The organism is Pseudobacteroides sp., from assembly GCF_036567765.1.
GTDB lineage: Bacteria > Bacillota > Clostridia > Acetivibrionales > DSM-2933 > Pseudobacteroides.
Genome location: NZ_DATCTU010000112.1, coordinates 57672 through 115342, shown reverse-complemented (window position 1 = coordinate 115342; position 57671 = coordinate 57672). Strand labels below are relative to the sequence as shown.

49 protein-coding genes and 1 tRNA gene (2 of these 50 cut by a window edge) are annotated in these 57671 nt (G+C 36.8%); 8 read left to right on the top strand and 42 right to left on the bottom strand.

Going from position 1 to position 57671, the window contains the following annotated elements; genetic code table 11:
* A protein-coding gene (locus tag VIO64_RS18285; protein WP_331920916.1) for a fibronectin type III domain-containing protein crosses the window boundary here: on the bottom strand, positions 1–697 show its 5' portion. Its footprint begins 47 nt before the window's first position; 697 of the gene's 744 nt are visible here — the first part of the coding sequence; its start codon is at positions 695–697; its stop codon lies off the left edge, out of view.
* A gap of 233 nt (positions 698–930) precedes the next feature.
* Positions 931–3174, bottom strand: a complete 2244-nt coding sequence (locus tag VIO64_RS18280; protein ID WP_331920914.1) for a hypothetical protein — start codon at positions 3172–3174, stop codon at positions 931–933.
* Between the two features lie 484 nt (positions 3175–3658).
* Here VIO64_RS18280 and VIO64_RS18275 point away from each other — a divergent pair, with 484 nt between their 5' ends.
* Together VIO64_RS18275 and VIO64_RS18270 are read left to right on the top strand one after the other, a co-directional pair.
* On the top strand, positions 3659–5059 hold the full coding sequence (locus tag VIO64_RS18275; protein ID WP_331920912.1) for a Mur ligase family protein: 1401 nt from the start codon (positions 3659–3661) through the stop codon (positions 5057–5059).
* Between the two features lie 69 nt (positions 5060–5128).
* Positions 5129–5872, top strand: coding sequence for a glutamine amidotransferase (locus VIO64_RS18270; RefSeq protein WP_331920910.1), 744 nt, complete (start codon positions 5129–5131; stop codon positions 5870–5872).
* A gap of 200 nt (positions 5873–6072) precedes the next feature.
* Here the strand turns inward: VIO64_RS18270 and VIO64_RS18265 are convergent, their stop codons facing one another.
* Both VIO64_RS18265 and VIO64_RS18260 read right to left on the bottom strand, forming a co-directional pair.
* A complete protein-coding gene (locus VIO64_RS18265) occupies positions 6073–6243 on the bottom strand; it encodes a hypothetical protein (protein ID WP_331920908.1) in 171 nt (56 codons plus the stop codon).
* Between the two features lie 15 nt (positions 6244–6258).
* Positions 6259–6483, bottom strand: coding sequence for a hypothetical protein (locus VIO64_RS18260; RefSeq protein ID WP_331920906.1), 225 nt, complete (start codon positions 6481–6483; stop codon positions 6259–6261).
* A 40-nt stretch (positions 6484–6523) separates the two neighbouring features.
* Between VIO64_RS18260 and VIO64_RS18255 the strand changes: the two genes are divergently transcribed.
* On the top strand, positions 6524–7828 hold the full coding sequence (locus tag VIO64_RS18255) for an LTA synthase family protein (protein WP_331920904.1): 1305 nt from the start codon (positions 6524–6526) through the stop codon (positions 7826–7828).
* Here the strand turns inward: VIO64_RS18255 and VIO64_RS18250 are convergent.
* On the bottom strand, positions 7825–9285 hold the full coding sequence (locus VIO64_RS18250) for a hypothetical protein (protein ID WP_331920902.1): 1461 nt from the start codon (positions 9283–9285) through the stop codon (positions 7825–7827). The genes VIO64_RS18255 and VIO64_RS18250 overlap by 4 nt on opposite strands.
* A 190-nt stretch (positions 9286–9475) precedes the next feature.
* Here VIO64_RS18250 and VIO64_RS18245 point away from each other — a divergent pair.
* A tRNA-Lys gene (locus VIO64_RS18245) sits at positions 9476–9548 on the top strand.
* 456 nt (positions 9549–10004) lie between these two features.
* On the opposite strand, the gene VIO64_RS18240 is transcribed toward VIO64_RS18245, so the two are convergent.
* The 5 genes from VIO64_RS18240 to VIO64_RS18220 all read right to left on the bottom strand — a co-directional run bounded on the left by VIO64_RS18240 (position 10005) and on the right by VIO64_RS18220 (position 15162).
* On the bottom strand, positions 10005–10337 hold the full coding sequence (locus tag VIO64_RS18240) for a hypothetical protein (protein ID WP_331920900.1): 333 nt from the start codon (positions 10335–10337) through the stop codon (positions 10005–10007).
* 592 nt (positions 10338–10929) lie between these two features.
* Entirely contained in the window at positions 10930–11178 is a 249-nt protein-coding gene (locus VIO64_RS18235; RefSeq protein WP_331920898.1) for a hypothetical protein, read from the bottom strand.
* Between the two features lie 221 nt (positions 11179–11399).
* On the bottom strand, positions 11400–11564 hold the full coding sequence (locus tag VIO64_RS18230) for a hypothetical protein (protein WP_331920896.1): 165 nt from the start codon (positions 11562–11564) through the stop codon (positions 11400–11402).
* Positions 11565–11645: 81 nt separating this feature from the next.
* Positions 11646–12869 (bottom strand): ribonuclease H-like domain-containing protein, encoded by a 1224-nt coding sequence (locus VIO64_RS18225; protein ID WP_331920894.1) that lies wholly within the window; start codon positions 12867–12869, stop codon positions 11646–11648.
* A gap of 19 nt (positions 12870–12888) precedes the next feature.
* Positions 12889–15162 (bottom strand): DEAD/DEAH box helicase, encoded by a 2274-nt coding sequence (locus tag VIO64_RS18220; protein ID WP_331920892.1) that lies wholly within the window; start codon positions 15160–15162, stop codon positions 12889–12891.
* Between the two features lie 313 nt (positions 15163–15475).
* Here VIO64_RS18220 and VIO64_RS18215 point away from each other — a divergent pair, with 313 nt between their 5' ends.
* Positions 15476–16999 (top strand): hypothetical protein, encoded by a 1524-nt coding sequence (locus VIO64_RS18215; protein ID WP_331920890.1) that lies wholly within the window; start codon positions 15476–15478, stop codon positions 16997–16999.
* 162 nt (positions 17000–17161) lie between these two features.
* Positions 17162–18820, top strand: a complete 1659-nt coding sequence (locus VIO64_RS18210) for an anti-sigma factor domain-containing protein (RefSeq protein WP_331920888.1) — start codon at positions 17162–17164, stop codon at positions 18818–18820.
* Between the two features lie 160 nt (positions 18821–18980).
* On the opposite strand, the gene VIO64_RS18205 is transcribed toward VIO64_RS18210, so the two are convergent.
* On the bottom strand, positions 18981–20945 hold the full coding sequence (locus tag VIO64_RS18205) for a PA14 domain-containing protein (RefSeq protein WP_331920886.1): 1965 nt from the start codon (positions 20943–20945) through the stop codon (positions 18981–18983).
* A complete protein-coding gene (locus tag VIO64_RS18200) occupies positions 20938–21696 on the bottom strand; it encodes a sigma-70 family RNA polymerase sigma factor (protein WP_331920884.1) in 759 nt (252 codons plus the stop codon). Before VIO64_RS18200 ends, VIO64_RS18205 begins: the two co-directional genes overlap by 8 nt.
* Before the next feature lie 354 nt (positions 21697–22050).
* Here VIO64_RS18200 and VIO64_RS18195 point away from each other — a divergent pair, with 354 nt between their 5' ends.
* On the top strand, positions 22051–22617 hold the full coding sequence (locus VIO64_RS18195; protein WP_331920882.1) for a hypothetical protein: 567 nt from the start codon (positions 22051–22053) through the stop codon (positions 22615–22617).
* 18 nt (positions 22618–22635) lie between these two features.
* On the opposite strand, the gene VIO64_RS18190 is transcribed toward VIO64_RS18195, so the two are convergent.
* From VIO64_RS18190 to hypF, 18 genes are all read right to left on the bottom strand, one after another.
* The gene (locus tag VIO64_RS18190; RefSeq protein WP_331920880.1) at positions 22636–23013 is read right to left on the bottom strand and encodes a UDP-N-acetylglucosamine 1-carboxyvinyltransferase; all 378 of its coding nucleotides are present in this window, start codon (positions 23011–23013) and stop codon (positions 22636–22638) included.
* A gap of 345 nt (positions 23014–23358) precedes the next feature.
* Positions 23359–24456, bottom strand: coding sequence for an undecaprenyldiphospho-muramoylpentapeptide beta-N-acetylglucosaminyltransferase (gene murG / locus VIO64_RS18185; protein WP_331921024.1), 1098 nt, complete (start codon positions 24454–24456; stop codon positions 23359–23361).
* Between the two features lie 10 nt (positions 24457–24466).
* Positions 24467–25576, bottom strand: coding sequence for a putative lipid II flippase FtsW (gene ftsW, locus VIO64_RS18180; RefSeq protein ID WP_331920878.1), 1110 nt, complete (start codon positions 25574–25576; stop codon positions 24467–24469).
* A gap of 25 nt (positions 25577–25601) precedes the next feature.
* On the bottom strand, positions 25602–26564 hold the full coding sequence (gene mraY / locus VIO64_RS18175; protein WP_331920876.1) for a phospho-N-acetylmuramoyl-pentapeptide-transferase: 963 nt from the start codon (positions 26562–26564) through the stop codon (positions 25602–25604).
* A gap of 36 nt (positions 26565–26600) precedes the next feature.
* A complete protein-coding gene (locus tag VIO64_RS18170) occupies positions 26601–27986 on the bottom strand; it encodes a UDP-N-acetylmuramoyl-tripeptide--D-alanyl-D-alanine ligase (protein WP_331920874.1) in 1386 nt (461 codons plus the stop codon).
* Positions 27987–28002: 16 nt separating this feature from the next.
* Positions 28003–29460, bottom strand: coding sequence for a UDP-N-acetylmuramoyl-L-alanyl-D-glutamate--2,6-diaminopimelate ligase (locus VIO64_RS18165; protein WP_331920872.1), 1458 nt, complete (start codon positions 29458–29460; stop codon positions 28003–28005).
* 54 nt (positions 29461–29514) lie between these two features.
* Positions 29515–31692 (bottom strand): penicillin-binding transpeptidase domain-containing protein, encoded by a 2178-nt coding sequence (locus tag VIO64_RS18160; RefSeq protein ID WP_331920870.1) that lies wholly within the window; start codon positions 31690–31692, stop codon positions 29515–29517.
* A gap of 165 nt (positions 31693–31857) precedes the next feature.
* The gene (locus VIO64_RS18155; protein WP_331920868.1) at positions 31858–32346 is read right to left on the bottom strand and encodes a cell division protein FtsL; all 489 of its coding nucleotides are present in this window, start codon (positions 32344–32346) and stop codon (positions 31858–31860) included.
* A gap of 627 nt (positions 32347–32973) precedes the next feature.
* Positions 32974–33918: a 16S rRNA (cytosine(1402)-N(4))-methyltransferase RsmH gene (gene rsmH, locus VIO64_RS18150; protein WP_331920866.1), complete on the bottom strand. Its 945-nt coding sequence runs from the start codon at positions 33916–33918 to the stop codon at positions 32974–32976.
* Between the two features lie 35 nt (positions 33919–33953).
* Positions 33954–34391 carry a division/cell wall cluster transcriptional repressor MraZ gene (mraZ, locus tag VIO64_RS18145; RefSeq protein WP_331920864.1) on the bottom strand — a complete coding sequence of 146 codons (438 nt, stop codon included), beginning with the start codon at positions 34389–34391 and terminating at the stop codon, positions 33954–33956.
* A 216-nt stretch (positions 34392–34607) separates the two neighbouring features.
* Positions 34608–35741 (bottom strand): FtsW/RodA/SpoVE family cell cycle protein, encoded by a 1134-nt coding sequence (locus VIO64_RS18140; protein WP_331920862.1) that lies wholly within the window; start codon positions 35739–35741, stop codon positions 34608–34610.
* 43 nt (positions 35742–35784) lie between these two features.
* Positions 35785–36729, bottom strand: coding sequence for a prolipoprotein diacylglyceryl transferase (gene lgt / locus VIO64_RS18135; RefSeq protein WP_331920860.1), 945 nt, complete (start codon positions 36727–36729; stop codon positions 35785–35787).
* Between the two features lies 1 nt (position 36730).
* Entirely contained in the window at positions 36731–38023 is a 1293-nt protein-coding gene (gene yfmH, locus VIO64_RS18130; protein ID WP_331920858.1) for an EF-P 5-aminopentanol modification-associated protein YfmH, read from the bottom strand.
* Between the two features lie 48 nt (positions 38024–38071).
* Complete coding sequence (gene yfmF, locus VIO64_RS18125) at positions 38072–39364, bottom strand: EF-P 5-aminopentanol modification-associated protein YfmF (RefSeq protein ID WP_331920856.1); 1293 nt, start codon at positions 39362–39364, stop codon at positions 38072–38074.
* Between the two features lie 117 nt (positions 39365–39481).
* Positions 39482–40486, bottom strand: a complete 1005-nt coding sequence (gene hypE / locus VIO64_RS18120; protein ID WP_331920854.1) for a hydrogenase expression/formation protein HypE — start codon at positions 40484–40486, stop codon at positions 39482–39484.
* A gap of 1 nt (position 40487) precedes the next feature.
* Complete coding sequence (hypD, locus tag VIO64_RS18115; protein WP_331920852.1) at positions 40488–41576, bottom strand: hydrogenase formation protein HypD; 1089 nt, start codon at positions 41574–41576, stop codon at positions 40488–40490.
* Positions 41569–41793: a HypC/HybG/HupF family hydrogenase formation chaperone gene (locus VIO64_RS18110; protein ID WP_331920850.1), complete on the bottom strand. Its 225-nt coding sequence runs from the start codon at positions 41791–41793 to the stop codon at positions 41569–41571. Before VIO64_RS18110 ends, hypD begins: the two co-directional genes overlap by 8 nt.
* A gap of 62 nt (positions 41794–41855) precedes the next feature.
* A complete protein-coding gene (hypF, locus tag VIO64_RS18105; protein ID WP_331920848.1) occupies positions 41856–44183 on the bottom strand; it encodes a carbamoyltransferase HypF in 2328 nt (775 codons plus the stop codon).
* A 254-nt stretch (positions 44184–44437) separates the two neighbouring features.
* Here hypF and VIO64_RS18100 point away from each other — a divergent pair, with 254 nt between their 5' ends.
* Complete coding sequence (locus tag VIO64_RS18100) at positions 44438–45487, top strand: LacI family DNA-binding transcriptional regulator (protein WP_331920846.1); 1050 nt, start codon at positions 44438–44440, stop codon at positions 45485–45487.
* A 38-nt stretch (positions 45488–45525) separates the two neighbouring features.
* On the opposite strand, the gene VIO64_RS18095 is transcribed toward VIO64_RS18100, so the two are convergent.
* The 12 genes from VIO64_RS18095 to VIO64_RS18040 form a co-directional block, all read right to left on the bottom strand.
* Positions 45526–46470 carry a bifunctional riboflavin kinase/FAD synthetase gene (locus tag VIO64_RS18095; RefSeq protein WP_331920844.1) on the bottom strand — a complete coding sequence of 315 codons (945 nt, stop codon included), beginning with the start codon at positions 46468–46470 and terminating at the stop codon, positions 45526–45528.
* Between the two features lie 9 nt (positions 46471–46479).
* Entirely contained in the window at positions 46480–47367 is an 888-nt protein-coding gene (gene truB / locus VIO64_RS18090) for a tRNA pseudouridine(55) synthase TruB (RefSeq protein ID WP_331920842.1), read from the bottom strand.
* Entirely contained in the window at positions 47368–48324 is a 957-nt protein-coding gene (locus VIO64_RS18085; RefSeq protein ID WP_331920840.1) for a bifunctional oligoribonuclease/PAP phosphatase NrnA, read from the bottom strand.
* Between the two features lie 14 nt (positions 48325–48338).
* Positions 48339–48707 (bottom strand): 30S ribosome-binding factor RbfA, encoded by a 369-nt coding sequence (gene rbfA, locus VIO64_RS18080; protein ID WP_331920838.1) that lies wholly within the window; start codon positions 48705–48707, stop codon positions 48339–48341.
* A gap of 129 nt (positions 48708–48836) precedes the next feature.
* Complete coding sequence (gene infB, locus VIO64_RS18075) at positions 48837–52358, bottom strand: translation initiation factor IF-2 (protein ID WP_331920836.1); 3522 nt, start codon at positions 52356–52358, stop codon at positions 48837–48839.
* Positions 52351–52686, bottom strand: coding sequence for a L7Ae/L30e/S12e/Gadd45 family ribosomal protein (locus VIO64_RS18070; RefSeq protein ID WP_331920834.1), 336 nt, complete (start codon positions 52684–52686; stop codon positions 52351–52353). The genes infB and VIO64_RS18070 overlap by 8 nt, the downstream gene beginning before the upstream one ends.
* Positions 52676–52951: an RNase P modulator RnpM gene (gene rnpM / locus VIO64_RS18065; protein WP_331920832.1), complete on the bottom strand. Its 276-nt coding sequence runs from the start codon at positions 52949–52951 to the stop codon at positions 52676–52678. Before rnpM ends, VIO64_RS18070 begins: the two co-directional genes overlap by 11 nt.
* Before the next feature lie 39 nt (positions 52952–52990).
* Positions 52991–54214, bottom strand: coding sequence for a transcription termination factor NusA (gene nusA, locus VIO64_RS18060; RefSeq protein WP_331920830.1), 1224 nt, complete (start codon positions 54212–54214; stop codon positions 52991–52993).
* 26 nt (positions 54215–54240) lie between these two features.
* Positions 54241–54705 carry a ribosome maturation factor RimP gene (gene rimP / locus VIO64_RS18055; protein ID WP_331920828.1) on the bottom strand — a complete coding sequence of 155 codons (465 nt, stop codon included), beginning with the start codon at positions 54703–54705 and terminating at the stop codon, positions 54241–54243.
* Between the two features lie 428 nt (positions 54706–55133).
* Positions 55134–56201, bottom strand: a complete 1068-nt coding sequence (gene ispG / locus VIO64_RS18050) for a flavodoxin-dependent (E)-4-hydroxy-3-methylbut-2-enyl-diphosphate synthase (protein WP_331920826.1) — start codon at positions 56199–56201, stop codon at positions 55134–55136.
* A 4-nt stretch (positions 56202–56205) separates the two neighbouring features.
* Entirely contained in the window at positions 56206–57555 is a 1350-nt protein-coding gene (rseP, locus tag VIO64_RS18045) for an RIP metalloprotease RseP (RefSeq protein ID WP_331920824.1), read from the bottom strand.
* Between the two features lie 45 nt (positions 57556–57600).
* Positions 57601–57671 carry the end of a 1-deoxy-D-xylulose-5-phosphate reductoisomerase gene (locus VIO64_RS18040; RefSeq protein ID WP_331920822.1) on the bottom strand. Its footprint extends 1069 nt past the window's final position, so 71 of the gene's 1140 nt are visible here — the last part of the coding sequence; its start codon lies beyond the right edge, outside the window; it ends in the stop codon at positions 57601–57603.

Here is a 57671-nt window from a genome sequence, read left to right as displayed (position 1 = left end):
TTGACAGATAGCTTTTCTTGCTAATCTTAACAGTGTATGGTTGTCTTGACTCAGGTATGCTTCCTGTATAGAAGTTACCTTGACTATCTGAAAATCTAGTCATTATGCGAATCAAATCCCGGTCAAATATATCAACCTGAAAATTATTAAGAGTCTTAATATTTGAGGAATTTAAATCAAGCTTTATGCTTCCACTAATGAAACACTTTGGGGTAGGTGTCGGGGTAGGTATATTGTCAGAATTCAATGTTTCAAAACTTTCCCAGCCAGGTCCTCCATATGCAGCTACAGCAACATAATAACTATACTTTGTACTTGGTTTTAACCCTGTCAGCACAAATGTGGCCTCTGTTTTATCTACAGGTATTTCTCCTTTTATACTTTCAATACCGTCCGAAAAGCTTATTGTATATGGTACTGGCCAAACCGTTGATGTATATCTTCTTATTAATAAGCTTATAGTTACTGAAGTTGAAGTAATATCGCTAAAGGATGTTCTAATAAATACAACTGGTTCTTGAGGAGAAGTTGGCGATATTTGTGTTGGTGTTGGTGTATTTTGGGGCACAATATTCGAATCAGCCGCAAAAACCAAGTCTGTCTTTGGAGCGAAAAGGTTAAGAAAAACTAGTGCTGCCAAACAAATTGCAAGCAGGCAACTGATATTTTTAGGTTTTAAGCATAAATTTTTAAGCATAAAAAATCACCCCTATATAATCAATTTGTAAATAATGATTAACAAATTGATTATATAGGAGCAACCCACAAATGTCAACCCAAAAGCAAGAAATCTAAAGATCTAATGCCATCTGCCACGGCAAAATGTATTATTACTAGAGTTCTCAAAAGGTCAAACAGCATGTCGTTAAGTTGGTTTTACACATTTAATCATAATATACATTATTGATTATCTAGCCTTCGATTATCGCATCATTGCTTATTTTTTATAGAGTAAACTTTTACATCGGTTTCCCCATATTCCTTTACACCTGTATATTCTAATTTAAAGTTTTGCTCAAGCATTGCTTCATTAAGGTTTAAATCCTTATTATTTCTAACATTTTTATCTACTAAAATATAGTCTATTTTTTCTTTTTTGATAAGTTCGATTGTCTTATCAAGGCCTTCAGAAAACGAATAAATTTTTGTAATGTTTTTAAGTCTGGGATCAACATTGCAGCTGGAATCCACATCATTTTTAACAGCATATAACATTCTTCCTGAGAGTGTAACTGCAGTAATAGGATTGTCATCTGCTGGTATAAAGGTATCTGTCATAAATATTGAATCGCGGTTGGTATTTTTTAAAATCCATTGTTTCAGCTCAGAACTGTTATCCTTAATTTTATATCTAGTCATATTATTAACAGCAAAAACATCAAATAAGCCTGATAGTATAATTGTAAAAGTTAGGATAACTACTATAGGCTTAGTTAATGAAAGGTATCTCATTAACCTGTCTATGTTAATTATAGATGACTTATCTTCCCTAACATCCGATTTATATGAATCAGATGCTGCTACCTGTGATATTGTTTCAGGCTCATGTTCAGCAATTGGATGTGTTTCATTTGCTACATTTTCCAATGACTCTTCTGTAATCAGTGATGGCTCTTGTGTTATATTTTCCATTGCCCCCTCAGACTTTATAGTATTCTCCTGCGTGACAGCTTCCTCCGATTCTTCGACTCTAAGCGTTACATCTGTCTTCCTTTTTTTCCAGCTTTCAATTTTTCCCTTGATTATCTGAGGCAACCTGTATAGCGATACCAGCATATAAGCTGCAAAGCAATTAGCAAAAACAAGCCACATAAACATAAACTTGTTATTGTCATAAAGTATAACTCCCATTTGTAAAGTATTTGCAATTATAAAGGGAATTAAAAATATTAAAAAGTCAAACCTTTTCGCTTTATTAACAAAAAATACTGATGCAAAAATAAGAATAAGTTTTATACCAAAAACTTTAAAATAGTAGGCTACAAATGCGAAAATTGTGAATTTATCCAATGCATACCCAAAGTGAAGCTTTGGATATTGTGATAATACCGTATCCCCTGATTTAAACAACAGGAGCTGTGGTAAAATTATTAAAGCACAAATTAACGCTGTGTTAACCTTGCTTATAGTATAAGCTTTGTTTCTAAAAAATGTACTGATTCCAAAAAGTCCAATAAATGCAATACAAACAGCCGCAGAAATTATATTCCAAAAAGGAGTCATTCCTATAACTATCCCAATAAATATGTTTCTTTTAATATCTCTTCTCTTATACTGAGTAGTGCTTTTCACTTCTCTTCTAAGTACCAGATATAGGGCAAAAAAAACACAGATAGCTATAGAAAAGGCAAAGTGGCGCTGATTTATAAAAACATTAAAATTAAAAAGTCCCCAATCCTCAAAAGTTGCGTTACTAATCCAGCCGGTTCGCTTGATTATGCCCTGAATTAAGTTTGTATTCCTGTTTTTATAAATCCATTCAAATGCAGCAAGAGAGCTTGAAAAAATCAGTAATACAGCACTTAGTATGCCCACAGCCTTACTATTAAAATACTTTCTTCCAAACTCATAAACAAGAAGGAGCAGCACCGTCAAACTTAATAATGACAATACATTCAAAGCATTTAGAGTGCTGAAGCCAGACTGTGCCATTTTACCTGCATAGTAATCGAACAGGAAGTGATAATGAATTTGCGTATTGGCAAAATACGGATAAGTTGTGGGTACGTTATCCCCTATAGATACCGAACGCACAAAAGCATGATGGTACATTATATCGCTGTAAGCTCCGTAAGCAATCCTTATATCACCGGATTCTTCGTAAAAAGTGCCGTAATTAAGCCATGTGGAGTAAAGCATAAACAATATAAACAGTATAACTACTGCTTTGTTTTTGAAGAAATTAATTGTGTCCGTTTTGAGGGAACCTAAAACCTTTCTGGAATAAAACGAATACACTATGTATGCTGTAGATATCAAGAAATAAATAATATTTCCGTACAACCTGTCTTTTAAGGTATATATCGATAACAACTCCAATATATAAAGCATGGTTCCGGAAACTATAGAACCTATAATAAAAGAGCCTGAAAAAATCATAATTGGATTCTTCAGCTTAATAAATTGGTTCAAAAGACAATAACCTAACAATATAGAGAACAGTAGTAGTAACAATTAAAATCCCCCTAAATGAAATTTTATTTACATGAAAAATATAGTTGGACACACTCTTTAAGAAATGCTCTTTACAAATACGATATTTCGTAAATCATGATAAACATAATATGTCAAAAAAATAAGAACATATTAACCCCCAATATTTTTTGCAAATCAGAATATAATAATATTATACAACAAATTTTCCTATCAAATCAATAGATTTGGGACAAATAACCCAAAGTTTTAATTTAAGATAAACATCAAATGCATCTATTCTTACACCATGCATACCATTAATATAGTAATATATGCTTGCCACATTTCAAATAGGCAATAAATACCATTATTTTTTGTGTGTTATATTAATTTCATTGTGTTATAATTTAATGAACAAAATCACAAAGTGATTTTGCAACATTGGTCGTTGTCGTGAGAAATTATGGCGTAGTATACACCATAATTTCCCATACATAAACAAAATGATAAGAGGAATAATGACATGAATCTTAGACTTTCAATAACAATTGCTGTATCTAAAATTATTATAAAGGGATTAAGACTTATGAGGCGTGGCGGGACAACTCTTCCTGGAAAAATCGCCCTAAAGCTGTACCCTGGTTTTATTAAAGAAATAACTCACAATTTCAAAATCATTATGGTAACAGGGACGAACGGCAAAACAACAACATCGAGAATTATCAGCCAGATCCTTAATGAAAACGATATCGAATTCATTTCAAACAAGTCTGGTGCAAACCTCGTCAGTGGTATTGCTACCACTTTTCTGGACAGCATTGATATAAAGGGTAACTCCTCCTGTTCCCATGCACTGCTTGAGATTGATGAAGCTGCCTTCAAATCTCTCAGCAATTTTGTGGAGCCTGATATTCTTGTAGTTACAAACTTTTTTAGGGATCAGTTGGATAGATATGGAGAGCTGTATACAACATTAAATGGTGTCAAAGCTGGTATTGCAAAGCACAGCAAGACCAAGCTTGTTTTAAACGCTGATGACTCTCTTTGTGCATCAATAGGTAAAGAGACCGATAAAGAAGTTGTTTATTACGGTGTAAACAACAACGCCTGCGACAGCTTGGAGGAAAACATCAATAACGATGCTTCCTTTTGCCTTTATTGCCAAACAAGGTATGAATATCAAAGTCATATATACGGTCATTTAGGTGAGTTTTCCTGTCCCGCCTGTGGATACAGAAGACCTCAGTCAACCGTTAACTGCGTTAAGGTCTTAGAACTCAATCCGGAATACTCTAATATCCATTTTTCCATAAACAGTACGGGCGAGGATAAAAGCAAAATGTGGGATGCCAGGGTAAACCTACCGGGACTATATAATGTATACAACGCACTTGCAGCAGCAGCATGCGGAAGCCTATTAAACCTACCTGTTGAAAACACAATAAAAGCCATGGGCAAGTTTGAGTGCGGCTTTGGAAGAATGGAAACAATCAACGCTGGAAGCAAAAAAATAAGATTGATACTGGTTAAAAACCCTACAGGTTTTAATCAGGTTCTGAATTATCTTCTCACGGAAGACAAGCAAATGCAGCTTGCATTCCTTCTCAATGATAATCTTGCTGACGGTACCGATATATCATGGATTTGGGATGTGGACTTTGAGAAACTGGAAAAGATCCAGCATAATGTGGGCACGGTATATGCTTCAGGCATTCGTGCCGAGGATATGGCAGTACGGCTGAAATACGCAGGTGTATATACAAATAAAATATGTATAATTAAGGATTATAAAGAGCTTATTTCAACTGCATTGGAGAATACGCCGGAAGGCCAAAACTTGTATATATTGCCTACCTATACAGCTATGACAGAATTAAGAAAGTTCCTTAAAAACAAGTTCGGTTTGAAGGAATTTTGGAAATAATCTATTATATTTATTAAATTAAAAGTATTAGAAAAATAATCATATTGTATATGAAAGGAACATCTTTTTATGTATGAGTTAAATATATGTCATCTGTACCCTGACCTCTTAAACCTTTATGGGGACAGGGGAAATATAATTGCATTAAAAAGGCGTTCCGAGTGGAGAGGAATAAAAATCACCATCTCAAACGTTACACTCGGAGACAGTTTTATTCCCGAAAACTACGACATTATATTTTTAGGCGGGGGCCAGGATTACGAACAAACAATAATTCAAGATGACCTCTTGAAGCAAAAAGGCAGCGAAATAAAAAATGCCATCATGAATGATAAAATATTCCTATGTATTTGCGGGGGCTACCAGCTCTTAGGCAAATACTATAAGACCTGGGAGGGTAAGGAAATAGAATTTTTAGGCATCCTTGATCTTTGGACCATAGGAGGACAGAAGAGAATGATCGGCAATATGGCTTTTGAATGCGATTTTCTAAAGAGCGATACATTTGACGGCAAGGTAATAGGTTTCGAAAACCATTCAGGAAGAACCTATCTGGGTGTTGATGTCAAACCATTGGGAAGAGTGCTTAGAGGAAATGGAAATAATGGAGAGGATGATTGTGAAGGTGCATTATATAAAAATGTTCACTGCTCTTACTCCCATGGAAGCTTGCTTCCTAAAAACCCTGCATTTACCGATCACCTTTTGAGTCTTGCTCTTAAGCAAAAATACAAGGATTTTGTTTCATTGCAACCTTTAGATGATGTTATTGAATCTTGTGCACATGATTCAATGCTAAAGCGTATTCTATAAAATTAATTTTTTGTATTTACGTTTACACTATTAATTTATTTCATAGACAGTTATCATTTCGGAGGTAGTTAGGTGGGAGTACCCGTTATCAAATCAAACACCGTACAAAGTTTAATAAAAAAACCTTTTACAGAAGTAATTCTACTGCTTGCAGTTTTTGGAGCAGTTTTTTTTAAGTTAATTTATTTCCAGTTTATTACTTACATTAGCGGCAGACCGATTTTATCCCCGAGTAATTTTTCCATGCTTTCATCATCAGTCGCTGCTATACTATTGATATTCTCCCTTTTTTTCCTTCTATCTGGAAAAAAGTCTTTTATTGTTCTTATAATTATTAACCTTGTCCTGTCAATATTATTTCTCTCGGACATATTATACATACGCTATTATACAACAGCCATAACAGTGCCTGTCATTTTTGCATTCAAGTTTCTAAATTCAGTCGAAGGAAGTATTTTTAGTTTGTTTGATATAAAAGATATCTTCCTGTTTCTCGACTTTCCGTTCCTTTTAGCACTCTTGTTTATTTTTAAGCAAAGAATCCCTTTAAGGACAAGCTTTACAAAAAGGCTAATCATCTTTGCAGTAGTATTGGCAATTTCAATACCCACAATTTTTGTATCCTTTAATAATTCGGAGATCAAAACAGGAGTGTATGATAACAATCAGATAATTAAGAACATGGGCATCCTCTATTTTCATGGTAATGACGTGTTTAATTTTATAAAGGATGATCTTTTGAAAAGCAAAACCTTGACGGCTGATGAAAAGAAGCAAATGGATGATTTCTATAAAAATAAGCAGGTTTTTGGTGATAGGTTTAAGGGAGCTGCAAAAGGAAAGAATCTCCTTATTGTTCAGGTTGAATCACTTCAAGGCTTTGCAATGAATAAAACCCTTAACGGAAAGGAAATAACACCCAATCTCAACAAGCTGGCTAAAGAAAACTTCTATTTCGACAATTATTATTATCAGGTTAAAGGCGGCAACACATCTGATGCAGAGTTCCTTACCAACACATCTCTCTACCCCATAAATGAAGGGGCAGTATTTTTACGGTATCCTACCAATGTTTACAATTCCCTGCCCCACGCTCTAAAATCGAGGGGATATTCTACATCATCCTTTCATGCATATAACCCTAGCTTTTGGAATAGAGCTATTATGTACCGGAGTCTGGGCTATGATAGATTTATAAGCTACAAAGACTTCAATATTGACGAGTTTGTGGGATGGGGCGGCTATGCATTAAGTGACGAATCCTTTTTCAGGCAGTCTCTCGAGAAGATTGATACAACCAGTCCTTTCTACAGTATGCTAATAACACTTTCAAGCCATCACCCCTATGACTTTTTTGCAGACAAGTCAAATGTTGATGTGAACCCCTACGATAACACAGTGCTGGGTAACTACTTAGGTGCCATCAATTATGTAGACAGATGTATCGGAAAGCTGATTGACGACCTTAAAAAACGCAGCTTATATGATAATACAGTGGTAGTTATATATGGCGACCATAGTGCATTGCCAAGGCCTCAGGCAGGTGATCTCTACCGTCTTGAAAACGTTGAACCAAATAACTTCAATTGGATCAAGCTTCAGAAGGTCCCTCTTATAATACACATACCGGGTGTAGAGGGCGGGCAGACCATAAGCACTGCATCAGGCCAGGTTGATTTACTCCCTACATTAGCCAATTTGATGGATATTGACTTCCCTTATTCAATGGGCCAGGACATGTTCAATAAAAAGGAGGGATATGCCCTTCTCAGGGACTCATCGGTTGTAACCGATAAATATATCTATGTAGCTTCGGAAGACAAGGCTTATGATGTAAAAGGCAGCAGCCTCATAAATAAGAATGAATACCAGAATGAAATTACAGAAATACAACAGCTTGGTAATCTATCGGATTTAATGATAAGGAAGAATGCTTTTAAGGCTGACAGCTATTAATCCGCATTAACATACACAACAAATTTATCATCCTCGTAAGCCTTCATATAATCTGCATCTTCACTTAATAGGACATACAGCGGATCTTTTTTCGACATGAGGTAGTGAGTAAACTTGTACTTACCTATAAACTTTTTGTAATGCATACTCCCCTTCCTCATGTTGAAAAAATCAATAATAATATCTTCCTTTTTATTTAAGGATTTTAAGAATATTTCAGCTCTTGAATCGATAAAAGTCTTAAGACCCGCAAATTCAATATAACCGCCTGTATTAAAATCATTATACAGCCTTATGTCATCTGTCCTAACATTCTTTTTGATATACTCAACGGCACCTATTGGCCGGAATTCATTCATTTTGTCGGTATAATCATACTTTTTAAACACTCCGGCTATAATAAGTATTCCAATTATAACTGCTACTAGAACATGTCTTATCCTACTGCTTACACTTATGGAAGTGGGAAAACTTATACCTTTCAAGAAATAAGCTAAAAACGGTAGTCCGCAAACTAAAAACAATGCAAAGCTTCTTACCGAAGAAAGTCCCATGTATACCGTTCCTATTGTAATAAGCACATACCTGAGCCTGGTTTTGCCTTTAACCATTATATGCACCAATACAAACACTAGTAAAACCAGAAATATTATAATCCCCAATACACCTTTAAAATCCGGAGACTGCATCTCACTAATACTTGCCCCAACCATTTTGTTTCCATATGAATATACTACATAAATCATGTTCCTTAAGCCGTATGGATTAATAAATCCTGCTGCAATTGAGGATAGAAACATAGCAGCAAGGGTTGCAATACTATATCCCTGCCCGCCGATGATCAATATCTTAAACCTAAAGCCGTCGATTATATATGGAACCATTAGCAGGAAAAGGAATACCCACATTGCAGAATGTACGTTTACCAATATTACAGAAAGTAAAGGAATTAAAAATAAAGCATATAGTTTTTTATTTTTTAAATACACTTCAAGACAATAAATCGCCAGCACAAATATAAGTATTGAGAAAATCTGGGGCCTTGGAACCATGTAAAAGCTTAAAAATATAATTGAATAAAGGGATACACCCAGTGATATAAATTTGTTGTTGTCGCTCAGCAAAAGCGTCAACTTGTAAATAAACATTGATATTAGAATGTATATTGAAATACAAAGCACATGAATGCCAAAATCCCCAAACAAGTTGAATACCCAGTAGAATATTACCTGAGTCAACCACTGCTGTGCATTAAACACAAGCCCTTCATGGATTGTAAAAGTCTCAGTAATAGGAAATCCGGCGTTTATTATGTATTTTCCGGTGTTTATAAGCCAATATGTATCATTTTGCATAGCCGGAACATAAAGTATCAGGCAGGTAAGTAAAAATAACACACTTATAAATATAGAGTCAATTATCGATTTTCCGGGTTTATTTGTTGTTTGTATATCCATTATCATCACCTGTATAAGGACATTTTCCTTGGTTTATATGTTGCTTTTCCAATGACAAATAGCATATATAATATCGGAATATTTAAAACAAAATATTATGCAGCAAAAAAATTTGATTTTTTCAAAAAAAACTATTGCAATTATTAATAATATCTGCTATATTAATAAAGGTCGCTGACGCGAACGACATGCACCATTAGCTCAGTTGGTAGAGCACCTGACTCTTAATCAGGGTGTCCTGGGTTCGAATCCCCGATGGTGCATTAGAAAAATAAAGGCTTCGAAAATTTTACTCGGAGTCTTTATTTTGTATTTGCACCGATTTTGAAAATACACCTTTTAACTTATTCATAGCCTCCTTTTTATTCTCAGGGAGTACGTGAATATATATCACAACCTTCATCTGGTAATTTATTCCTGCAATTTAAGCGTTTAACGCCTTCTTTATAATCTTTGTGGTCCGTTTTTCATCTAATATCAACTAAATCTATTAAAAGACCTCCTGTTTCCAAGAGGTTCGCAATTTATTTTATGAATTTTTATTTCAAAGCTTATTTTTTAATAATAAAATATCTTCTGTAAATTTATTTTTTGTAAAATCATATAATATATATATATTAATACAAGACCAAAACATACCCTTCAATAATCGCCTAATAATTTCCTAGACATTAAAAAAGCCCCCCTTCTCAGAGAGGCCCTATTGTCACTATATCTCATTATATCTTTGCTATAAAGTTTTTGTATTTCGGAGAGTTAGGCTTATAATCTTTTTGAACCTCAAAATGTTTATCCATAAGTATCTCGATCTTATCAATGTAACTTAACTTAAATTGTCTCCACTCTGGAATAGTTTTCTTTTCATTTGAATCGCCAGCAGTTTGATATATATCTACAAGAATGTTTCCAGTATAATAGTTTATATACATGGCATGAGAATTTCCGATTCTTTCACCGTTTGCCGTATCGTCGGGACTATTATAACTGAATTTTACAGGCTTCCTTTGACTTATTGCTTTGATTAAAGTCTCTTTAATATCCTCTTTATACATTATATCACCCTCCCAATTTCCTAATTCTCCATTTGAAGGTAAATTCCTGCAAGTATAAAATATTTTTTACAAAAATGCTGCAGCAATATTATATATTAAATTAATATAAACCGTAGAACCATTAAAACAAAATCAAGGAGTGATTTTTCAACATTGATCGTGGTCATGGAAATTGTGGTGTAGCGTACACCATAATTTCCTAGATATGAGCAAGATACCTTACGATTTTGCAGCCTGAGACAGAAAAAAAGAGCCATTACCGGCTCTCTTAGGGAGAAATCGATGTACTATGAATCAGACTAATCTCTATATCTACTATAAAAGATTAAACCAGATCAGAATTGTTCTGCCCCTCAAGGCTTAACCTTTTAAATTATTCTAACTTTAAACTTTTAAAAGAGTGTGAATAATTTGTAAATATTAAATGTGTATGAAGTAACTATTGCGTAGCATACACCATAATTTCCCAGATACTAAAAAGAGGGCCCAAAAACATAAATCCGGCCCTCTTTTTTAGTACGTTTTGCAAAGTTTATCGTAATTATTATTACCCACCTATTTATATATCAAGCAAAAGAGATAATTTTACTTTTCACTCTCTAGGCAAAAATAAATCTCCGTTTCCTGTAAAGCCAAACAATAGCTTGCTGTAGTTGCTGTCCTTGATGTTATTCACTATAATACTTCCAAGGTTTGTCTCATATTCCCTTTCCTCAATGGACTGGGTTACTGTGCCATATCCATACCATTCTCCCAAGGTGTAATATGTGGGCATCCTGTAAAAGATCTCTACGTTGGCTTCAAATTCCCTGGCTTTTAACTTCCCCTTCCATCTTTCCATAACATTTTCCCCCTTGAAAAAATATTATAACCCAATTATACCATATTTTTCCCTGGAGTCAAATAATTTGTAAATTTTTCTTATTCCTTGTAACTTTATTCAACATTTTTTGTTATTTTTGCAAACTTAAAAATAACCCCGCATAATTCACCTTTTTAAGGTTATGCTGAGTTACTTTCCACATCACAATTCAAAATAATTGTAAAATTTTTAATTGTGTCTCACTCTTTAGATTCCTTACAATTTACACACTTCTCCTCAGATTCAGACTTCTGCCACTCATGATTTTCAATCCCACATATGGAACAAACACATCCATCCCATACATGTTGATTTTCGTCACAGACATCTGCTTTACAGCCATTCCATTCAGGTGAACAATGCATATTTATTACCTCCATTAAAAACATAAAATTGTGTAGTATGCTGTTATTTACCCTGATATTTTTTTACTAAACAAAAAAGTTTTATACCTTTGCTTTATTAGCAGCCTTTCTTATCAATCTATCCAGCCTGTGCTTAAGATCCTTGTAATAAACACCTCTTAAAAGGCTGTTACCTAAACAAATCTCAAAAGCCTTTTCAGTTATACTTTTAGCATTATTAATATCCTTTACCCTATGCTCATAATGCTTTGCCAGCTCTATCATCACAGGAATGTTCGGAGTTTTGGATGTGCTCATAATCAGCTCTAGGCATTTGGTTATCCCATCATAGTCCTTATTGTTTTTATATAGCCCTGTAAGCTCTTTTAAGGCCTCAACCCTTATAATATTGTTATTTGAAACCGAACAATGCTTAAAACAGCTTTCAGCCTTCCCATAATCCATAACTCTGTTATAGATCCTGGCTGTACCAAAAACTTCATTATAATCAGAAGCTTCTTCTAAAGGATTATTAAGAAGTTTACTGATTTTTACACTAAGCGACACCATTGAAATGATATCCAGTCTGTTATGCTCTAACACCCTCTTCATATCGGAAGCATCCCTGTCGTTGACATATTTAAAATACGCCGATGGTATAAGGTATCCCGGTATATCGTCCGCTCTTTTGAAATCAAGCAGATTTTCTTCAAGTGATATGAGTCTGCAGCTTTCCAGCTTCCTTTTCCATATAGCCCTGGAAATATGCAGCAAATCCAGATGTACAGGATCCGTCTGCCTGCATTTTATTCTATTAAATATAAATCTGGAATTCAAAAGGTTCCAATCAAAGGCCTTGCCGTTGAATGTAATCAGTCCCTTCCTGCCGGCAAGCTCATTATCCAAATAACAAAGCATTGCAGGCTCTTCATCATAATCCCTCATAAAAAGCTGCTTTACTACAAAATTATCCTCTTCAAAATATCCAATTCCGATAAGGAATGCAACCGTCCCAGACCCGCCAAGCCCAGTGGTCTCCGTATCAAGAAACACCATGTCCTTAAGTTCCAATTTGCTAACATTGCTGCTAAACACCTTTAAAAGGTAATCAAAATCAAGTGCAGCAAAGTCTCCCAGAGTGCAATTTCCATGAACACAATCCATTGAATAGGTATTCTTATGCATGAAAAACGAACCCATGCCATTTGACTCAATAGTTCCCTCCATAAGCCGGTCTATTTCAGCGTTAGTTTCTATTTTTACAGCCTCACTAGTGTTTTGCTTTTCAGCAAATTGTTTAAGCTTGCTTCTTAAATCGGAATACATATCCACGCCTCATTTATATTTACTCATTTCTTAGAGCATGTCCTATAAATTTAAGGGTTAATAGCTTGGGATTGCCGCTTCCAGAAAACTCATTCAAAGGGCCGACGCATGACGGACACCCAAATTCACAGCTGCACTGCTCTATCATTTTGCCTGTAGCAGTAAATAAGTCCTGATGTATGTTATACAGCTTTTCACTAAAACCTACTCCCCCAGGGTAGCTGTCATAAATATAAAGTGTAGGCTTAATGGTAAAAGGTGCCTTTACCTGATATACTACCCTTATATCTCCCGGGTCACACATAAGATAAATAGGTGCACAGTTTGCGATAATGTTTGACAGACCTAAAAGTCCGTTTTGTATTTCAAGTTGTGACATCCCTTTTGTGGATTCTTCCGAAAAACTTATCCAGTATGATGTTGTATGCATTTCCAGTTCAGGAAGATTAACCGGCCCCGATCCTATGTTTTCATGGGTATAGAGCTTGATTTTTTTAAACATGGTTACTATTGCCGAAACCATCACCTCTCCGCTGAACCTGTCGGTAAGCTTTCCTTCCTCACTCCTGAACACATCAATAACTTTCATATCCACGGCAAGGTTGGCATCGGTATAGTAATCCACATCAACCTTCCTAACATATGCCTTTTTATCGTCAAAATCCAGCTCTTCAACTTGGTACTGCTGACCCTCATGAATGTATATTGCCTCCTCATGGAGAAGCATAGGTGCACTGAACCTGTCTGTCTCTCCTATTACCCTATGCTTTGGGTCTGTTATGTCAACTATAATAAAATTCTCATTGGAAGCACTTCTTAGCGAAATATCACCTGCCGGGAAAACGTCATTCATCCAGTACCACCTTGAGCCCACATGCCTTAAAATTTTGGCGTCCTCCATAAATGCCAGTATTTCTGCGGTGGTTTCAACACCGAATTTTTCATCGTCTGTAAATGGAAGCTCAAAGGCTGCACATTTTATATGGTTATATAGTATTGCAAGGTTGTCCGGATTTATGAGCCCGTATTCAGGACTCTTTGTAAAAAAATAATCGCTGTTCCCTACTATATATTGATCTAGTGGACTGCTGCTGGCAATAAGAAAGGTTGCAGAAACACTGTTCCTTCTTCCGGCTCTTCCTGCCTGCTGCCAGGTGCTGGAGATACTTCCGGGATATCCGCATATAACACATGCCTCCAGGTTGCCTATATCAATGCCAAGTTCAAGGGCATTAGTGCTTACTACGCCTGTCACAGTGCCGTTTCTAAGTCCTCTTTCTATTTCACGCCTGAGGCTTGGAAGGTATCCGCCTCGATAACCTCTTACTCTTTGCTCACCCTCAAATTTGTTTGCATATACATCCTTTAGATAGGTAACTAATACCTCTACATTCAGCCTGCTTCTTGTAAAAACTATTGTCTGTATATTGTTTCTAACAAGGTTTTGAGCCAGTGTCTTAGCCTCTATTGTGCTGCTTTTTCTGATTCCAAGTTCTTTATTTACTACAGGGGGATTATAAAAAATAAAATGCTTTTTACCCATGGGAGCACCATTATTATCAACTAAAACAACATCCTCTCCGATAATTCCTGATGCCAATTCATCGGGGTTGGCTATTGTAGCAGAACAGCAAATAAACCTGGGTCTTGAGCCGTAAAAACTGCATATTCTTTTCAGCCTTCTTATTACATTGGCAAGATGGCTACCGAAAACGCCCCTGTAATGGTGTATTTCATCAATCACAATAAATTTCAGGTTTTCAAATAATTTATTCCATTTGGTATGATGGGGCAGTATCCCGCTGTGAAGCATGTCAGGATTTGTAACAACTATATGTCCTGCATGCCTTATGGCTTTTCTGGCTGTTTGAGGTGTATCCCCATCATAAGTATATGTTTTTATATCTACACCCACCTCAGTGATGAGCTCATGAAGCTCAGCAGACTGGTCCTGTGAGAGTGCTTTGGTGGGAAACAGAAAAATTGCCCTTGATTCTGGATCCTTCAATATATTATTTATGACTGGTATGTTGTAGCACATTGTCTTACCTGATGCAGTTGGTGTAACTACTACAACGTTTTTATCATTCTCCGCCTCGCTTACGGCTGATGCCTGATGAGAATAAAGCCTTGTAATTCCTCTTTTCTTTAGGGCATCCTTTAGCCTTTGGTCCACGCTATCCGGAAAATCTGAATAAACAGCATCCTTTGGCGGTATTTCAACCCACGATGTTATATTTCTCATCAACTCTTCAGAATTTTTAAAATTATCTAAAATCTGTTCTAGATTCATGCCTGTCTCCAATAACTTTTATTTAAATAATTAAAATAGTAATGTATTATGTTCGTTCTATTTTATTATAATAATTTTTCTATTTAATGAACAGCCTTTATTAATATATAGTAATATATTGTGCACTAAATTGCATTAACTCATTTTTACAGCAAAAATTACAATACGACAGCTTTTTACATATTTATATAGAATGTGTTTTTTTATTTTCATATCAATTATTGAAGAATGTAAATAATTAATATATAATTCATGTATAGGAAATTTTAGTACATTTCAATCGACATTGTTTGTACAATATGGAGGAAGTGAATTGAGCAGTTCAAATTTTTTTAGCAAGGATAAATTATCTAAAGATAACCTGAAATCATTTATTGAGGGATTACGCTTAGGTGATAATGCATCTAGAAGTAATTTTATTGATGAAAATAAAAGTTTTATTCTAAAGGTCGTATCAAAAGCACTAAATAGATCAACTATACCTCACAACAGTAAAGAATTTGAAATAGGTCTGTCATCATTCAATTATGCAATAGATACATTTGATTTAAATAGTGATGAGGATTTTCTAACTTATGCAGAGAAGGTTATAAAAAACTCCGTTTATGATTACATAAAGTTGTTAAACGCTAATTCTTCAACTATAAATACTCAAATTGAAAACGAGTACTTATACAGGGATTATGAAAACAAGGATGAAATATCCAAGTTCAAGCTTAGGTTGTGGGAACTTGACATTACTTTGGATTCATTGGTAAATGTTACTCCTTCTGATGAAGAGTCTGTCAAAATTTCTATCTCTACAGCCCGTAAGCTTCTATACAACCCTGAAGTTTACAAAAATATTTCGTCAAAGGCAGGTATTCCTTATGACTTGCTTGACAGAGATGTCAGAAACAACAAAAAATTTATAGAAAAGCATAAAGCCTATATAATAGCTTTAGCTCTTATTATGAGCAGCAATTTGTCTATATTTAAAAGCTATCTCAAGAATATCGAATCAGGTAATAAATCCCCTGATAACGTTGGAATTATTCTTGAGCTTTATAAGGAAAAGGCATTGATCTTTACTTTGCAAGGCAAGTTTGCAATAGCTAAAATAAAGAACACTCCAAACCTTTATTTAGGTAAACAAATGGTTGTAAACAGCGATTACATAAAACAGCCTTCCAATATTACAAGGTATTCTATCTTTGCCGCCAGTTTTTTTGTTATTACTTTGACGATTTTGGTTGGTTTTACTTACCTTTTAAAGAGCGATTCAACCCCTGCATATTCTCCAAGTAAGGTTGGATCAAAAGGTATCGTTGCAAAAAACGATACTCCGGAAAAAAAGCCTTCAATTCCCGCTGTTACTGCTACTTTTACAGCAGCGTTCAGCCCTACACCGGAGGCAAATATTATAAGCACCGATTTTATACCTGCAACGCCAACACCTGAACAAACATATAACGATACTGTAGTAAAGCCTTCGGCTACTAAAAAGCCCAAAGCCACTAAAAAAGCACCCTCACCGGCACCCACGCCGCCTACGGATAAAGCAGTAGGACCGCCTGATACACCGATAATCGGCTGTGATATAGATAATGTTAAAATCGGTGATACATATACGATAACAATGAACATGACCGGTGGAAATAACGGGACAATTATTGTTCTTTATGAAAATGGTAAAATAGTTCTTTTTAAAAGGCATAAAGATGATTCCCCAAACCCGCAAACTGCATCCATGTCTTTTAAGGCAAAATCTAAGGGAACATTTAAATATTGGTTTAAATTACTTAACAGTAAAGGATCAGCAATAAGTGAGACTATTTCAGTCATGATCCAAAAATAACATCCGCTATAAGTTTCGCTCATGTGTTGACTTAACTCGTCAACACCCGCTCAAAAGCGGAAGTAATTTTTCATTCATGCCTTAGTAAATGTACGACAAGCAGTAAATGAAGATAAAGAATCAAATGTATTCCTAAACTAATTTTACCTTGGAGATGATAAAATGAGCTCGGATTTTATTAACAACGAAGTTTTCAACAACGATAATCTAATGAATGCCTTGACAAAGATGAGGGAAGGAGATCTTTCATTAAGGGAGCGTTTCATTGAAGAAAACAAGACCATGATCATGAAAGTTGTGTCTCAGGTCTTGAGTAAATCAGCAATTCCTACGAACAGTAAGGAATATGAAGCTGCTATTACTGCTTTTAACTACTGTATTGACCATTATGACTTTAACGATAACGATAGCTTTGCTACATATTCAGAAAAGATTATTAAGGAGTGGTTATATCATTTTTTATGGGAGGAAAGCTCAAGTAGCTCATCTAGTATAGATCCCTCCAATGATGATTCAAAAGAATATTTGTATCGTAATTTTGAAAATAAGGATGAGATCATTATTTTCAAGCAAAAGCTATGGGAATTCGGTATAACCTTAAGGGACCTTTTCTTCCTAGGCCCAAGAGAAGTAGATCAGATCATGTTTTCATTAAAGATTGCAAGGTCCATTGCAGACAGTCAAACACTTTTTAACAGCATGTTCAATCTTAGGTCTATTCCCTTGGATGATTTAGACGAGAGGTTTAAGGTACAAAGAAAACTTATAGAAAAGAATAAAGAATACATAATAGCCCTTGCAATAATATTAAAAAGTGATTTGAAGGTGTTAAAAAGCTATCTCATAAACATATCCCAGGGTAAGCCTACAGAAAACATAGGTATCATACTTGAGCTTTTCAAAAAAGATGCTATTGTAATGAATTTTTCAGGGCAGTTCATTATTATAAAAGTGGACAGGAGCAATAACAGAAGCATCGGCAAGCAGGTTCAGCTTAATAAGGACGGTTCACAACTATCCTACAACAAAATATTAAAGTTTGCAGGTGTTGCTGCAGGTTTAGCTGCTGTTATTGTGCTTGTTGTATTCGGAAGTAAAGTATTTCTTAATAAATCAGTTGAAACTGTATCCCCTTCTCCCTCAAGCAAGGTAATTATATTGGATGAGCCTTCTCCAGTGGAAGAAACCTATGAGCCTTCTGAAGGTCCAGAAGCTACAGAATTTCCTGAGACTGTAGAAACAGCGGAAGTCAGCTCCACTCCTGCTGTTATTGAACAGACAGAGTCTCCCATAGCAGGTTTTCCACTAGACGAAGAGAATGATTCAGAGGATAATGAACCTTCAAACAGTCCTGCTGATCCAACTTCAACACCGATTCAGCCCACAAGGCAGAGAGCAACCAATACAAAATCGGCAAGACCTACACCCACAACAAGAAGAGCAACACCTAAAAAGCCAGCGGATAGTCTTGCAGTAGCTACTAAGCCATCGATAAAACCTTCAGCAGCTCCAGAAATAGCAGGTGCTAAGGGTATACCAGGAATTGTTCAAATATCATCGGATACTTATTCTGTAAAAGTCGGGGATTATTTTTCGCTATCAATGAGTATGTCGGGAGGAAATAACGGAACTACACTTATTTTGTATGAAAACAATGAAGTTATTTCATCAACCTCATTGAAAGATAATACACCGGAGCCGCAATCCAGAACAGTTGCCATCATTGCCGAAAAGAAAGGTATTTTCAATTATAAGTGGAAACTTGTTAATGATTTCGGATCCAGCTCCAGCGGTTCATTAACAATGATTGTAATCGATTGATGATAGGATAAAAAGTAAAAAACAAAAGTAAAAGGCTCAAAAATAAAGGACCGTATAGATAAAAGTTATTAATCTATATGGCCCTTTTATTTTAATGTCAGTTTGATACCTTATTATCCTATTATTCTTTTATCCTAAATCTTTATGTGCTAGCCTCCTTCTAATCCTCAGGGAACAGCCTGCTCATTGGAACAATAGATTTTTCAGATGAAGAGCTGCTCCACATAAGCTTAACCCTTCCAGTAAGTGCTCCATTAAAATACTCAAGCTTTATTTTATGCTTATGCCCGGCTTTTAGTGCTATTTCCCTAGTACGTGTGGAGAACTTAAATGTTTCAGCCCATTCGTTTATTTCCAGCTTGTCATCTATCCATAGCCTTACTCCGCCATCGTAGTCAATATGGAATGTATAATCCTCACTATTAATAGGTTGAATATAGCCTGTCCATCTTATACTGAATTTTTGATCCTGATTTATCCTCTTATCAGGAGAACCCGTTCCCCAGTTAAAATTGATTTCCTTGTCAATCCCTGAGGCCTTAAGCAACGTCAAATCGGAATTATCATAATATTCGCTGGTTAATCCTTTTCCTTCACCCGGAAATACAGTTCCTACCGGTAATTCAGAGGTCGAAGGGTATAAGCACGAAACAGGAACAATTGATTTTTCCATTAAAATGCTGCTCCACATGAGTGATATTAACCCGTTACCTGTATTATTATAGAATTCGATTTTAATATCATATTTCTCGTTGCCCTGTAAAACTATTTTCCCTGTGTCAGTTACATTAAATTGATCGTTCCACTTATCAATAATAAGCTTATTGTCGATCCAAAGCCTTACACCGTTATCTCGGGTAACATAAAACGTGTATTCTGCCGTATACTGAGGCTTTATATAACCAGTCCAGCGAACGCTGTAAGATTCATCGTTCTTAAGAGCACTGGTCGGAGGATAATCTGACACCCACATAAAGTAAATATATTTATCTATTCGCGTCTTCACTAAGTTTGTCAAATCTATATTATCGTAATATTCACCCCTTAACCCAGTTCCTTCTTCTTCTGGTTTTGGCGTTAATGATATCACACTGCTCGGCTTGCTTGTTGATGGATTTATACTGCTCTTGTCAGAATTTATTTTGTTGCTTGATGGAGTATTTGACATATTTGGTGAATTTGTTTTACTTGAAGGTGCTTTAGAAATACCAGGTGTACTTGGAATAATCGGTGTATTTTTTAAATCACTGCTTTTCATACTTGGAACAGGCGTAACTACCGAAGCATCAGGCTGTTTTGTGTTCGGAACATCTGAATTATCCGGTACCGGTGTGCTATGATCAGCATACTTCCTCACTTCTTCATATGCAATAATCAAATCCGATACTTCAAAATTTTTAGAATCACTAAGAGATATTTTGCTTCCTGCCTTTACAATCTCCTTGTATAAGGCATATCTTCCTAAAGAAATTCCGCTCTTGTCAGCTGCTTCAATATCGTTTTTATTTAGCTGAAAAACAGCTATCTCGTTAGCCTCTCCAGGCATAGTACCAACATCTTTCTTCAAACTGCTCAAAAGATTTTTCAACTTGTCATTGTTGGCTTCAGTTTCAGCTTTTCCATTTATATTTGCCTGCAAGGCGCCCGTTATTAAAAAATAATTTTTAGTATTTTCTTTAACTATTCCTTTATCCACGCATCTGCTTAATATAATATAAAAGGCCTCATTTATCTTCATGCCTTCCGGTTTTAAATCCACCATCAATTCCTTGGCGTCTCTATTTAGATAATCGGCATTCATCACTTTATAATCTTTATCAATAGCAAACTGAATGCTCGGATTAATATCAAGGCTCACATATGCCAGAACCTTGTCATTAAAAGTGCTTTTATTATGCAATATACTTGCATATAAAGCTATTCCTACTAAAAAAACAACGACTGCTGCCACTAAAGATACTCTTTTTAATATAAAGAACTCATTGATTATATCGCTCTTTTTGATATATATTTCTTGGCTTACATACATGGAAGGCTTTCTTCTCAACTTGAAATATCCGTTATCTTCAGTCAGAACAGTTACTGAATGTTTTCCAACGTAAATTATTATACCCTTTTTATCCATTTTTTCCCCTGCCCCCTAACGTACGACCAAGATAGGACTGCAAATGCTCAAAATCATTCCCGTATATTATAGAAACAGATATAATAAACTCCCTGTTTCTTTCAATAGTCCTTGGATGTACATCAACTATCTTGGTTAGCTCCTTCATAGGAAAATATTTTTTATTAATTATTTTCTTAAAAATTTCTTTATTCTGTGCTATCTTTTTTCCAACCTTGACACACATTTCTCTTGAGTCGCTATGCTTTGGTGTATATTTATGTAAATCACTTAATTTAATTCCAAACGCTTTCAACTCCTCATCAAAACTTTTGATCTCTTGAAAAAGTTCTATCCTGTCATATTTGGATATAGCCGGCTCGTTAGTATACTTTTCATCAAACTGAGTTTCTTTTTCTTCCAAATATGAAAACGGTATTTCCTTACTCCTTTTAGACACAACTCGTATATAATCAATAATTCTCCGCTTAATAATCTGCTCAGCAAAGCTAAAAAAGTTAAAGGTTTTATAGCTTTTGTTGCTATCGAATTTATCAATAGCTTCATTGAAAGCAATAAGCCCAATACTGTATTCATCGCAGTTTTTTAAGCCTTCCTTGTTTGGTACCGCATTTGAAATAACCTTTAAAATAAAAGGTATGTAATCGTTTATAAATTTATCCCTAAGTTCTTCATCCCCCGCTTTAATTCTGTTAACCAAATGCCCGGCATGCTCTTTGTCAGAATTATAGACAGTAACAGTAAAAATCAAAATTAAGCACCCCTTTTATAAGCAGGAATTTATATAACCAAAGCATGAAAGAAAGTTTAAATTGATTCAAAGTTATTATCATAGTTAGTAGGTTTTGAGTATATATATTTTTTTATCGGCATATTGTTTCAATAACTTCTATACGATAACATTCGTAGTGAAATATTTTTTTTGTCGTAATATGAAAATTAATTAAAAATTAATTAAAAATTATAAAAATTTATAAAAATTTAATAACTTGAATAGGCTGAAAGAAATAGCTTTTTTTAGCATAATGTTATAAGATATTATTGCCGATAAAAATCTTGCATTTCATTTCAAGTTAATTTCAATCATTTAAGGGAGGTTTTCTAGTTGAATACATTTAATAACGATATAAACAGTGATGATTTTAATGCATTCATGTCATACGAACCATATCAAAATAACAAGGTTTCATTGTGGGAAACTGTTGCAAGGTTGGCTTCAATAAACGAATTCGGGCTTTACATGCGTGAAGCCAGCAAGATAATACCTTTGATTCATAGAGAATTATTGGAAGTAAACAGTGAAACAAGAAAGCTTTTTGGCAGAGCAGGTGAAACTAACCCATGGATTATATCGGACAGCAACAGACTAAAGCTATACAAGATGGCTCAAAAGCTGGCAGACCTGCAAGAAGGCAAAAGAATAAGAATTAAAAGAAAAACTGCTGCAAAATCAACTGCTGCATATTCAGGCATATTAAGACTAAAGGTAATAATTGCAACAATAATTATATTTGCTGATTCCTTTAAGAAAGTTTTGCCTTTAGAAGAGCAATTCCTACAATTGCATAAGGATATAACATATATATTCACATCCGCACTGGAAATAGACAACGAGATAATAAAGGCAATGGAAAGCAACAGACTAAAGAATTTTTTTAAAACCTACTGCTAAAATTGAGTTTATATTTTTTTATATTAATTGATTTGCCCATGAATTAACACAACCACCTGGGTAGCTTATAGTAACTTTACCGTACTTCGAAAGGATTGCCCCCATAAAGATAATTGAGCATCTCATTTCAACTGCAAGTTCTTCGGGTATGAAGGTATTGTTTATCGTTGAAGAATCAACAAGGATTATGTTATCTTCCATATTTACCTTACACCCTAAACTTTTTAATATATTTACCATTACCTCAACATCTTTTAGTCTGGGACAATTTTTTATAACACTAAGGCCTTCGTTCAATACAGTAGCTGCTAGTATAGGTAATACAGCATTTTTTGCACCTTCAACAACAATTTCGCCTTTTAATTTTTGTCCACCGACAATAACAAGTTTACTCATTTTTACAACACCTCCGAAAACCCGGTGGAAATACTCCTAATTTAGTCAAGATCAAAAATAACTTCCGCTATAAATTTCGCTCATGTGTTGACTTAACTCGTCAACACCCAGGATGCATGGCGAGCAGTTTAGCGGAGCTAAACGACCAGCCGCGTAGAAAGCGGAAGTAATTTTTCATTCATGCCTTATATAAGAATTAAAGAAAAACTTTAATCCTTGACTATAACAGCTGCATTAATGAACTTATGGAATTCATCTTGCAGCTGATTTGCAATGCACTTATGTTATCATATTATGCTGGGTTTACAAAAGTGTTACCTTTTTTATGTCAAGAAGGTTGAAAAATCACTTTTCACATATCTCCATCACTAGGCTATATATTTTTTCTGCAGCATCCCTGACACCAATCAAACCAGCATTTTTTGACATTTGCTTAAGCTTTGCTTTGTTTTTTACAGTTTCACTTATCGTTTTATGAAGCTGCTCTCCATTAAGATCCTTTTCCAATATTACCTGTGCAGCACCGTGTTTTTCAAGGGCTTTGGCATTGTGCTCCTGATGATTTGCCGTTACATAAGGTGATGGTATCATAATTGAGGGAACAGAAAGTGCTGTAAGTTCACTTATTGTTATTGCCCCTGCCCTGCAAACCACCAGATCTGCTGCTGCCATAACACCGGCCATGTCAAAGATATATGGAAGCACCTGAACCGAAGGAAAACTCACTCCTTCCAGTTTTTCCACAACATTATTATATTGCTTCTCACCTGTTGCATAAATAATCTTAAAACTTCCTTCTCTGTAATAGGCTTTGAGCATATCCACCACCGATTGATTAATTTTTTCAGCACCCAGGCTTCCTCCAAAAATCACCACTAATGGATTACTGCTGTCTACCTTTAGGTTTTCTCTTGCTTTACCACGTTCAATTTCAAGCATTTCCTTACGTATTGGATTACCCGTAAGCATTATCCTTTTTGCAGCCTTAAAGAACTTTTCCGATTCCTTAAAGCTAATGGCCGTTACATTGGAAAATCTCGAAAGAATTCTGTTTGTAACACCTGGGAATGCATTTTGTTCATGGATAAGTGTTGGTATCTTTTTCATAGAAGCAGAAAAAACAACAGGACCACAAACGTAGCCCCCGGTTCCTATTACTATGTCAGGCTTAAACCTTTTTATTATTCCGCGAGCCTCTGAAAGCCCTTGAAACATCTCCTTAAAAGCAACAAATGTATCCTTAGAAAGCTTTCTTCTAAACCCTCTTACCTTTATAAGCTTAAGCTCAAATCCCTCCCTTGGGACTAATTTAGTTTCAAGGCCTCTTTCGGTGCCGATAAAAATTATTTCCGATTCCGGATTTTTTGACTTTATATACTTGGCAATTGCAAGCCCTGGATTTATATGACCTGCAGTACCGCCGCCAGCTATCAATACTTTCAATAGACTCACCTCATATTCTTTCATAATTTGCCTGTTTTGATATGTTCAAAAGAATCCCTATGCTGCAAAGCATAAATGTAAGGGATGTACCCCCTGAACTAAAAAACGGCAATGCAATACCTGTTGCCGGGATGGATGATGTAACAACCGCTACATTCAAGACCACCTGTATTCCTATTAAAGACGTTAAGCCGATTGCAACAAGGCTTCCAAATACGTCTGGGGTATTAATCGCTACTTTTATACCCCTCCAGATGAATACAAAGAACAGCATCAATATGGCTGAAACACCAATAAAACCCAACTCTTCCGCTATAACCGCAAATATGAAATCGTTATAGGGCTCAGGCAGATAGAGATGCTTCTGCATACCCTTACCCACCCCTTTGCCGAATAAACTTCCCGAACCTATTGCATAAAGAGACTGAATTATCTGCCAGCTGTCACCCTGCTTATCCTGCATGGGGTCTAAAAAAGTTGTGAGCCTTTTCCTTGCATGTTCCATTGTAGTAATAACAAATATAAAAGCTGCTACAACAGGTGCCCCCAGTAGCACAAAGTGCTTTATCTTTGCACCGGCACAGAACAGAATAATTGTTGCAACAATAACAACCAAAACCGTACAGCTTAAGTGAGGCTCAATTAATAGTAGCCCCGAAAACAGGCCGATTAAAAGCAGGTACGGTACCAAGCCCTTGAAGAAATACTTCAGCTCATCTCTTCTCTTTGACAAACTATATGAAAAAAATAAAATCATTGAAATCTTTAATAGCTCAGAGGGCTGAAATGAAAGGGGGCCGATAAAAATCCACCTGTAAGCACCGTTAAGTTTAGTTCCTATCCCAGGTATTCTTACTAATATAAGTAAAACCAAGCTCGCAACAAATAAAATGGGGGATATCTTTCCCAGCTTATGGTAGTCTATCCTTGATATCACCAGCATTCCAATAACACCGACTGCTGCAAACAGCATTTGCCTTTCTACAAAATAGTAGGCATTACCTTTATGATAATAATATGCACTAGGGTAACTGGCACTAAAAAGCATGATTAAGCCTATGGAAAGCAGCATCAGTACAGATATGAATATCCAAAAATCAAAAGGTTTCTTTCCCTTCATCAAATACCCTCCACAAAAATCAGATTCAACCTTTATAAAAAACGATTCCAATGCTGCATAGTACAAATGTTACAAACCAAAATGTGTAAACTACCTTGGTTTCCTTCCAGCCTGAGAGTTCAAAATGGTGATGGAGAGGTGCCATTTTAAAAATCCTCTTTCCCCTGGTTTTGAATGATATTACCTGTATTGCAACAGAAAGTATCTCAGCTACATATATGGCACCAACCAGAAGTATTATAAAAGGCATCTTCATCATAATTGCAAGAGTGCCGACGGCACCTCCTAAAGCCAATGATCCCGTATCACCCATAAAAACCTTGGCGGGATGAATATTAAATGTAAGAAACCCGAGGCATCCTCCCGCGACGAAGGAGGAAAACACCATACTGTATTCCCACTCCCTATTGGTCATGGCAATAAGAGTAAAGAATACCATTACAATAATGGTTGTTCCAGCCGCAAGACCATCCAACCCATCGGTAATGTTTACTGCATTTGTTATACTGTACAGCACAAATATTACAAATATTATATAAAACCACTTTTCATTTATTATTCCTAAAAAAGGAATGGTTATATCTACACCAAGATCGGTAAAGTAAGCGGTATATATGGCAAAAACAGCTGCCACAAGCAAAAGGCCTACAGTTTTCTGCTTGGGATAAAGCCCATCCTTCCTTTTTTTCTTAACTTTAATAAAATCATCAATAAAACCTATTAGTCCAAACCCTATGGTGGCTATAGACATTGGTATCATGTTTGGATATACTCTGCAAAAATAAACAGATAATAAAAGAATAGGTATTAAAAAAATCAAACCTCCAATGTTGGGTGTACCTGTCTTTTTCAAGTGAGTTGCCGGGCCATCGTCTCTAACTGTCTGACCGAATTTGAGCCTTGTCAACGCTGGAATTAAAATAGGCCCTGCGATAAGAGCCATGACAAACGAAATAACAAATACCACAACCTGAATAGATAATTGCATATTAATACTTCACCCCGTATTTCATCCTGTAATTCTTCAATCATTCATTAGACCTTGTGCTATTTCTTCCATTTTCATTCCTCTGGAACCTTTTACAAGGATAAAATCCCCTTCTTCCACAAAGCCTTCTAAAAATTTCTTTACCTCATCATTGTCCTTGAATGTAAAAACCCTGTCAATAGGAATTCCTGCCTCTAAAGCCCCATTGGCAATATTCCTGCCGTTTTGTCCTACAGTAACAAGATAGCTAATATCTTTGGAGGCAACATATCTGCCTACTTCAAAATGAGCTTTATAAGCCCATTCACCCATTTCCAACATATCTCCAAGTACTGCTATTGTTCTGTTGCCTTCACTTGTATCCCGTAAAACATCTATTGCCGATTCCATAGACTGAGGGCTTGCGTTATAAGCATCGTTAATCACCTTATAACCCTTATGGCTCATTATGTTGAGCCTCATTTTGGCCGGGCTGTAAGATGATATCCCTTTTATCATATCTTCAATGGGCACCCCCATTTGAAGTCCCACAGCTATCGCCGCTAATGCATTATACACATTATGTGTTCCCGGTACAGGAATATGTATCTTGTAGTCTCTGTTCCCAATTGTCAATTCAAAACAGGTCCCGCTTTCACCCATTGTTTTAACATTATATGCCTGCAAATCAAGGCCCTCTTCAGTCCCGTAATACACTGTCTTATACTTTAAGAATCCCTTTAAACCGTACAAGAGACTATCATCCCCATTTAATACCACAACACCGTCCTCAGGCAGGCCTTCCATAATTTCCATCTTGGCTTTTAGAATATTCTGCTTTGAACCGAGCTTCTCTATATGTGACATACCGATATTAGTTATAACAGCTATATCAGGCTTTGCAATTCTGGTGAGATAACTGATTTCACCAAGGCCGCTCATTCCCATTTCCAAAACTGCTGCTTCATGAGTACTTTCCAAATTCATCACTGTAAGAGGAAGTCCTATATGGTTATTAAAATTGCCCGATGTTTTTAATATATTGAACTTTTGCAAAAGCACGCAGGCAATCATGTCCTTTGTGCTTGTTTTACCCACACTTCCTGTGATTCCTACCAAAGGTATATCAAATAGTCCTCTATAATATCTTGCAATATCACCTAAAGCCAATACAGTATCCTGCACCTTAACAGCTGCCTTTCCTTCCATGCCGTCTAAGCCCTGAACATCTTCCGATGTCAGGGATGCTGCAGCACCTTTTGACAAACATTCTTTTATAAATGCATGGCCGTCAAAATTTTCTCCTTTGATAGGAATAAAAAGACTTCCAGGCATAACCTTCCTTGAATCGGTACAAATATCATTAATCTGCGTGCTCAATTCACCAAAAATCAATTCGCCCTTCGTTGCTTCAATAATTTCTTTCAATCCAAGTATATGCATACAATTACCTCTCTAATTAGATTTTCAACAAATCAAGCAACTCAGCAACTACTTCTCTCTCATCAAAATGAATTGTCTTGTCTTTGAATATCTGGTAAGTTTCGTGCCCCTTCCCTGCAAGCAAAATTATATCTCCTTTTTGTGCATTTTCCAAGGCATATTTTATTGCTTCCTTCCGGTCCACTATAGTTATATATGCTCCATTAGTCCTTTTAATGCCTTTCTCAATATCACTCACAATATTTGCCGGTTCTTCCGTCCGCGGATTATCTGATGTTATTATTGTAAGATCGGATAACCTTCCTGAAATTTCTCCCATTATCGGCCTTTTTGTTCTGTCACGGTCACCGCCGCAGCCAAAAAGACACACAACTCTTCCAACCGAATAGCCTTTAATAGTTGTAAGTATGTTTTCCAGGCTGTCTGGGCTGTGTGCATAATCAATAATAACAGTATACTTATCATCAGTATACACTACCTCTGCTCTTCCTGGGACTCGTGTGACTTTAAGCCCTTCCTTTATATATTGAAGGTTTATTCCCCCTAGGATACAGCAGCCTATGGCAGCTAATGCATTATATACGGTAAAAACTCCCGGAATATTAACCTTGATATGGCTGTTCTCCCACATGGAAACAAGGTCGAATTCTACACTGTCTGGGTTTGTTATAATATTGACAGCCCTAAAGTCAGCCTCTTTATGTATACCGAATGTAAACACCTTTGAAGTTGCAGCTAATGCAGCTTCTCTTGCCTTTACTCCATAATCACTGTCTATATTGATAAGAGCTCTGTTGCACATTTTAAACAACTTCATTTTGGCATTAAAATAGTTTTCAAAGGTTTCGTGAAAATCCAGATGATCCTGAGTAAGGTTTGTAAAAACTCCGATATCATAATTACAGCAGCTTACCCTATGGAGCTCTAATGCGTGGGAAGAAACTTCCATCACGACACTGTTAACACTCTTATCAGCCATATCACCAAAAAGAGCTTGAAGATCATAAGATTCAGGAGTAGTTCTTTCTGTGGGTATAGTTTCATTGCCTATAAAGTTTGCAATGGTACCGATAAGTCCCACCTTTTGCCCTGCTTTTTCCAAGATGGACTTTATCATAAAGGTTGTAGTTGTCTTGCCTTTTGTACCTGTAACTCCATATAGATTAAAGCTGTCTGAAGGGTTTTTGAAAAAGGCATTTGAAACATGTGCCAATGCCAGCCTTGTATCAGCAACACGTATAACTGTTATTCCTTCCGGTACATTTACGTTCTTTTGAACCAGTAGTGCTCTAACACCGTTTTCTACAGCTGCTGCTACAAACTCATGTCCATCCGCCTTGAACCCCTCTATACAAACAAACAGAGTACCATTTCTAACTTTCCTCGAATCATAAGCTATATTGGTAATTTCTGCGTTTATATCCCCACTTGACTCCAAAATGCCCAATCCTTCAACAAGCTCTTTCAATATCATAGTCGAAACCTCCGTTATAGGTATTAATTAGGAAATATGCTTTAAATCAAGCTCCTATTCTGTATCTTGCTTTCGGAAAACAACTTCAACCAACTGCCCCTTTATCAGCTTGGTGCCAGGCGGATAAGACTGTGTTACTGCCTTACCTAAACCGACTGCTTTTATATTAAGCCCTGCCTCCTTAAGTGTTTTTGCCGCTTCATCAATTGTTTCATTCAAAATATCCGGCATAATAACCGTTGGTTCACTTTCGGGCTTATAGGTATATAATAGCACAACTGTTTTTTCTGGAACAATAGCATCAGGCTTAGGCATTTGTTCCATCACAACCGTAGCATTAGTATTTCCCTTATTTACTATTTCATATGTAAGACCTTTCTCATTTAAAAGCTTTTTCGCATCTTCAAATTTAAGCCCGGTAACTTCAGGCACAGTAGTATCAACCTGCAATGCATCCTTATCTTTTTCGGTATACCTTCTGGGCACCTCAAGATAATTCAAAATATCTTCAACAAGCTTACCTGCTACAGGAGCCGCTACCATGCCCCCTGTATGAGGATATACGTCAGGATGGTCCAGTATGACAAGGCAGCAAAGAACAGGATTGTCTGCAGGTGCAAATGACATAAAGGATGCGATATATCTCCCGTACTTCTTGGTCTGAAGGGTTTCTGATGTTCCGGTTTTACCTGCAAGTCTGTAACCCTTTATATAAGCATTGCCTCCGGTTCCCTCCGAAACAACACCTTCTAAAATGGTTCTTAACGTAGCTGATGTCTCCTTTGTTATTACATTTCTGATATTCTCCGGCTCAAATGTTTTTACTATGTTGCCTTCATCATCGGTGAGCTCTTTGACCAACCTTGGCTTATACAATGTCCCGCCATTGGCGATAGCACCATAAGCTGTTATCAGCTGTATGGGAGTTATCTGAAACCTTTGACCGAAGGAAGCTGCTGCCATGTCAACTTCAGTGGGTTTTTTATGTATAACACTTTTTGCTTCTCCCGGTAAGTCAATTCCTGTTTTATCAAAGAACCCGAAATTTCTTACATAGCTATAAAACTTCTCAATTCCAAGGGATTGGGACAACCTTACAAAAACCGGGTTGCATGAATTATACACACCCTCTGTAAATGTCTCGTTTCCATGAGCATTAGGCCTCCAGCAATTAATATTCCAGCCGCCTACCCTAACCGTCGCATCTGTTACAGGACTATCCGGTCTAATTACTCCTTCCTGAAGCCCTGCAGCTGAAGTTACAGCTTTAAAGGTTGAGCCCGGTTCGTAGGAATCGACAACAGCTTTATTCCTCCAAACAGTTTTTTGGAGGGTTTCAATATCCTTTTTCGTAGTACCCTTCCATTCGTTCTTATCAACACCTATTGGAGCAGCAAACGGAGCATTCAGATCAAAATCAGGCTTTGATGTAAGAGCTAGGATGTCGCCATTTCTAGGATCCATCACTATTGCTGTTGCCCCTCTTAATATCTTATAATCCTTTATTGCTTTTTCAAGTGCTTTTTCAGCTAAATACTGGATGGTCTCATCTAAGGTTAATACTACATTATTTCCCTTCTTCGGAGCAACATGCTTTTGCTCATTTGAAGGTATTTCTCTTCCGCCTGCATCAACTTCACTTAGTATTTTTCCAGGCTTTCCCTTAAGATACTTATCCATTGTGGCTTCTATTCCATCAAGACCTTGGTTATCTGTCCCTGTAAATCCAATTACATGAGCAGCTAGGTTTCTGTTGGGATAAAACCTTTTTGTATCTTCAACTACATAAATTCCGCTTAATTGCTCATCCTTAATCCATTTTCTGATCCTATCGCCAATATCCTTATCTACTTTCCTGATAATCCTTTCATACCTGCTTTTTCTGTCAAGTTTTTTTATTATATCTTCCTCTTTAAGTGACAATATCTCCGAAAGCCCTTTTGCTATCATATATTTATCTTTTTTAGAGCTTCTTACTTCTTGAGGATTAATGGATACTGTTTCAACATTTGCACTTATTGCAAGTTCTTTTCCATTCCTGTCATAAATAGTTCCCCTTCCCGCAGTTATTTCTATACCTGAGTTCTGCTGTTCATACGCCTGCTGTTGATACCACTCGCCATTAACTATCTGTATAAAAATAAGCCTTACCAGGAGCAGTATTATTACGGCTAAAAAGAACACTAAAACAACCAATAGCCTTTTTTTTATAGTTAACCCTATTCCTGTCAAAATTATACCTCCACTGCAAAAATCTCCTGCAAAAAAAGGATAAACTACTAAATAAGTTACGATGTTAATCGTAACTTATAACATTATAGTCCTTATCCTTTCAACCCTTGCTGGCATTTTTTTCCCTTGCAACGTGTAGGTTGCAAGGTTTATCAGAAGTATTTTTTAACCAATAAAACCGAACAGATTATTGAATATACCTGCCACATATGAAAGCAGGCTTCCTTCCCTTATGCTGTGCTCGCCCTTTTCAGGGAGTTCAGTAAAATCAGTTTTTGGAACATTAACGTATATTATTTGATGTTTGTCAGGCTTTTGCATATCAAGCCGTGTTTGGGCAACTTCCCTTATCCTGTTCAAATCAAGGTGCTTTTGTATTTCAAGACTTAATCTGATATTATCATTTTTCTGCTCATTCAATTCTTTATTCATCTTGCTAAGCTTATAATCCATTTCAGTAATCTGTGCATACATATAAATGATATGGGAAAAGGATACAAAGAATATCAAAATACAGAATACAGCTTTCAGCTTTACTTTATTGTTTTTCTTATATCTTTTTTTAGCCTTTAGTAATTTATTGTTTTCATAAACATCATAGTCGATCTTAGGAGCAGCTGTTCCGTAATAGTATTTTTCTTTCTCCGCTAACAATTGTATTCACCTCTTTTCCAAAATATTCACAGAATTACCCACTTTACCTCGTCCTCCTTAACCCATTTGGTATTAAGCAAATTATTCATACATGTTAAAGAGGACAATAAATCCGAGAGTTGACTATAAAGGTCTCTCCCGGAAACTTAGTGACCAAAATCACGAGGTGATTTTGGTGCATGGACATTAAGAAATGTAAATGAATCGCAGTTGGGTTTCATCCATCTCTATAATTACTCTTTTCTAATACTTCTCATTTGTGTTTTTAAGTTAATTGCTTAACCCTTATCTTTTGTAAAATTTGAAATCTTGTCTTTTGTAAAAACTTGCTTTTTTGTCTTTTGTGTAATTAAAATCTTTTTTGTCTTTTGTAAAATAAACTTTTTTGTCTTTTGTGTAATTAAAATCTTTTGTCTTTTGTGTAATTTTGAACTTTTTCTTTTGCAATTTGTTTAATTTAAACTTCTTCTTTTGTAATTTTAAATTTTCTGTTATGTAGTTTTTCTTTTGTACTTTAGCTTGCTTTCAGTTTTATCCTTTGTTTTTTCTAGATTAATTCTTCTTTTGTGTTTAATAATTTTAATTTCTTTTGTCTTTTGTTCTTTCGTACATTTTTATCATTAGTATTTATGTTAGTTTTTTTAATACTCTTAATTTAGCACTGCGGGATCTGGGGTTTTCCTCAAGCTCCTTAGCCGAAGCAACTATAGGCTTTCTTGTTAACAGTTCTACCTCAGGCTTCTTCCCGCATACACACACCGGAAAGCTGTCAGGGCATGTGCAAGGCTTTGCTTTTTTCAAGAATTCATTTTTTACAATCCTGTCTTCGAGGGAATGGAATGTTATTATAAGCAGTCTTCCTCCCGGGTTTAAGACAGAAACTATATCGTCAATGGTCTTTTCAAGTATTCCAAGCTCATTATTGACCTCAATCCTTATTGCCTGAAAGGTACGTTTTGCAGGATGGGGTCCTTCTCTTCTTGCGGCACTGGGTATGGCCGCCTTAATAATATCTACAAGTTCATGAGTGGTGCTGATTCTTTTCTTTTTTCTTTCCCTTGCTATAAACTCAGCAATCCTTGAAGCCCACTTCTCTTCCCCGTAATCCCTTATTATTTCCTTGATTCTTTTTTCATCATATTCATTAACAACAATCTCAGCATTTAACTCGTTGTTTCTATCCATTCGCATATCCAAAGGAGCGTCATTCTGATACCCGAATCCCCTTTCAGCTTCATCCAACTGATGGGATGATACCCCAAGGTCGAGAAGAACTCCGTCAACACCACCGATTTTGAGATCAGTGCAAATCTCCTTCAGATTTTTGAAGTTGCTGTTAATGAGATAAACCTTACCTTGTCCACCCAACTCTTTTATTCGTTTTGCAGACACCTCTATAGCAAAATAATCCTGATCCAAGCCAATTAACACACCACATTCATTAAGACTTTTATAAATATGGGATGAGTGCCCTGCTCCTCCAAGAGTACCGTCAACATAAATGCCGTCGGGCTTAATATTCAAATAGTCAATACACTCGTTTAGCATTACCGGCTTATGATTAAATTCCATTTTTCACCTTAAATTATTCCGCTATAGCTTATTTTTTAGAATACCAGACCGATTGAAGTTAAGTTCTTTGCAAGCTCATTCGGATTAGCATTGACATCGCATATATACTTCTGCCACTTGTCCTTATCCCAGATTTCTACTCTGGAGGATACGCCAACTACCGCAACATCCTTATCTATTCCTGCATAATCCCTTAAATTCTGTGGTACTAATATTCTTCCCTGCTTGTCCAATTCACATTCTGTTGCACCTGAAAGGAAAAACCTTACAAATGCTCTTGCATTGTTGTCTGTCATAGGGAGTGATTTAAGCTTGGTTTCAAAGCTTTCCCAATCTGTCATAGAATACACAAACAAACAGTCATCCAGCCCTCTGGTAATCATAAATTTTTCCCCAAGTCCTTCTCTGAACTTTGAAGGCATTATTAAACGCCCTTTGGGATCAACTGAGTGTTGGTATTCACCTGAAAACAAAAACTTCACCTCACATTTTGGGAATGCTCACCACTTTTCACCACTTTCCTCCACTTGTATTTAATTTTATTCTAATTTTTTATAATAATCAAGATATATTCCAAAAAAATTTTGAAAAAAATAAAAGATAGGACTTTTGTCCTATCTCCAAACTATACGTTTTGCAATAATCATACTTGCTATTTTCAATTTAAAATGTAAATCCACATTAAAAGTTTATTGTGATGAATTGAATATTACCTTCTTTCTCCTGGCTGATACACTTAAAACAATGCCCATAGCCATAAAGTTGGTAACAAGATTGGTAGCTCCCTGGCTTACAAAGGGAAGCGGAATACCGGTACACGGCAGGAGCCCGATTGACATGCCTATATTCTCAAATGTATGAACTGCAATCATGGCTGCAACTCCTATTACCATTATAGAACCGTACTTATCCCTGGAATTTTTAGCGATGTAAATACATCTAACCAAGATGAAGAACAACAGCATCACTATAATAATAGCACCAATAAATCCCAATTCCTCGCCGATAACCGAAAAGATAAAATCCGATTCTTTTACCGGAACCATGTTATTCTGGGTCTGTATTCCCTCAAAAAGCCCTTTTCCCCATAGCTGTCCCGATCCTATGGCATACTTTGATCTCAAAACGTTAAACCCTGAGCCCAGTGGATCAAGCTCCGGATAAAGAAAGGAAATTACTCTGGCCTTTCTCTTATCATTCAGGATAAAAAACCACATAAAAAGCCCTATTGGTATTAGCGAGGCAAGCATTGTCATAAAGTATTTCATCGGAACCTTACATATAAATAGCATAATCAGAAAAACCGACAAAAAAACCATGCTTGTCCCAAAGTCCTTTTGTATAACCACCAATCCAATAATTATGGAGGAGTAAAAAGCCAACTTAATAAAATTACCTCTTCGCTGCCCCTCAAGTATTCTTTCGAGAAAAATTGAAGCAACCATTATGAATGCTACCTTCGCAACCTCCGAGGGCTGCAGTTTCACAAACCCCAGGTTAAGCCAGCTTCTGCTTCCCAATTCATCCCCTGAACCGAATTTAAGAACAACTATAAGGAGTATAACGCTGACTAAATATAAACCGCTTCCAAATAGCTTAAAATCTTTATAATCTATATAACTCATCACAAGTGCAATGGCTATGCCCATTCCAAGCCCCACCAATTGGCTTATCATAATTCTTAAGCCGCCGTCAGCCCTTGTAAGAGTTGCACTCCTAACAACCAAGAACCCCAATGTTGATAGAAGAAGAACTGCAGAAAAAAGAAGGTAATCAAAGTTTTTGACTATATTCAAACCTTTCGTTTTTTCGACAAAATACATACATGTCACCCTTACTTCCAAAAAACCATATTATTTATCATATCTACTCATTTAAATTTTTGCTGGGGGCTTCATCCTTATCCTGACCTTCACCGTCACTGCTTTTATTATTAAGTTCCTCCAAAATTGCACTATAGCTGCTAGGCTCACTAACTTCTTCTAAAGATGCTTTTTTCATCTTCCTCAAGCCTACAAAAGCTGCTGCTCCAAGAACTGCACAACCCAAGGCTATAAGCTGCGAGACTCTGAACGGGCCAATCATGAGACTATCCATTCTGAGACCTTCAATCCAGAATCTGCCCAAGCCATAAGTTACCAGGTACAACAAAAATACTTCACCGTCATTCTTTTTCCTTTTTGTATACCATATGAGAAAAGCAAACACACCCAAATTCCACAATGACTCATATAAAAACGTAGGATGAACAGGAATATTAGGATTTATATCAGGATAATTCATTTTCAAATACTCCTGTATCACATTTCCTGTCATACCCCAGGGAAGGTTGGTCTGACTTCCGAAGGCCTCCTGGTTAACAAAGTTTCCCCACCTTCCTATGGCCTGAGCCAATGCAAAATACGGAAGACCGAAATCTAAAATATTTAGTGCATTGATTTTTTTTACTCTGCAGTAAACATAAGTTGTGGCTATCGCTCCAATTATACCACCATATATGGCAAGCCCGCCATGCCAAATTCTCACTATTTCTAAGGGATCATCCAGGTAAATGCGATCTCCACTAAATACTACATAAAACAACCTGGCACATATTATAGCAACCGGTGCCGCATAAAGCACCAGATCAATTATATTATCAGGGTCAATCCCAAGCTTTTTGCATGCCCTCATACCCAGCACTACAGCGAGTAAAAAACCCGCCGCAATTATTATCCCGTACCAATGTATACTAAATCCAAATAAACTGAATGCCACTCTATCAATTTGAAAACTGATATCCCCTAACCCGGGAAAACTAATAGTGTTCATCCTAATCCCCCTTAATCGGCTTTATAACTGACAAAGCAAAGTTATCCTCATCAAAATGTTTTAAAAATACTTCATTTGCATATTCAAAGGTTATTTTATCATATACATCAAAATAATCAAACATAATTGATCCTTTAAAATAAGCAGGTATAAAAAGGTGAGATATCTTCTCTACAGAGTTTAGTTGTTTTATGAATCTGCCCCTCATGGCATTTCTAATTCTGTCAAAATTTTTCTTATCAAGGCCCTTTGATTTTAATGACTTGATCTCCTCCAGTATCTTGTTTTTAACTTTAAGAGGCTCTGCAGATTCGCCGCCAATCATGGAAAAAGCATAATCCTCTTCAATGGTATAATCCGAATCAAAGCTGCTGTTTATAAGGCCCTCTTCATAAAGCTCATTGTATAACGAAGAGCTTCTTCCCACTATCATTTCCAAAAGCAGCTTTATTACAACTTCTCTTTTTAGTGAGTCAAATCCCTTTTCACCCTGCAATTCATCCTTGAATCCCATTTGAAAAATAGGAATGGATACTGATAGGTTCTGCTCGACATAGTCCTTGTTGATCCCCTTATGGCTTTCAGGAAAAATTCTCTTTATTTCAGGCTTGTGTTCGGTGCTTTTTATCCCTTCGGCAACCTTATTAAGAGTTTCCTCAGGATCAACATCCCCAACCACAACGATCACCATGTTTGACGGGTGATAAAAAGTATTATAACATTTTAAAAGGTTGTCTCGATTTATTTTGCTTATGCTTTCAACGGTTCCAGCAATATCTATTCTAACGGGATGCTCCTTGTAAAAAGCCCCTAAAAGGTTAAAAAACGCTCTCCAGTTGGGATCATCCTCATACATTCTTATTTCCTGGCCGATTATGCCCTTTTCCTTTTCTACACTCTCCTCGGTAATATAAGGATTTTGAACATAATCCAAAAGCATGTCGAAATTTTCGTCAAATTTGTCTGTGCATGAAAACAAATAAACAGTATGGGTAAAACTGGTATAAGCATTAGGGCTGGCACCTGTCATTGAAAATTTGTCCATGACACTGCCGTCCTTCTGCTCGAACAGCTTATGCTCCAAAAAGTGTGCTATGCCATCAGGTACGGATGTTATATCGTTTTCATAGGGTGCTATAAATTTGTTGTTAACTGATCCGTAATACGTAGCAAAAGCCGCATGCTTTTTTGAGTACCCCTTTTTGGGTATGACAAAGGCCTTTAGCCCGCTTTCATGCTCATACATAAAAAGCTCTTCATTTATTTTAGAATACTCTATCTTTTTGATTTCCATTATCCATCATCCCTTCCCTTTGTTGTGTACACATTCCGATGAAAACTTTTATTGGTTTTCAGAAGAGAGAAAATAAACCGTATCAATCTCTACTTTCTGAGACGCCTTAACTATTTCATCCCTTGTAACAGCTTCGAATTTTTCATATAGACTCTTTAAAGTATCACTAGTATTGGATATTTTTTGGCTTAGATAAAAGTCCACTATAGCCAACTGGCTGTCTTTCAAGGACTCGAGGCCTGTTTTGATTGATTTTATGCTTGAATCGTACTCATAATCCGATATATTTCCCTGTCTTATTTCTTCCAATTGTTTCAAAATAAGGTTATAGGCTTTATCTTTATTGCTTACTTCAATACCGCAGCTTATCATCATGAGACCCTTGAACTTCTCCAGCCTTGAAAAGGCATAATACGCAAGACTTTCCTTTTCTCTTACATTCTGGAAGAGTTTCGAATGAATACCGCCCCCTAAAATACTGTTGCAAACAACCAGGCTGTAATAGTCTTTGTCATGGGATGCAGTATTGGTTCTAAAACCTATCGAAAGCTTACCCTGGGAAACGTCAAGCTTCTCTGTAACAAAATTGGTATCTTTTTTTGGTTTGTTTATTATAGGTTGGGATAAACCTTTTATATTGCCTCTTTTTAAATTTTTCAACTTGGCTATGGCAGATTGGATTTTGGAGTCATCCACATCACCGGATATGAATACCTTCATTGGCAGGCTTTCCAATATGTATTTATAATGATTGAAAAGATCAGCCTCCTGTATTTTATTAAGATCCTCTATAGAACCGTTTTCGTATATCTCAAAAGGCTCACCCTTACACATTTCCTCAAAACATCTTTCAACAGCGTACTGAACCTTGTCATTCATTCTTCCTTCAATTATTTTTTTCAGGTTTTCCTTCTCCTGCTCCAAGTAATCCTTTTTAAAAGCCCCATTCTCTACTAAAGGCTCAGTGATTACTTCCAGCAGCAAATTCGTGCAATCTTCAAAAAGATTGGTATCGCTGCCTGTATACTTATCGGATACATGATCAATATAAAACTGTATAAGCTGGTATTCTCCCTTTTTATTTACAGCACAATCAAAAGAAGCACCATATAGTTCTTCAAGGTACAATGCAATATCCTTAAAGGTTTTGTGCTTTTTGGTGCCTCTCCTTAAAACAGCAGGAACCAATGCGTTTTTTGTTGCATTTTCCTTTGAAAGATTATCTTGAAAAAATATGTTTATGGAGTTGGTTTTAAATTTATCTACCATTACCTTGTATACTTCTATGCCATTGAACGAATCAATAATATCTACTTTCTCTTCAGAACTTTTATAATCCATATAAAACCTACCTTTCTCTGTGATATATTCTCTAAGTATTAGTATAATAAATTATTACTATAATATTCAATTATTGGTTATTTATTTTTTAAAATAATCTTTTCATTCATGCCTTAATTAACATATCCTTGGCAGCTGATCCCCTACCGGCATGCCAACAATCCTGTTTCCTCCTGCAAGGGTGTTCATTACAACTATACCTTTATGATCATATGTCACCTCACCTATGACACAGGAATCAGTGCCATAAGCTGCGTTTTTTAGTACTCCTAGTACAGTATCAACCGAACTCTCCGGTACTATAACAAGCATTTTCCCTTCATTGGCCATATACAGAGGGTCCATGCCAAGAAGCTCACATACGCCTCTAACCTCATCCTTCACAGGTATTCTATCTTCAAAAAGCTTTATACCCACTTTGCTCTGTTGTGCTATCTCATTTAACGTAGCTGCAACCCCTCCCCTTGTTGGGTCTCTCATAACATGTATATTTGTAGTTTTTGATAAAATCTCTCCAATTATCCTGTTAAGGGGTGCACAGTCACTGGATATATCCCCGTATATATCTAGTTTTTCTCTCTCCAATAATATGGAACAGCCGTGATCACCAACTGTTCCGGTAATTATTACCCTGTCGCCAGGCACTGCATTATAGCCTGAAATGTCTATTCCGTCTGGAATTATTCCAATACCTGATGTATTTATAAAAATTTTGTCTGCTGCATTTTTTTGAACCACTTTGGTATCACCTGTAACAATTTTGATACCGGCTTCCCTTGCCGTATTTCCCATAGATTCCACAATAGCTTCCAGATCCTTAACAGGCAGTCCTTCCTCTAGTATAAATCCGCAGCTTAGATATAAAGGTGTAGCCCCTAGTGCTGCAAGGTCATTCACAGTACCGCATACAGCAAGCTTTCCGATATTACCTCCCTTAAAAAACACCGGAGTTATTACAAAAGAGTCAGTTGTAAATGCAACTTTTCCTGACAGCATAAAAGATGCAGCATCGTCGTTTTTTGATAATATGTCATTATTAAAATGCTTTTGAAATATATTTTTTATAAGATCCCCTGTAGTTTTACCGCCGCTGCCATGAGCTAGTGTAATTATATCCGACATGCTATACCTCCCTAAATCTGTAATATGCAGCACAGGTTCCCTCTGAGGAAACCATGCAAGCCCCTACAGGATTCTCCGGTATGCAGCTTTTTCCAAATAGTTTGCAATCTGTTGGCTTAAGTCTGCCCTTCAATATTTCCCCACACTTGCATCCAGGGGTTTCTTCTGCAGTATAAGGCTTTAGATTGTATATTTTCCATGCATCAAAGGTTTCAAACTCTTCTCTGATGGAAAGACCTGAGAGAGGCAGGTTGCCGATACCACGCCACACCGAATCACAGGCACTAAAAACCTTATCAGCAACCCTCACAGCCTCTGTATTTCCTTCTTCAGATACAACCCTTTTATACTCGTTCACTACTTTTTTACTATCATCATTGATAATTTCCACCAGTGTAAGGATGCCGTGCAAAATATCCAGCGGCTCAAATCCTGCAACAACTCCCGGTATACCATACTGTGAGGCAAGCTCTTCATATAGTTTTGTTCCTATTATGGCACTGACATGTCCCGGATACAAATATCCATGAACCCCTACATCCTTATCCATTGCCAGAATCTTTAAAGCATTTGGAATGGTTTTGTTTGCCGATAACACCGAAAAGTTATCAATCTTCTCTTCATGGGCCTTGAGAATTGTAAGAGCTGCAATAGGCGTAGTGGTTTCAAATCCTACTGATAAAAATACAACCCTTTTATCCTTATTGTTCGAAGCTATCTTCAAGGAATCCATGGGAGAATAAACTATCCTGATGTCTTTTCCCTTTGCTTTTTCCTTAAGCAGGCTTGAATGGCTGCCCGGAACCTTCATTAGGTCTCCGAATGTGGCTATTATAACATCCTTATTTTCCAACAGCTCGATTGCAGAATTTATAAAGTAAAGAGGTGTCACACAAACAGGGCATCCAGGCCCCGATATAAGATTGATACCTTCAGGAAGCAGGGATCTGATGCCATATCTGGAAATAGACATGGTGTGTGTACCGCATACCTCCATTATATTTATCGTGTTCCCCTTATACATGGAAAGCTTCTCGGTCAAAACCGCTGCCAGCTTTGGATCTCTAAAAGCCGTAAATAAATTATCCATTTTCCATCTCCCTTATTTCACTGAAAAGCTCAATGGTTTTAATGGCTTCCTCTTCATCAACCTTGGTAATAGCACAGCCTGCATGTACAAGAACATAGTCCCCTGCCTTGTAATCCTTAATAAGCTCCAGTGACACTTCTCTTCTTACACCCATCATTTCGATGATGCCCATTTTACCTTGAATTTCTATTATTTTACCCGGCAAAGCCAGACACATATAAATTCCTCCTTTTAACAAAATTATAAAATAATTTTGCAACATTAATTTTTGCATATTTATTATTCAATATCGGCCATAGCCGCCATTAAGGCTTGTCCTAGCGATATACCTCCATCATTGGAAGGTACCTTTTCATGAAAGAACACTTGAAAACCGTTATCACTTAAAAGCTTAATACATCTTGTAAGAAGCGTAATATTCTGAAACACTCCTCCGCTTAAAGCTACTTTGTCAAGGCAGGATTCTTCCCTTAACTTGCCGCAGCACTGAAGAACAACTTGTGCTATAGTTTCATGGAATCTTAATGAAATTCTTTCTAACTGCTCGCCATCTATAACTGAGCTGATTATATCATTAATCAACTCTTTTGTGCTTATAATATATTCGTTATTTTTAAAATCCATGGAAAAACCATAAGGCTCCACATTGTCCCAAGCACTCCCTAAAGCCATCTGCTCCAACTCAATAGCAGCCTGTCCCTCATAGCTGATTTTATACCTGATGCCTAAAATAGCAGAAACCGCATCAAATAGCCTTCCCATGCTTGATGTCAGCGGACAGTTTATATCACGCTCCATCATAAACTCTATAGTTCTTAGTGCCCTATAATCTACATCCTTTAAAAACACATGGCCATTTATATTTATTCCCTTATCGCATTCATTGCTATCATAATTAATCTTCCTGCTGCTTAAAATATAACTAATAGCCATCCTCCAAGGTTCTTTAACAGCCATGTCTCCCCCCGGCATTTTAATATACTCAAGATGGGCAGCCCTTTTAAAACCTCTGTATCCACCGATAAAGAACTCTCCTCCCCATATATTCCCATCTTCTCCGTATCCCGTTCCATCAAAGGCAACACCAATAACATCATCGGATAAATTATTTTCCCCCATACATGAAGCGATATGGGCGTGGTGGTGTTGTACAAAATGCAGCTTCTTATGAAGGCCGGCTGCGTATTTTGTCGACAGGTATTCAGGGTGCAGGTCACACACAGCTATATCAAAGTCTGTGTCTAAAATTCTTTTAAAATGCTCTATACCTTCTTCAAAGGATTTATTGGTTTCCAAATTCTCCAGATCGCCTATATGGTGACTAATATAAAAGACATCTCCTTTAGTTATGCAAAATGTGTTTTTAAGTTCACCGCCGCAGGCCAAAATCCTAGGCAGTGACTTACCTTCCAGATCAATATATATAGGCAGCGGTACATATCCCCTTGATCTTCTCACTATATACTCCCTGCCCAAAACCTCTCTAGTTACAGAGTCATCAGTTCTTATATATATATCCCTATCGTGTATAAGAAAATAGTCGGCAATGTCCTTAAGATTTGAAATCGCCTCCTTGTCCATATAACAAATAGGCTCACTGCTTTTATTACCACTGGTCATAACCAGCATTTCTGAATCAATAGCATTAATAAGCCCCAAGTGTATGGGGGTATAAGGAAGCATAACTCCAAGAAAAGGATTTCCAGGTGCTATTGTCCGGGGTAGTATGACATTTTCCCTTAATTTTAAAAGAACTATAGGTGCTTCCTTTGATTGCAATAATTCTTTTTCAAATGGACTTATATGACAGTATCTTAACGCCGTCTCATAATCTTTTACCATTACGGCAAAAGGCTTTTCATCCCTGATTTTTCTTTTCCTGAGCCTACTTACAGCCTCATCGTTTAATGCATCACAAGCCAGGTGGTATCCTCCGATGCCTTTTACTGCTAAAATCTTACCTTGGGAAATTTTATTGCTACAGAACGAAAATACATCTACACCATTAACGGATTTTCCAGTACTGTCATACAGCTTGACTGTAGGGCCGCATTGAGGGCATGATATGGGCTGTGCATGATACCTTCTGTCATCGATATCATTATATTCCCTGAAACAAGAAGGACACATGGTAAACTTTTTCATTGTTGTTTTATCTCTATCATAAGGTGTTCCTTCAATTATGGTAAACCTTGGTCCGCAATTAGTACAGTTTATGAAGGGATATAAATATCTCTTACCACTGCTGTTGAAAAACTCCTCCCTACAATCGCTGCAAACAGATACATCGGGAGAAATATAAGTATTCCTCTCTCCCTGAGTACTGCTTTCTATAATAATAAAACCCTTATATCCGAAAATATCATGTTCTTTAACAATAAACTCCTTAATCCATGAGTTTTTTGGAGTATCTGTTTTTAGCCTCTTACAAAACTCATCAATATGGAATTTATTTCCCTCTCCAACAATAATTACGCTGCTATCTACATTATTAACAAAACCATTTATGGAAAGAGCCTTTGCAAGCTTGAGGACAAATGGTCTAAACCCAACTCCCTGAACAATTCCGGTAATTCTTATCTGGATGCAAACATTCTCTCCTGTCATAGTTCTACTAATTCCTCACTATCATATTTAAAATTAAAGTGCTAAAGTTTTCATTTCATTATTCATTATCTTTAAGTATATATTTCTAATTAAAAACTTTCAACTTATACCGATTCTTATTTTAGATAAAAAATTAGTAATCTAATCCAAAACACTTTAAATATAGTTCTTTCTAAAATCAAATTAATAGAGTATAATACCATTATAAAGTTATGATATATCGCAGTGGTATTATATAGTTTATTGGAGGAATTATGCAAGGTAAGGTAAGCATGGAGGATATTGCAGCTAAATTAGGAATAACTAAAAATACTGTTTCTCTGGTTTTTAGGAATATGCCCGGTATCAGTGAGAAAACAAGAAAATCGGTTTTAGAAACTGCGAAACAGTTGGGATATAGATATAAAAAAGATGCTCGGAGCATTGACGGAAAAAAAACTCCTTTAAAGAATATATGCCTATTACAATCAAAAAGCACCTATGATACGACAGGATTTTTTGCTTTTATTCAGCTTGGGATTGAATCGGAAGCAAAAAAGAATAGCCTCAACCTTATGTTGCATGTGTATGATGATAGTGATGAGAATTTTGAAGTCCCAATGTGTATTAATGAAGGGCTTGTTTCAGGAGTAATTACAATCGGACGTGTTCAAAGAAATACTGCAAATATACTTAACTCCCTAAAAATACCTATGGTCATGGTGGATCACTATTATGAGGATATCTATATAGACTATGTGCTTAGTGATAATCAGAACTGCGGCTACATAGCCACAGAATATCTTATAAAACAAGGTCACACCCAATTGGGATTTTCGGGTGATATAAAGGCTGCAGTAAGCTTTTACGACAGGTATATGGGTTTTTTAAAAGCACTTGATATCAATAATATTAGGGTCAATCCCGATTATCTCATAACAGATAAGTGCATTGGCGTAGTTATAAACGAAGGTCTTGATAACGCAGTTGATGAAATGAAAAAACTGCCTTCGATGCCCACTGCTTTTTTCTGTTGCAATGACCATGAGGCAATTTCAATGATAAAAGCTCTTAATGTTATGGGATATAAGGTACCCTCCGATATTTCCATTATAAGCTTTGATAACATTGATTCATCTCATACCTTTTCTCCAAGGCTCACCACTTTAAATGTTCACAAGGAACATATGGGTGCAAAGGCTGTCCAGAAGCTGATAGAGAGAATAAATTCCCCAAACGGACCCAAGGAAAAAATACTGCTTTCTGCAGAGATAATTGAAAGACAATCGGTAAAAAATCTAAAAAATAACAATATAACTAAGTGATTTTTGCAACCTTTTTGATTGTATACCAACTATGTTAGTCAGTAATCATTTTTCTGGCTTTCAAAATACAACCTAGCAACAGACACGTCATTTTTTATCTGCCTGACAAGCTCATCTACACTGCCGAAATTCTTTTCATTTCTGAGCTGTTTTATAAAAGTTACTTCAATCTCTTTATCGTATATGTCTTTATTAAAATCCATAATATAAGTTTCAATACTTACGGGGAGATTTTCCTTGAAAGTAGGATTGACCCCTACGCTTGTGACACTATTGTATATACTGTTTTCAATAAGCGTTCTTGTTATGTAAACCCCTGTGTGGGGCAATATTATGTTTTCAGGACCAGCAATGTTTGCTGTTGGAAATCCAATTGTATTACCGATGCGTCTTCCTTTTTTTACAGTTCCTGAAATAGAGAAGCATCTGCCAAGCAATTCACTGGCTTTTTCCACATTCCCCTTGGCAATAAGACGTCTTATGGATGTGCTGCTTACTGTTTCCTCTTCTATCTTGACAGGCGGTATAACTATAACATTAAAGCCATACTCCTTTCCTGCTTCCTTAAGGAGCTCCACATCCCCCTGTCCCTTATAACCGAATCTGTAATCATAGCCTGATACTGCCAGCTTAACCTTTAACTTGCGATAAAGAATATCATTGATAAAATCTTCAGGTTTCATTCTGGAAAAGGCTTCATCGAAGTCATCAAAATAAAGGTAGTCAAGCTCCGTACCTCCAAGAATCTCAATCTTTTTATTTATGGTTGTTATAATAGGCGTGTTAAGCTTTTTTCTCAGTATGTTCTCGGGATGCTTGGAAAAAGTATAAACAATAGAATTAATTCCTAATGACTTGGACTCATTTATAAGGGTATTTATTAATGCCATATGGCCTAAATGCAATCCGTCAAAATTGCCAAGGCCTATTCCTGCATCTTTCTTTATTATATCATTCCCCTGATTTCCATAAATAACCTGCATTTTACTCACCTAAAAACACTTTTTTGACTTTAAAAGTACCTTTCCGCTTTTGATAGTAACAGTCCCTAAAGCAATAAAAACATTATTCCTATTATATATTCTAATAAGCTCTCCATCAATAAAACCTTTGCCTGTAATTTCAATACTGCAGCCGTTCAGCAGCTTTTTTTCATGAGGATCATCAACTACATAGGACCCGTAATCTGAGAAGGCCTTATCTATCGGGGTCACATACCGTTCTAAAACACCTTTAATTGCATAATCCTCTATTTCTTCAACTGTAATGGAGTCTTTAATATTAAAACCTCCAGCATCCAATCTTACAAGAAAAGACATATGGGCACCCGTTCCAAGCTTATCTCCTATATCTGAACACAAGGTTCGTATATAGGTACCTTTGGAGCAGCCTACATCAAATAAGACCCTGTTGTCATGAAAAACATTTAATATTCTTAAAAAATGTATTTCAATGTCCCTTGGCTTCCGCTCAACTGTAATACCTTTTCGTGCCAGTTCATATAACTTTTTTCCGTTTATCTTAATCGCTGAATACATTGGAGGAATTTGCTGCTGCTTTCCTGTAAAATCATTAAACACTCGAATTATTTCATCCGCCGAGACACCTACAGGCCTTTGACTTATTATATTTCCCAAGCCATCTTGTGTGTCTGTGGATATCCCAAGAGTCATTTCAGCCCTGTACACTTTGTCCTTATCCGTCATAAACTCAATAATCTTTGTTGCCTTTCCAATACAAACAGGCAATACCCCTACAGCAGCAGGATCTAATGTACCGGTATGACCAATCTTGGTAGTCTTCAATACCCTCCTCAAAAAACCAACAACATCAAAAGATGTCATTCCTGGAGGCTTCAATACGTTTATTATTCCATCCACTTATAGTAACCTCTTCAATTCATCATGTAAAGATTTTCTGACACTTTCCAAATCCCCTTTTATTGTACATCCTGCAGCCATTTTGTGGCCTCCTCCGCCAAATTTAAAAGCAACCCGTCCAACATCAACATATGACTTGGATCTCAAATTGACTTTATACTCGCCGGCGGATTTCTCTCTAATAACTACTGATGATTCAACGCCCTCAATGTTTCTGCCTATGTTTACTATTCCGTCGCAGTCCTCTTCCTTTGCACCGGCAGCTATAAGCATATCGTTTGTAATACTTATAAAAGCCAATCTGCCATCTTCAAGAAGCTCTAATGTATTAATCGCCCTACCTATAAGCCTAACCTTCTCTTTGGTTGTAGAATCAAAGACCCTTTGTGACACTGCTGCTACATTAACGCCTCTTTTAACAAGATCCGATGCTATTGCGTGGGTTTTAAAGGTTGTGTTTGAAAATTTGAAACATCCTGTATCAGTGGCAATTGCAACATACAAGCATGTAGCTATATCTGCATCCACCTCCACATTTAGGATATTTATGATTTCATATACAATTTCACCGGTAGCAGCCGCATCTACATCCAAATAATTATATTTGGCAAACCCTGTATTGGTGCTGTGGTGGTCTATATTTACAGTATTTTGAGTGGTTTCAAATACATTACTCCTATTTCCCACCCTTCCCATGTCTCCGGTATCTAAAGATATAACTAAATCAAATACTTTATCTTCATGTCCGTTATAAGCTATCATCTCAAGCTGAGGAAGAAACTCATAAATATAGGGTATTTTTTCCTCTCCTATTACTGTCACTCTCTTATTAAGCTTTTTTAATGCAATTCCTAAAGCCAGGCAAGAACCCCATGCGTCTCCATCTGCCTGGACATGAGGGAGTATTGCAATATTATCATAATTTTTAACATGAGCCACAATATCGCTTAAAGTCATTTGTTTACACCGCCCTATTCCTCGTCACTCATATCCTCATCTATCTTTACCGTATCATTAATAAGCTTTGTCATATATACTCCATGCTCAATTGAATCATCAATTTCAAAGTGCATTTCAGGCGTATAACGAAGCTGCATCCTGTGACCTACCTCACGCCTTATGAACCCCGCTGCACTTCTTAGGCCTTCCTGTGCATTTTTCTTATCTTCTTCATTACCAAGAACACTTATATAAACCTTTGCATGCCTTAAATCCTTAGTAACATTAACAGAAACTACGCTTACCATACTCGGAAGGCGAGGATCCTTCAATTCACTCATAATGATACTGCTAATTTCCTTCCTCATTTCTTCTGAAATCCTGCTTGTTCTATCTGCCATAAATAACACTCCTCATATTTCCACAATTTCCTAGTCATTAACAAAATCGCCTGCCATAATTTCCCGTACATTAAAGAAATTACTTCACACTTATAAAATGTGAAGTAATAACCCTAATTTATTCGTAATTTATCTTGCAACTTCTTCCATTATATATGCTTCAATAATATCGGTTTCTTTAAGATCATTGAACTTTTCAAAGGACATACCGCATTCATACCCTTGTGCTACTTCTTTTGCATCATCCTTAAACCTCTTTAAAGAAGCAAGTTTACCTTCAAAAGCAACTATTCCGTCTCTTATAACCCTAACTTCTGATGCTCTTGTAAACTTACCGTCAGTTATATAACATCCCGCAATGGTACCTATACCGGAAACCTTGAAAAGTTGCCTAATTTCAGCATGCCCCTGGATTACTTCCTTAAAGGTAGGCTCAAGCATACCCTTCATAGCAGCCTTAACATCCTCAATTGCATTGTAAATAACCCTGTACAATCTTAAGTCTACGCCTTCATCCTTTGCCTTCTCGGCAACATTTGTGCCTGGTCTTACATTAAATCCGATTATTATTGCATTTGAAACCTGTGCCAAAGTCACGTCCGACTCGGAAATTGCTCCGACACCACCGTGTATTATCCTTACCCTTACTTCTTCATCGCTGAGCTTTTCAAGAGACTGCTTAACAGCTTCTACAGAACCTTGTACGTCAGCCTTTACTATTATATTAAGGTCTTTCACCTTACCTTCTTTTATCTGACTGAAGAGGTCTTCCAAAGTTACCTTCGCACTTGATTTAAGCTGCTGCTCCCTAATCTTGAGCTTTCTCTTTTCAGCGAGCTGTTTTGCAACCTTTTCATCAGTAATAGCATAGAATGTTTCTCCTGCTTCCGGTACCTCAGGTAAGCCCAGTATCTCAACAGGGGTTGATGGACCTGCCTTTTTAATATGGTGTCCCTTATCATCAACCATAGCTCTAATTCTACCTACTGTAGTACCTGTGACAATTGAGTCACCAAGCTGCAAAGTACCTCTTTGAACAAGCATTGTAGCGGTAGGTCCTCTATCTTTATCAAGCTTAGCTTCTATAACAGTACCCTTTGCCTGTCTGTTAGGATCAGCCTTAAGCTCTAACATATCTGCAGTAAGAAGTACCATTTCAAGAAGTCCATCGATATTCTCCCTCTTCTTGGCAGATACGTTAACACATATGATATCTCCGCCCCATTCCTCTGCAACAAGGCCGTATTCAGTCAATTCCTGCTTAACCCTCTCAGGATTTGCACCTGGCTTATCAATCTTATTTACAGCAACTATTATTGATACATTAGCGGCTTTTGCATGATTTATTGCTTCAACCGTCTGCGGCATTACACCGTCATCGGCAGCAACCACCAGAATGGCTATATCAGTAACCTGTGCACCTCTTGCTCTCATAGCAGTAAATGCTTCATGACCTGGAGTATCAAGAAATGTAATATTCCTGTTATTTATTTTTACCGAGTAGGCACCAATATGCTGTGTTATGCCTCCCGCTTCGCCTTTTACTACATCCGCTTCCCTAATGGCATCCAAAAGTGATGTTTTACCATGGTCAACGTGTCCCATGACAACTACTACAGGCGGTCTTGATAATAAGCCGTCTGCGTCATCAATATCGGCATCATCAAAGAGTATTTCTTCTTCACTTACCTCTATTTCTTTTTCAGCTTTAATTCCAAACTCTTCTGCAACTATGGCGGCAGTGTCAAAATCTAATTCATGGTTTAATGTAGCCATTACACCAAGCCCCATAAGCTTTTTAATAACTTCCGTTGCTGTTTTCTTAAGAGTTTCTGCCAAATCTTTAACCGTTATGCTCTCTCTTATTTTAACCATAGTTAGAACAGCCTTTGGCGGTATATGTTTATTTTCTGTTGAGCCTCTGAAATCCTTTCTTTGCTTGGACTTTTTAGTCCTCTTGAAATCATCGGTATCGTAGAATTCCTGTAATATAAAATCTTCAGATAAAACTTCAGAAATTCCCTTCTTTTCAGTAAGCTTCACAGCATTCGGCTTAAATTTATCATTTTTATTGGTAAAAGGCTTTGCGGAATCCTTCTTTTGATCCCTTTTTGTATCCTTATCACTGTCCTTGCTTTGAAACTCGCGCTTTTGCTCATTCTTTGCAGATGACATTTCTTCCTTTTGGGCTGCCGTTAGATCAGCCTTTGGAATTTCAGGGAATTGTCTGTCACCATACCTTGCCTGTGGCCTGTCATTGCCCCTGTTAAACTGCCTGTTGCCGTCATTAGGTCTGTTAAACGGTCTGTCGCCCTGCCTATTATTATTATTATTATTATTATTTCTGTTATCATTTTGTCTGTTGTCATTCTGCCTGAAGTATGGTCTGTCACCCTGTCTGTTACCAGATCTATCATTATTCCTATTGTCGCCTGCTCCAGAGGCAGCATTTCTGTTATTGGAATTTGTATTCCTGTCAAAAGGTCTGTTAAACGGCCTGTCACCTTGCCTATTAAAATTCCTGTTATCGGATCTGTTATCATTTCTATTGTCAGATCTGAAGTTTCTGTTTTGGTTTTGATTTTGGTGCTGATTTTGGTTTTGATGCTGGTTCTGCATTTGATTACGGTTTGCATCTGTTTTATTATACGATGCCTGCCCCTGCCTTTTGTCCATATTTGCATGACTGGCAGTCTTTTCTCTTGCCTCTTGATCTTTTGCTTCAATCTTAGGACTATCAACAGGCAGTTGGTTTAAAGAAGCCTTTTCCACTTCCCCCGCTTTTCTATCCTGTACATTATTATCAGCTTCATTAATACTTGCATCAGACATCACCTTTATATCCAACTCACCCTTTTCTGTTTCATGCAAATTATTTTTCTCTACTATACCACTCACCCCATTGTTACCAGACTGTTTTTCCATGCTTTTTGTTTCAATATTTTTTACTTCAGGCGATACATCTACATTTTCGCTTATCGTTGGACTTTTTACAGTCGAGGTACTTTCAACGGGCTTTGACGAAATCTTTGTCTCCTGCATTGAATTAATTCTGTTATCCTGCTTTATATTGTGCTTTGTGTTATCGCTCTTATCACTATCACCATGATGACTATTCTTATAGTTTTGGTTTTTTACATAATCTGATCCGGTATTTCTTATAAACCCGGCTCGTAGCCCTGAATTAGCCTCTGCAGTCCTCACAAAAGATGATCTCTGATTTTTTCCATCCTTGCTTAAGGATTCTCGTGGTGTACTGGTTTTTACATTGTTTGGTGATGACACCACAATCTCATCTTTTGTTTCGTTCTGAGTATCTATTATGATTTCAGTCTTTCTAATTATTCTCGGTGCCTGCTTTGCAGCCTTTTTTGATTTATCCTTCAAGTCAACACCTGCCGCATAAGGGACAGGGTTTGAATTTAAAACAGGGTTTGAAGTAAGTGCTGCTTTCCTTTCGTCTATTTCAGGTTTCTTTGCTTTATCCTGTTTAATAATACCTATATGATTATACAATGCTTCAATTTCCATATCACTTAAAAGGCTCATATGGTTTTTTACATGTATATCTATTTCTGCTAACTTCTCAGTAAGTCTCTTGCTTGTTGTATTGAGTTCCTTTGCCAGCTCATATACTCTGACTTTATCCAATATGCTCACCCCCAAATTCATCGGTATAGCTGTCAATCTTTTCAGCCAACTTCTTCGCAAATCCTTGATCCATTATTGCAACCACAGAACGGATTTCTTTTCCGACATACCTCCCTATAAGTTCCTTAGTACCGAAAAAACGAATTTCCACATTCCTGTACTTACACTTATCTGTAAATTTCTTTTTTGTATTTAAAGACGCATCTTCCGCTACTATAATAAGATTCACATTGTTGTTTTTTATAGCTCTTTCACAAGCTTCTTCTCCCGACAATAACTTCCCCGCCTTAACGGCCAAACCCATGAATGAGTATATGTTATGAACCATCAAAACCCTCCAATTGCTCTTTTAATTGGTTGTATACTTCCTCGCTTATAGCAGCTTCAAATGCTCGTTCTAATTTTTTACCTTTTTTAGCCTTCTCAAAACAAGATAGGCTGTTGCAAATATATGCCCCTCTTCCTGGCTTTTTTCCTACAAGATCCATTGATATTTCATTTTCTTTGTTTTTAACTACTCTAATCAGCTCTTTTTTTGGCTTCATTTCCTGACACCCAATACACATGCGAAGAGGTATTTTTCTTTGCTTCACTTATAATCCCTTTCTTTTCTCTAAAATTATTTCTGATTTTTATCTGTTTTCATCGCTGTCATCAAAATCATCAAATTTTACCGGCTCAATGTTTTCGTCAGCTTGATCGTCTGACTCATAATCATATTCTCCGTACACTTCCTCCATAGGCTTAAAAAGATCAAAGTGCTGTTTATACTGCTGTTCCTGTGAGCCGTCACTATAGTTAAGAAGCTGCTGCTCTATTGTAGCCCTGAGCTGTGATTCACTTTTTATATCAATTTTCCATCCGGTCATTTTAGCCGCAAGTCTGGCATTCTGTCCTTCCTTACCAATAGCAAGAGAAAGCTGGAAATCGGGAACAGTTACCTTTGCACTCTTCTCGGCTTCATTCACATCAACCCTTATTACTTTTGCAGGACTTAAGCTTGCTGATATAAATACTTCTGGATCACTGCTCCATTTTATTATATCTATTTTCTCTCCCCTTAGTTCATCAACTATTGCCTGAACTCTTGTACCTTTTTGTCCGACGCAAGCCCCAACTGGATCAACATTTGGGTCCTTGGAAAAAACAGCAATTTTCGTCCTTGAACCGGGTTCTCTTGCAATACTTTTTATTTCAACTATACCTTCATGAATCTCAGGAACTTCCAGTTCGAAGAGCCTTTTCACAAGACCTGGATGTGTCCTTGAGACTGCAATCTGAGGACCCTTTGTGGTCTTTTTAACTTCAAGAATATATGTCTTTATCCTGTCGTTAAACCTATACTCCTCACCCGGTGTCTGCTCAGTGGATGCAAGAACGGCCTCAGCCTTTCCCATATCTATAATTACGTTCTTTCTTTCAAACCTTTGAATAATACCTGTAACAATATCGCTCTCCTTGTTTGAAAACTCATCATAAACCAATTCACGCTCTGCTTCTCTTATCCTTTGAACAACAACCTGCTTGGCAGTTTGAGCAGCAATTCTACCAAAATCCTTCGGTGTCACTTCTATTTCTGCCACGTCACCGTCTGCCAGCATTCCATCCAGCCTCTTAGCTTCATCCAAAGATATCTCCATACTGTCATTAGCAGGCAGTTTACTTACCTTCTTTAGTGCATAAACTCTAACGTCCCCGGATTCAGCATTAAACGTAACCTTAACACTCTGTGAAGAACCGAAATTACGTTTGTACGCAGAAATCAAGGCAGCTTCAATCGCTTCAATCAGTATATCCTTGTTTATTCCTCTTTCCTTTTCCAGTTGATCCAATGCATGGATTAATTCCGCACTCATTTATTCCTAAACCTCCCTAAAAAATCTTAGAATTTAATTGTCCTCTTTACAACTGCTACCGTTTCTCTGTCGAATTCAAGCATCTCATTATTTGATCCAATAATTGATATTTTACCGTCCATAAGCCCGTTTAACCTGCCCTCGAAAATTTTCTTTCCATCTATAGGTTGAAAGAGCTTAACTTCTACCTGCTCACCCTTATACTTTATAAAATCCTTTTCTCTTTTTAAAGGTCTTTCAATTCCAGGTGACGATACCTCAAGAAAATAATGCTGTGAGATAGGATCAGCCTTGTCGAGTTCCTCCCCTAATGCCTCACTGACTAATTGGCAGTCATCTATTGATATGCCACCCTCTTTGTCTATGTAAACTCTGAGGTACCAATTTGCTCCTTCCTTAAGAAACTCTACGTCCACCAATTCGAAATGGTTTGATTCTACAATCGGTGAAACCATTTCTGTCACAATATCTTCAATCTTTCGCCTGGCCATATTTACCTCCGATCTAATCTAAACAAAATCATGAAATGATTTTGTCAACCTTAATTATTGTCGTGAGAAATTGTGGTGTGTATGCATACACCATAATTTCCTAGACATAAACAAAATCATGAAATAATTTTGTAATCTTAATTATTGTCATGTGAAATTGTGGTGCAGCATGCACCGTAATTTCTAACGACTTATAATAATTAACACCATGTGTTATTATATTTAAGCATAAGCCAGGGGCCTTGAGCCCCATAACAAACTTTCCCGATAATTTCTTAAAACTTTTCGAAAAACAATGCGAAAGAGTGGGATTTTCCCACTCTTCTCTACTTTTAAAGAAACTTTAAAATTTTACCCAAGAGTATTATATCACTATTATGTGCATTAATCAACAAATTTATTACAGTATTTAAAATCTCACAGCTATTTCAGCACAACTTTTTAACTTCATCCAAAAATTCTTCAACAATTCTGTCCTGAGGAATCTTGCGAATTATTTCGCCTTTCTTAAAAAGCAGTGCCTCTCCATCCCCTCCGGCTATACCTATATCCGCATGCCTTGCTTCTCCAGGCCCGTTAACAGCACACCCCATAATGGCTATTTTCAAGTCAGTATTGACACCTTGAAGCCTTTCTTCAATACTGTTGGCTATATCTATAAGATTAATCCTGCAACGTCCGCATGTCGGACAGGATATGAACTCTATTCCGTCTTTCCTTAGCTCCAATGACTTTAATATCTCAATACCGGCCTTTATCTCCTCAGCAGGGTCTCCTGTAAGGGATACCCTTATTGTATCTCCTATCCCCTCTGCTAAAAGTGCACCGATACCCACTGAAGATTTTACAGTCCCTCTGTATATCGTTCCTGCTTCTGTCACACCCAAATGCAAAGGATAGTCCGCATTCTGCGACATTAAGCGGTAGGATTCTATCGTAAGGGGTACGTTTGATGCTTTAATTGAAATAACTATATCTCGGAAATTAAATTCTTCCAATAGTGATGCATGATAAAGAGCACTTTCCACCATGCCCTCTGCTGTAACACCTTTATATTTTTCTAGAATATCCTTTTCTACCGATCCGGAATTGACGCCGATCCTTATGGGAATATTCCTTTCCTTTGCCATAACAGCGACCTTCCTGACCCTCTCCATGCCGCCGATGTTCCCAGGATTTATCCTTATTTTGTCCACACCCTTTTCCATACAAACAAGAGCAAGTCTGTGATCAAAATGTATATCCGCTACCAATGGAATTTTAATGGCTTTTTTTATTTCACCAATAGCTTCTGCCGCCTCGTTATCCAATACAGCAAGCCTTATAATATCACAGCCAGCTTCTTCCAGCCCTTTAATCTGCTCCACAGTCCCTTTAATATCTCTCGTATCGGTATTTGTCATGGACTGAACCAGAACAGGAGCATCTCCTCCGATATACAAAGGACCTACAGGTATTTTCCTTGTTTTCTTTCGATTAATTGAAAAATGGCCCACAGCTTTACACTCCGATCCCGTTAAAAATCTTAAATATATCGCTAAACAGCACCACTACAAACAGTATCATCATAAACACAAAGCCTGCTGCCATAATCACTCTTTCCTTTTCTACGGGAAGCGGCTTCCTTCTCACAGCCTCAAGCCCCAACAAAATAAGTCTGCTTCCGTCAGCCGGCGGAATAGGAAGTAAATTTGCAATTCCCAAAGCTATAGATATGAATACCATTAGGTTAAATGTACTGAGTATCTTGTCTTTTAAGGTTGGCACCATCTGAACCACTTCATTCATGGTAGCTACCATTCCCACAGGCCCTGTAACCTCTGCAAAAGAAAACTTGCCTTGGAAGAGATATATAATAGAATATATAGAAACTCTTGTATAAGAGTACGTGCTTATAAATGCTTCTCTTATTGTATCTCCTATACTTCCCTTTATGCTTGGAGCAAAAGCCATTCCAATGTCATAGCTTTCCCTTCCTTGCTCATATGCAGGCTTGATTTGAAGAGATGTGCTTTTTCCATCCCTTAATACATTGACATTAAGCACTATATTGCTGTTCTCTGCGGTTTTACCGTCCTGTTTCATTCTTTGTTCTTCTTCACTGACCTTCCTGAGATAATTCAAAATATCCGGCATGGATTTAATTTCCTGGTTGTCTATCCTGACTATTCTATCACCTGGCTTTAAATTATTCTTTTCATCTTTCTGTTTATTCATTACCGAGTCAACAACGTTGGAGTCACTGCCATAGGTTTCTTTTGCTCTAAAGCCTAATAAAAGCCTATTTGCAGGTATCACCAGAGGCTTTACGTCAATCTCATCCTCTACTCCATTTCTCTCAAACTTGATTTTGGCTTCGTTTCCCTTTGATGCCATCAAAAATAACATCTCTTCAGCAGGAGCATATACACTTTTTCCGTCGTAAGCCTTGATAATATCCCCTTCCCTTAAACCGGCCTCATATGCCGGAGAGCCTTCCAATACCCTTCCTACTTTTGTAGTTTCATAACCTGTTGCAGATATAATCACCATCAAAAGAACTGTTGCAAGCAGTATGTTTGCTACGGGACCTGCTGCTATGACAGCCATCCTTGTAAGTACCGACTTTTTCCCGAAGGATCTTTCATTATCGGACTCCTCTTCCTCACCTTCCAGCTTTACATATGCCAACGCGGGAATAAGCCTCAGAGAATACATTGTCTCGCCGATTTTTACGCTGAAAATTTTGGGTCCGAAGAAGAGTGAGAATTCGAGAACTTGAATTTTACACATCTTTGCAACAAGAAAATGCCCCAGTTCATGTACGATAATTATAATATTAAATGCGATTATTGATAATAGTAACGTCATATTTTATCCTCCTGTCATATAAACATCAGCTGGCTGTTTAAGTCATCACTTATTTAAAATCATGTCTCTTGTATCCCTATCTACTTCTATTATATCTTCAAGGCTTGGATTTTTAT

What these genes read in the sequence shown, in the direction of transcription:
- hypE (WP_331920854.1), bottom strand. Translation starts at nt 40,486, where the DNA reads ATGTCGGATATAATTACACTAGCTCATGGCAGCGGCGGTAAAACTACA.
- hypD (WP_331920852.1), bottom strand. Translation starts at nt 41,576, where the DNA reads ATGGATAATTTATTTACGGCTTTTAGAGATCCAAAGCTGGCAGCGGTT.
- VIO64_RS18165 (WP_331920872.1), bottom strand. Translation starts at nt 29,460, where the DNA reads ATGATATTGAAAGAGCTTGTTGAAGGATTGGGCATTTTGGAGTCAAGT.
- mraY (WP_331920876.1), bottom strand. Translation starts at nt 26,564, where the DNA reads ATGCAATTATCTATTCAGGTTGTGGTATTTGTTATTTCGTTTGTCATG.
- VIO64_RS18270 (WP_331920910.1), top strand. Translation starts at nt 5,129, where the DNA reads ATGTATGAGTTAAATATATGTCATCTGTACCCTGACCTCTTAAACCTT.
- yfmH (WP_331920858.1), bottom strand. Translation starts at nt 38,023, where the DNA reads ATGGAAATCAAAAAGATAGAGTATTCTAAAATAAATGAAGAGCTTTTT.
- VIO64_RS18275 (WP_331920912.1), top strand. Translation starts at nt 3,659, where the DNA reads ATGAATCTTAGACTTTCAATAACAATTGCTGTATCTAAAATTATTATA.
- VIO64_RS18225 (WP_331920894.1), bottom strand. Translation starts at nt 12,869, where the DNA reads ATGTATTCCGATTTAAGAAGCAAGCTTAAACAATTTGCTGAAAAGCAA.
- VIO64_RS18110 (WP_331920850.1), bottom strand. Translation starts at nt 41,793, where the DNA reads ATGTGTCTGGCTTTGCCGGGTAAAATAATAGAAATTCAAGGTAAAATG.
- VIO64_RS18095 (WP_331920844.1), bottom strand. Translation starts at nt 46,470, where the DNA reads ATGCAGGTTATTTATGGAAATCAGGGGAATGATATAATAAAGAAAGAT.
- VIO64_RS18210 (WP_331920888.1), top strand. Translation starts at nt 17,162, where the DNA reads ATGAGCTCGGATTTTATTAACAACGAAGTTTTCAACAACGATAATCTA.
- VIO64_RS18070 (WP_331920834.1), bottom strand. Translation starts at nt 52,686, where the DNA reads ATGGTTCATAACATATACTCATTCATGGGTTTGGCCGTTAAGGCGGGG.
- hypF (WP_331920848.1), bottom strand. Translation starts at nt 44,183, where the DNA reads ATGACAGGAGAGAATGTTTGCATCCAGATAAGAATTACCGGAATTGTT.
- VIO64_RS18170 (WP_331920874.1), bottom strand. Translation starts at nt 27,986, where the DNA reads ATGCATATACTTGGATTGAAAGAAATTATTGAAGCAACGAAGGGCGAA.
- lgt (WP_331920860.1), bottom strand. Translation starts at nt 36,729, where the DNA reads ATGAACACTATTAGTTTTCCCGGGTTAGGGGATATCAGTTTTCAAATT.
- yfmF (WP_331920856.1), bottom strand. Translation starts at nt 39,364, where the DNA reads ATGGATTATAAAAGTTCTGAAGAGAAAGTAGATATTATTGATTCGTTC.
- rsmH (WP_331920866.1), bottom strand. Translation starts at nt 33,918, where the DNA reads ATGGAATTTAATCATAAGCCGGTAATGCTAAACGAGTGTATTGACTAT.
- ftsW (WP_331920878.1), bottom strand. Translation starts at nt 25,576, where the DNA reads ATGAAGGGAAAGAAACCTTTTGATTTTTGGATATTCATATCTGTACTG.
- VIO64_RS18240 (WP_331920900.1), bottom strand. Translation starts at nt 10,337, where the DNA reads ATGTATAAAGAGGATATTAAAGAGACTTTAATCAAAGCAATAAGTCAA.
- VIO64_RS18250 (WP_331920902.1), bottom strand. Translation starts at nt 9,285, where the DNA reads ATGGATATACAAACAACAAATAAACCCGGAAAATCGATAATTGACTCT.
- rseP (WP_331920824.1), bottom strand. Translation starts at nt 57,555, where the DNA reads ATGACGTTACTATTATCAATAATCGCATTTAATATTATAATTATCGTA.
- VIO64_RS18265 (WP_331920908.1), bottom strand. Translation starts at nt 6,243, where the DNA reads ATGTCCGAGAGAAATAATATTGACAGGACAAGGTTAATAATTATAAGA.
- rbfA (WP_331920838.1), bottom strand. Translation starts at nt 48,707, where the DNA reads ATGGCAGATAGAACAAGCAGGATTTCAGAAGAAATGAGGAAGGAAATT.
- VIO64_RS18100 (WP_331920846.1), top strand. Translation starts at nt 44,438, where the DNA reads ATGCAAGGTAAGGTAAGCATGGAGGATATTGCAGCTAAATTAGGAATA.
- VIO64_RS18220 (WP_331920892.1), bottom strand. Translation starts at nt 15,162, where the DNA reads ATGAATCTAGAACAGATTTTAGATAATTTTAAAAATTCTGAAGAGTTG.
- VIO64_RS18230 (WP_331920896.1), bottom strand. Translation starts at nt 11,564, where the DNA reads ATGCATTGTTCACCTGAATGGAATGGCTGTAAAGCAGATGTCTGTGAC.
- nusA (WP_331920830.1), bottom strand. Translation starts at nt 54,214, where the DNA reads ATGAGTGCGGAATTAATCCATGCATTGGATCAACTGGAAAAGGAAAGA.
- rimP (WP_331920828.1), bottom strand. Translation starts at nt 54,705, where the DNA reads ATGGCCAGGCGAAAGATTGAAGATATTGTGACAGAAATGGTTTCACCG.
- VIO64_RS18235 (WP_331920898.1), bottom strand. Translation starts at nt 11,178, where the DNA reads ATGGAAAGATGGAAGGGGAAGTTAAAAGCCAGGGAATTTGAAGCCAAC.
- VIO64_RS18190 (WP_331920880.1), bottom strand. Translation starts at nt 23,013, where the DNA reads ATGAGTAAACTTGTTATTGTCGGTGGACAAAAATTAAAAGGCGAAATT.
- VIO64_RS18205 (WP_331920886.1), bottom strand. Translation starts at nt 20,945, where the DNA reads ATGGATAAAAAGGGTATAATAATTTACGTTGGAAAACATTCAGTAACT.
- VIO64_RS18085 (WP_331920840.1), bottom strand. Translation starts at nt 48,324, where the DNA reads ATGACTTTAAGCGATATTGTGGCTCATGTTAAAAATTATGATAATATT.
- VIO64_RS18140 (WP_331920862.1), bottom strand. Translation starts at nt 35,741, where the DNA reads ATGTATTTTGTCGAAAAAACGAAAGGTTTGAATATAGTCAAAAACTTT.